The sequence below is a fragment of the Acidithiobacillus sp. genome (genome assembly GCF_023256195.1).
Lineage (GTDB): Bacteria > Pseudomonadota > Gammaproteobacteria > Acidithiobacillales > Acidithiobacillaceae > Acidithiobacillus_A.
Genome location: NZ_JAGDWX010000025.1, coordinates 5,001 through 46,904, shown reverse-complemented (window position 1 = coordinate 46,904; position 41,904 = coordinate 5,001). Strand labels below are relative to the sequence as shown.

Sequence of the window (41,904 nt, the reverse complement as noted above, 5' to 3'; positions counted from 1 at the left end):
CTCGATCGCATCGTGCATCTGGCGCGGATGATGGGGGCCGCGGGTGACTCCCTGAGCGACGAGATGGTCGGGCGCCTGGCCGGGGTGGCCAGCGATGGCCTCGACCTCCTGGATCGCGTCAACCGCAGCGAACTCAAGGATGCCCTGCCGGCCATCTCCGCCCTGGTCCACAACGGCGACCTCGATCGCATCGTGCATCTGGCGCGGATGATGGGGGCCGCGGGTGACTCCCTGAGCGACGAGATGGTCGGGCGCCTGGCCGGGGTGGCCAGCGATGGCCTCGACCTCCTGGATCGCGTCAACCGCAGCGAACTCAAGGATGCCCTGCCGGCCATCTCCGCCCTGGTCCACAACGGCGACCTCGATCGCATCGTGCATCTGGCGCGGATGATGGGGGCCGCGGGTGACTCCCTGAACGACGAGATGGTCGGGCGTCTGGCCGGCCTCGCCACCGACGCCCTCTGTCTCCTGGACCGGGCTACCCGCACGGGCGTGATGGACCGCCTGCTGAACGTCGCGGAGCAACTGGATCAGCAGCACATCCTGACGGACTTTCTGCAGTGTCTGGAGGGCGCCGCGGCAGAGGCCAGCAAAGCTCCGCCACCCAAAGGCGGAATCGCCGGTCTGTGGGAGATCATGAAGCAGCCCGAGACCCAGCAGACCATCCAGTTCCTCATGCTGGTGGGCAAGCACTTCCGCTCCTGCCAGCTCAAGCACTGATCGCGTAGGTCCAGTTCTCTCGCCCCGCTTGAAGCCCCAACCTCGGTTGGGGCTTTTTTATGCTCCCGGTGGATACTCAGCGCGGCACCGGAGCGACCGATTGGAAATGGACACGTCGCCACCCGACAGCGAACGCGAACGGAGGCGATTGCCTTAGGCCTTGGACTCTTTTTTCTGGTAATTCTTGCGCCGAAAAAGATCGGTCTTGCGCGAGACGAGCCGGTCCAGAAAGAGAAAACCGTCCAGGTGGTCCATCTCGTGCTGCACCGCGCGGGCTTCGAAACCCGCGCACTCGTATACACGGCTACGTCCGTCCAGATCCTGGGCCTGCACCCGGATGCGCTCGGCACGGATGACATTCCCGGTAAAATCGGGCACGGACATGCAGCCCTCCCGTCCCACCGCCATGCCCTCCCAGGCGATGAGTTCGGGATTGATGAGGCAGAGAAAACCGTGGCAGTCGTCGCCCAGCTTTGACCGCACGTCCACCAGTACGATCCGCTGCAGACGGTCTACTTGCGGCGCCGCAATCCCGACCCCACCGGGACCGGCGTACATGGTTTCGGTAAGATCGGCAACGAATCGCCGTAGTTCCTCGTCGAACTGCTCCACGGGCTGCGCCTTGCGATGCAGGCGCGGATCGGGGTAGGTCAGGATGGGGAGCACGGCCATGGTCAGAACATCGCCGTATCGATGGGATGTACCCCGATCTCGATGGCCTCACGGCTCTTGAGGGGCTCCAGCACCTCGCGAACCTCGGCAAGCCCACCGGGCGCCGAGCCCTGGATCACCATGACATAGATGGGACGCTCCGGATTGCCGGACTGCTCGCTCTCCAGCTCGACGATATTGAAGTGCACCGAGGCCAAGGCCTGGGTGACGCTGGCAACGATACCGGCGTGGTCGGCACCGTAGACGGTCACCCGCACGTTGGCCTCGTCCGCGGCCGCCGGCGCGCTGGATATAGGGTCCAGATGGATGCGCAGGTTGAGGGCTTTCATGGCCGGGTCCAAGGCCGTCTCCACGGTGCCGAGATCGCGGCTGTAGTGGATGATCTGCATGATGGTGAAGTAGCCTCCGAGGCGCATCATGGAGGCGTCGCCGATGGCGCAGTCGGCGGTGTGGAGGGCTTGGGTCACGGCAGCGACGATACCGGGGCGGTCCTCGCCGATGACCGTCAACAAGGCTTGGCTCATTTCATTCTCCTAGGGCAAGACTACGGGCCTGAACCAGATAACGAAAACAATACTCCAGCAGCTCCAGATGGTGCCGGGCGGCGTGGGCGTCGCTGCCCCAGGCCGTCAGTCCGTGGCGATGGATAAGCACACCGGGCACACGCGGCCGTTGCCGGGTAAAAGTTTCGTCCATGGCCGCCGCGATGGCCGCCACGTCGACGAAGTTGGGAAAGACCGGCAGAAAGACCTCCGGTTCCGCCTCTGCCACCCCTAGACCCTTCAGCATCTCCAGCGGCGGCAGGCGCAGCGCCCCGTCGCGGGCAAAATGGCCGCAAAGGTTGGCCTCGACGGAATGGACGTGAAAGACCCAACGGGCCTCTGCAAAATGCCGATAAAGGACCTGGTGGATGGCCGCCTCCGCCGAGGGGCGACGGCCGTCTGCGGCCTCCAGGACCCGACCGGAAGCATCGAGACGGACAAAATCCGCCTCCGTCAGCAAGTCCTTGGGACGCCCGCTGGCCGTGATCCAAAAGCTATGGTCCGGGAGGCGGGCCGAGAGATTGCCGGCCGTGCCCAGCATCCAGCCGCGGCGATAGAATTCCCGCGCGCTGGCGGCGAGCATGGTGCGGGGATCGTCGTGGGACTCAGGACGCTGCATGGGTGGGCTCCAGGGCAGGCAGGATATCGAAGAAGGTATCGAAGCGTTCCCAGGCCCGATCCTCGCGCTGCAGATATTCCGCCAGGCGGTCGCGGGCAAAGACGCGCGGACACTGCCGCGCCAGAGCGAGGTCGGTGACGGAATCGCCGATGCAGATGGCCGCGTCCGGCGCGTAGTGGGCGTAGACCGCCGGCTTGCTTACCAGCTCGCCGTCTCCTTCCCAGGGCGAGAAGGGCCGCAGAAAAGCGCCGCTGCGGTCCACTTCCAGACCGTGTACCGCAGCGATGGCGGATCGGAAAGGCTCGAGCACAAGTTCGGCCATGGCCTGGAATCCTCCCGTCACCACCGCAAGAGACCAGCCCGTCGCCTGAGCTTTCTGCGCGAACTCGGCGAATCCGTGACGAAGGCGGGCGGAAGAGCGCACGAAATCCTCCATCTGCGGCCAGGCATCGCTGGGGATGGTCTCGAGAATACGGCGCAAGCCATCGCGCAGGCTCAGACGCAACGCATAAATCTCCGGTAGAAGACGCTCCGACTCGGCCGGCGCGAAACGCCGCAGGAGTGCCACGAAGATCTCGTCCTCGACGATGGTGCCGTCGAAGTCGCAGAAAATCCAACGACCGCTCACGCCCCACCCCACTTTTCCAGGGCGCGGCGCAGGGGCCCGGCGGGAACGGCATCCCGGGCGAAAGACTCGCCACGCTGCCAGCGATCCCAAGCCTCGAAAAAGGCCATTACCCCGGCGCCGATGCCGTCCGGGTGGTCCATGATGCCCGTCCCGGCATTGAGGATGAGTTCACTGCCGTAGTCCTCGAGGATCTGCGGCACCGTTCCGGGCTGGACTCCCGCGGAAGGTACCGGCGCGACACCGTGGGCGCGCAGGGCGGCGACGATGGCTGCCTCATCGGCGGCGGCAAAGGGCAGGCTGCCGTAATGCGCCGGATAGAGGACGGCATCGGCACCGGCGTGGGCCATGAGGGTGCCGAGGACCACGCCGTAGGCGAGACCCCGCTCCGGCGCGCCACAGAGTGCCCCGGCAAAGGCGGGATGGGCGAAGATGGGCACGTCCACCTGCGGGTCCCGGACCAGTGCCTCGAGCACCGCATATCCGTAGGTAAGCACATTGAGGAGCAGGGCGTTGGCGCCCTCCTCCACCAGACGGCGGGCCTGCTCCTGCAAGCTGTGGGCATCCCCCGAGAGATTCACGGCATAAAGCAGATCGTGGCCGCTGCGGTCGCGCCGAGCCTCGATGATGGGGGCACAGGCGCGCCAGCGTTCCAAGGTCGGCGCCTCCGGGAGGTCCGGCAGGATCTCGTCGTCCTTGATGACATCGAGCCCCGCCATGGCTGCTTGGGCGAGGATCTCGGCGTGGCCTGCGGCATCGAGGCCCAGAGCCGGTTTGAAGATGGCCATGAACAAGGGCCGATCCCGGATCCCCAGTCGGTGGCGCAGACCCGCCAGACCAAAGCGTGGTCGCAGTCCATAATCCTCCGGCAGACGCAGGGCCAAGATCCGGGCCGCGCCGCCCAGGGAATACTTGCCGAAGATCATGGTGAGGAGGGCGCCGATGGAGCCGTCGAGGTTGGCGCGGGGAAAGGCGATGGTAGCGATACTGCTACCGTCGTCCTGGGTTTCCAGGCACCGGACCTCGCCCAGGTGGCCGCGCAGCTGGGCTTCCCGATAACGATAGCGGGCATCCCAGCTCCCCGCCGTTTGCCCTACCGCCAGCATGTCCGCCTGCCGTGCGCCGTCGGTACCGGGCGGGAAGCGATAATCCACCTCGATCCAGGAATGCCCCGACGGCAGGGCGCGGGAGCGATCGTCTCCCGGCGGAATCATGGCCGTGGGAAGTCCTGCTGCGGCGTGTCGACGTAGACCGGCGTCCAGCCGCCGCGGGCGCTGAAATAACGCACGGCCTTGATCCGCCGCAGGCCGTTCAGGCGGAACCAGTGCTCGACCCCGGCGGGCACGTGCAGGTAGTCGCCGCCCTCTACCGTCAGCTCCAGCTGGCGACCGTCGGCGAGGACGAAGCCGAAGACCCCCTCGCCGTCGACGATATAGCGGACCTCCTCGTCGTCGTGGCGATGGATGCCGCCAAAACGCCGGTCCAGTGCCTCCAGATCCGGGTGTTCCGGGTGCAGGACCACGAGGTCCCGCTCGCGGTAGCCGCGCTCACGCTGCAAGCGTTGAAAGACCGGGTCGAGGGCGCGCAGCAAGCTTTCCTGTTCGGCGGCGTCCAGAGTCGGGCGCGCCAACAGGGCCTGAACCTCGGAACTTGCAGGCAGGGGTAGCCGTTCCCAGACCACGCCGAGGCTCGCCAGCAAGGCGGTGGGATCTTCTACAGCCGAGTGCGCCGAGGTACTTCCCCACTGCATCCCCTTCATGCACCTACCTCCTTCCAGATCAGGCTTGCCATACGTCCCGTCTGCCCATCCCGACGGTAGGAAAAGAAGCGCGTCGCATCCTCTGCCGTGCACAGCCCCGAGGCCTCCACCGAGGCCACTCCCAGCGCCATGAGCCGGTAGCGTGCCAAGCCCGGAAGGTCGGCCCAGAATCGGTCTCCGTTGGGCGTCTTACCAGGCTGCGCGTCCGACTCCGCCGTGACCGCCGCAAAGAAAGGCTCTGTCCTGGGGTCCTGGGCGAGAAACGCCGCGCGCAGCTCGGCCCCGACCTCGTAGCGCCGCGGTCCAATGGACGGGCCCAAGTATACCAAAATTTCCTTGGCGGCAATGCCCATGGCGGCAATGCCCTGCTCCAGCACTCCCGCCAGGAGTCCGCGCCAGCCGGCGTGAAAGGCACCGATACACTGCCCATCCCGGCTACAGGCGAGTACCGGCAGACAGTCGGCGCTGAGGATGCCGAGGACTACTCCGGGGCAGGTAGAGACGGCGCCATCGGCTTCCGGCGGCGACCATCCGTGCGCAGGCGCCTCCGGGACCTTGACGATGCGCGTACCGTGGACCTGATGCAGCCAGCAAGGCGCGTTGGGCAGGGCCAGCACTTCCTGCAACTGCGCTCGGTTCCGGGCTACTCGCTCTGGGCGGTCACCGACGTGATCCCCCAGATTGAAGCTGGCGAAGGGTGCGGTGCTGAACCCACCGGTGCGCAGACTGATGGCTGCCCGGACCGTGGCTGGACGATCCCACACGGGGAACAGGAAGTCGGCCTCAGTGGCCATTTTGCCCCGCCGAGCGCAACAGCTGCAGGAGTTCCTCCATATCCCCCGGCATGGGTGCCTCCCACTGACAGGAGATACCCGACTCGGGGTGCTCGAGGACCAGACGCCAGGCGTGCAGCGCCTGACGTCGAAAGGCCTGCCAGCGCGCGAGATCGGCAGCGGCCAGAGCCGGCGGCAGAATGGGGCGCCCGCCGTAAAGCGGATCGCCCACCAGAGGGTGCCCGACGTGACGCATGTGCACGCGGATCTGGTGGGTACGCCCACTGGCCAAGCGCAGGCGCAAGAAGCTGTGCCGCGCAAAGCGCTCTACCAGGCGGTAGTCGGTACGGGCCGGCCGGCCATCGCGCCGCACCGTCATGCGTAGGCGATCCTGAGGATGACGGCCGATGGGGGCCTCTACGTGACCGCCCCCCGTCAGGGCACCCTGGACCAGGGCCAGGTATTCCCGATGCATGCTGTGGTCTGCCAACTGGGCGATGAGGGACTGCCGAGCCCGTTCCGACTTGGCCACTACCAGCAGACCACTGGTATCCATGTCCAACCGATGGACGATACCCGCGCGCGGCAGTCGATGGTTGTCCGGACAATGGGCCAGCACCGCATTGGCCAGGGTACCCCGCGGCCGTCCGGCGCCGGGGTGGGTGGCGAGCCCTGCCGGTTTATCGATCACCAGGAGGTGCGCATCCTCGTGGAGGATGGTCAGGTCCATGGCCTCGGCCAGCCAGTGCTCCACGGGCGTCTGAGGGATATGCAGCACCACCGCCTCACCACCGCGGATACGGTAACTGGGACGGTGTGCCGCCCCGTCCACCAGCACGTCTCCCTGTTGCAGGAGGGTCTGCAGGCGGCTTCGGCTGAGCTCCGGCAAAAGTCCGGCCAGCACCGCATCGAGGCGCTGACCAGCGTCCTCTACTGGCAAAGTCAGGGCAAGTTCCGTACTATCGTCGTCCATGGCTCGCCACTATAGACCATCGTTACCCATGCGCAAACGCATCGTTTTTCCCATAGTTGCCAATCTCCTGCTCTTGGGCGTGCTCTCCGGCTGTGCCAGTGACAGCGCCAAGGAGAGTCTGAAGGAGTCCAGTCATCTGTCGGCGGCGGCCATGTATCGGCCGGCCAAGGCGGCGCAGGATCGGGGCGACTACAGCACCGCGGCGCGCCTCTACGAGGAACTGGAAACCCGCTATCCCTACGGTCCCTACGCCGAACAGGCGCAGCTGAACACGGCCTACTGCTATTACAAACAGGGAGACTCCGAAGCGGCGGCAGCGGCGGCGGAGCGCTTCATCAAACTGCACCCCGTCAATCCCTATGTGGATTACGCCTGGTATCTGAAGGGTATCGCCTACTATCAGGCCATACAGGGCGCGCAATGGAACCCCAAGCCCCTGGAAGAATCCTTCGCCACCTTCGAGACCCTGGTGAAGCGTTGGCCCAACAGTGCCTACGCAGCCGATGCGCGCCTGCGCATGGAAAAGATCATCGATATCCTCGGCCAGCGCGAACTGGATATCTGCAAGTTCTATTATACCCGCCACGCCTACGTGGCAGCGGCCAACCGCTGCAACGACGTAGTCACCCGCTATCAGTTGAGTCCGGCCCGGGAGGAGGCGCTCTATTACCTGAGCCTATCCTACCGCCACATGAACCTGGACGGTCTGGCCAAGACTACCGCCGCAGTACTCAAGGCCAACTATCCACAGAGCAAGTACCTCAAGGATCTACACTGAGGCCCAGCGCGGTCACTGCCTAGACCGCCTCGTCGCCCTCTTCACCGGTCCGAATACGGATGACCCGCTCCACCGGATAGACGAAGATCTTGCCGTCACCGATCTTGCCCGTGCGGGCGGCCTCCTGGATGGCGTCCACGGCCCGCTCGGCAAGGTCGTCGGGCAGCACCACTTCGATCTTCACCTTGGGCAGAAAGTCCACCACATATTCGGCGCCGCGATAGAGTTCGGTGTGCCCCTTCTGTCGGCCGAAACCCTTGACCTCGGTGACCGTCATGCCAGCGATGCCCAGCTCCTGCAATGCCTCGCGGATGTCATCCAGCTTGAAGGGTTTGATGATGGCTTCGATCTTTTTCATGTTGACTCCTCCGTGGCGCAGTGTGGGGTCCAAGGCCTGAATCCATTGGTAATGGGATAGCGCCGATCCTTGCCGAAGGCAAGAGGGGTGATGCGCACCCCCGGCGCTCCCTGGCGACGCTTGTACTCCGCCATCTGGATGAGGCGCAGGACGCTCGCGACGGTGGCCGGCGCGTGGCCCATGGCGACGATCTCAGCCATGCTGCGATTCTCCTCCACGTAGGCGGTGATGATGGCGTCCAGCTCCGGATAGGGTGGCAGGCTGTCCTGGTCGGTCTGCCCCGGCGCCAGTTCCGCGGTAGGGGCGCGGGTCAATACCCGCTCGGGGATGACCGGACTGCGGTGGTTGCGATACCGCGCCAGAGCATAGACCAAGGTCTTGGGGCAATCCTTGATGAGGGCAAAGCCGCCCGCCATGTCGCCATAGAGGGTGGCATAGCCCACCGCGATCTCGCTCTTGTTGCCGGTGGTGAGGAGCAGGGGCCCGAACTTGTTGGAAAAGGCCATGAGCAGCGCCGCCCGGATGCGGGCCTGGAGATTCTCTTCGGTGGTGTCGGCGGCACGTCCGGCAAAGGTCTCGCTGAGACTGTGCTGGTAGGCGGTGAAGAGCTCGTGGATGGGCAACAGATGACTGCGCACCCCCAGGGTCGCCGCCTCGGCTTGGGCGTCTTCGATGCTCATCGGCGCCGTGTACGGCGAGGGCATGATCAGGGCATCGACCCGCTCCGGGCCGAGGGCGTCCACAGCGATGGCGAGGGTCAGGGCACTGTCCACCCCGCCGGAGAGCCCCAGCACGACGCCGGGAAAACCGTTTTTTTCCACGTAATCCCGCAGGCCCAGAACCAAGGCGCCGTAGACTTCCGCCAGATCGTCCAGAGGCAGCGCTGCCGGTGTCGGACTGCTGCACACCGCGACCGTCCCCGCGGCGCTCCGCTCGATATCGAGAAGCAGCAGGTCCTCGCGAAACTGCGGCGCTCGTCCCTGCACCCGACCCGTGGCATCCACGGCAAAGGAAGCGCCATCGAAGACCAACTCGTCCTGCCCGCCCACGGCGTTGGCGTAGACCAGGGGCAACTGCGTGCGGCGCGCCTGCCGCGCCAGCAACTCCTCACGCTCCCGCTGCTTGCCCCGGTGATAGGGTGAAGCATTGAGCACCACCACGAGCTCGGCTCCCAGGGCCTGACTCGCCGCCAAGGCGTCGTCGCCGCACCAGATGTCCTCGCAGATGAGCACGGCCAGCAAAAAACTGCCCAGGGGCAGGATCACCGCCTGCTGGCCGGCCCGAAAATAGCGCAGCTCGTCGAATACACGGTAGTTGGGGAGGCAGTGCTTATGGTAGCTTGCAACGACCTGCCCGCCCTGCAGGAGACTTGCGGCATTGTACAGAGCCCCGCCGTGCCGCTGGGGATGGCCGACCAATATGGGTAGGGGACAGCGCCGGGCCAGATCCTGCAGTCCGGCGTCGCAGCAGTCCAGAAAATCGCGACGCAGCAGGAGATCCTCGGGGGGATAGCCGCACAGGGCAAGTTCCGGCGTGACCAGCAGCTCGGCGCCAGATCCTCGAGCCTTCTCGGCCATCTCCAAGAGACGGCGGACATTGCCCGCCACATCTCCGACCCACAGGTTGCTCTGGGCAATGGCGATACGCACGCTAACGCCCCAGAACCTCGGCCGCCTTCTGGCCCATCTCTGCCGGCGAATGGACGCAGTGGACACCGGCAGCCGCCAGCACGGCATACTTCTCCGCCGCCGAGCCGCTGCCGCCATCGATGATGGCACCGGCGTGACCCATGCGCTTGCCCTTGGGTGCCGTGGCACCGGCGATGAAAGCCACCACCGGCTTACGCATGTGCTCGCGGATGAAGACGGCGGCGTCCTCCTCCAGACGTCCGCCGATCTCACCCACCATGAGCACGATCTCCGTCTGTGGATCCTCCTCGAAGAGGGTCAACACGTCCACGAAGTTCATGCCGATGAGGGGATCGCCACCGATGCCGACACAGGTGCTCTGCCCCAGACCCAGGCGGGTGGTCTGCTCCACCGCCTCGTAGGTGAGGGTTCCGGAACGAGAAACGATACCCACCCGCCCCGGGCGATGGATGGCACCGGGCATGATGCCGATCTTGGACTCTCCTGGGGTGATGATACCCGGACAATTGGGGCCAATGAGCCGGGCGCGGCTCCCAGCCAGATAGTGGCGGACGGCCAACATGTCGTGGATGGGAATCCCCTCGGTGATGCAGACGATGAGTTCGATGCCAGCCGCAGCCGCCTCGACGATGGCATCGGCAGCAAAGGGCGAGGGCACATAGATCACGCTGGCGGTGGCACCCGTAGCCGCCACCGCCTCGGCGACGGTGTCGAAGACCGGGAGCCCCAGATGCTCGCTGCCACCCTTGCCCGGAGTCACCCCGCCGACCATGCGCGTACCGTAGGCCATGGCCTGCTGAGAGTGGAAGCTGCCCTGTTTACCGGTAAAACCTTGGCACAGGACGGCGGTATCGCGCTGCAAGAGGATACTCATGGCAAATGGGTCCAAAGCAAGATGACAAGAACCAGGGTCAGAAGCTGCCCCAGTAGGATGAGAATCAGATAGGGGTTGCGCCGGCGCGGTCCGAGGCGGGCAAGTTCCTGGCGCAGACCCTGGATCTCCTGGCGCAATGCCTCCACCTCATCGGCCTGGGCCAGGCCGCGGAGTCGTTCGTCCAGGATCTGATCGAGGATGACGGCCGTCTCGGCCAGGGTCTCGGCAGTCTTCTTGTCGGCCCCTCGTTTCACGTAGACATCCGCCAGACGCGTGATCAGCGGGCCCGACTGGCGCAGGAGGGGCCAGAGACGCTGCAACCAGAGAACGTTGATACCCACGTCAGCCGACGGCGGCCGCCACCGCCTTGGCCGCCGCATCGTCCAGGCCCTCAGCGGTGATCAGGGATAGACCACTGTCGCGTAAAAGGGCGAGCCCCTCCTCGCGATTGGTGCCCTCCAGGCGCACCACCACCGGCAGGTGGATGCCCACCTCCCGGGCCGCCTGCAGAATACCCTGGGCCAGGAGATCGCAGCGGGTGATGCCACCGAAGATGTTGACGAGTATGGCGCGCACCCGCTGGTCGGAGAGGATGAGCTTGAAGGCCTGGGTGACCTTGTCCGCCGCGGCACCGCCGCCCACGTCCAGGAAATTGGCAGGCTCGCCGCCGTGCAATTTGATGAGATCCATGGTGGCCATGGCGAGGCCTGCGCCATTGACCATGCAGCCGATGTTGCCGCCCAGGGAGATATAGTTGAGGCCAAACTGGCGCGCCGTGATCTCCCGCCCGTCCTGCTGGGTGGAGTCGAAGAGCTCATCGGATTCGGGGTGGCGGTAGAGCGCGTTGTCGTCCATGCTGATCTTGGCGTCCAGAGCCACCAGCCTGCCCTCGGCCGTCAGTGCCAGCGGATTGATCTCCAGCATCAGGGCATCCAGCTGTGGCGCGAGCCGCGCCATGGCCTGCATGATTCGCACCAACTGCTGCACCACCCCTGGCTCCAGGCCCCAGGCAAAGCCCAACTGCCGACCCTGAAAGGGAAGAAAACCCACACGCGGGTCGATGCCGATGGAGTGGATGGCATCCGGCCGCTCCCGCGCAAGTTCCTCGATCTCCACCCCACCCTGATCGGAGGCCACGAAGCGCAGACCGGCGCTGGCCCGATCCACCACCAGAGCCAGATAGAACTCGCGCAGGATGGCGCTGGGCTCCTCGATGAGCAACGCCGCCACGTGCTGGCCCTCAGGTCCCGTCTGGGCCGTCACCAGCGGCTTGCCAAGGAGCGCCTGAGCCGCCTGCTCCACTTCGGCGATGCTGTCCACTACCCGCACGCCGCCCGCCTTGCCCCGCCCACCGGCGTGTACCTGGGCCTTGACTACCCAGCGCGGCCCACCCAGCTCGCGCGCCTGATTGATGGCCTCCTTCAAGGAAAAGGCCGGTATTCCGCGAGGCACGGCCACCCCGGCTTCGGCCAGGAGACGTTTGGCCTGATACTCGTGCAGGTTCACCGTCAGGCCTCCACCCGCCGGCACAGGGCGTCGGTAAATTCGATCGTCGACAGAGCCGGTACATCGCCGCGCAGGGCCGCAAGATCCGCGGTTACCTCACCGGCACCGATGGTTGCTTCCATGGCACTGAGAATACGCGTGGCGGCCTCCGACCAGCCCAGGTGTTCCAGCATCATCACCGCCGAAAGGATCAGGGAGCTGGGATTGGCGCGGCCCTGGCCGGCGATGTCCGGTGCCGTGCCGTGGGTCGCCTCGAAGATGGCGTGGCTGTCGGAGAGATTGGCCCCCGGCGCCATGCCGATGCCGCCCACTTCCGCCGCCAGGGCGTCGGACAGGTAGTCGCCATTGAGGTTAAGGGTGGCGACCACCGAGTAAAGTTCCGGTCGCAGCAGGATCTGTTGCAGAAAATTATCGGCGATGACGTCCTTGATGATGAGCTTGCCCGCCGCCACCGCCGCTTTCTCCGCCGCCTCGGCTGCGGCCTTGCCCTCGCTCTTGGCGATGGCCGCCTTCTGCCGCCAGGTAAAGACCTGCTCGCCGTACTCCCGCTCCGCCAGAGCGTAGCCCCAGTCGCGGAAGCCGCCCTCCGTGAACTTCATGATGTTGCCCTTGTGCACGAGGGTCACCGACGGCCGACCCTGCGTCAGGGCGTACTGGATGGCACGGCGGATGAGGCGCTCCGAACCTTCCCGCGAGACGGGCTTGATGCCGATGGCGGAGCTTTCCGGAAAGCGGATCTTCCGCACCCCCATCTCCTCTTGCAGGAAGGCGATGAGGCGGCGAGCTTCGGGACTTTCCGCCGGCCACTCGATACCGGCGTAGATGTCCTCGGAATTCTCCCGAAAGATCACCATATCGACCTTTTCCGGTTCCCGCAGCGGACTGGGGGTTCCGGCAAAGTAGCGCACCGGCCGCTGGCAGACGTAGAGATCCAGATCCTGGCGCAAGGCCACGTTGAGGCTGCGCATGCCGGTGCCGACGGGGGTCTCCAGCGGGCCTTTTATGGCCACGTGGTGGGTACGGATGGTCTCCAGGGTCGCGGCGGGCAGCACCTGATCGGCACCCAGCTCCGCTACGGCCTTCTGTCCTGCCAAAAGCTCCTTCCAGACAATGGCGCGGGAACCGCCGTAGGCTTTGGCCACCGCCACATCCACCACCCGACGCATGGCCGGACTGACATCCACACCGATACCATCCCCTTCGATGAAGGGGACGATGGGCCGATCCGGCACCTCCAGGCGCCCCGCTGCAAAGCGGATGAGATCGCCGCCGCTCACGCGCTTTTCTCCAGCATCTGACTGGCCCAGCTCAGAGCGCCGCCACTGCGGATGAGCTCCAGATCACGCTCGCTGGCCAGCTGCGGCAGTACCGCAAATTCGAAGCCCTGACTGCGATCCTGCAGCGTCAGAGGCTGACCCAGGGCGAGTCCTGCGATATCGAGGCTGAGTTCATCCCCCGCCTGAACCCGCTCATAATCTTCGGGGTGCACGAAGGTCAGCGGCAGAATACCGAAGTTGATGAGATTGGCCAGGTGGATACGGGCAAAGGACTGCACCAGCACCGCCCGGACACCCAGATAACGCGGTGCCAGAGCGGCGTGCTCGCGACTGGAACCCTGCCCGTAGTTCTGCCCGGCGACGATGAAGCCTCCGCCCAGGCGCTTGGCCCGCTCGGCAAAATCCGCATCCACGGCGTGGAAGACGAACTGCGAGATGGCCGGAAGATTGGAACGCAGCGGCAGCACCTTCGCGCCCGCCGGCATGATGTGATCGGTGGTGATATCGTCTCCCAGACGGATGAGCACCGGTCCCTCGATGCGCGCTGGGGGCGGACTGCTCTCGGGCAAGGGCGCGATATTGGGTCCGCGCAGAATCTCGACCTTGGCGCCATCGGCGGCGGGCGGGACGATCATGCGATCGTCCACCAGGAAATGACCCGGCAACGGCACGGTGATGGGTGCCATACCCAGATCCCGCGGGTCCGTGATCACCCCCGTCAAGGCACAGGCGGCACAGGTCTCGGGGCTCGCCAGATAGACGGCCGCATCCTTGGTGCCGGAGCGCCCCTGGAAATTGCGATTGAAGGAGCGCACCGAGACGCCTCCGCTGGGCGGTGCGAAGCCCATGCCGATGCAGGGTCCGCAGGCCGACTCCAGGATACGGGCGCCGGCCGCGATGAACTTGAGCAGCCCGCCATCCTGGGTGACCATCTCCATGACCTGACGGGAGCCAGGGGAAATACCGAGACTCACGCCCTCCGCGACCACCCGACCGTCCAGCATGGTGGCCACGGTCATGAGGTCGGTGTAGGAAGAATTGGTGCAGGAACCGATGGCCACCTGGGCCACAGGCGTGCCGGCCACCTCCCGGACGGTCTTGACATTGTCGGGGCTGTGGGGACAGGCGATGAGCGGCTCCAGGGCGTCCAGATCGATCTCCAGAACCTCGTCGTAGGACGCGCCTTCATCGGGCAGCAGCTCCACCCAGTCGGTCTCCCGCCCCTGCGCCGCCAGATACTCGCGGGTCACCGCGTCGCTGGGGAAGACACTGGTGGTCGCCCCCAGTTCCGCGCCCATGTTGGTGATGGTGGAGCGGGCCGGCACATTGAGGCTCGCCACGCCTGGACCAAAATACTCGAAGACCTTTCCCACCCCGCCCTTGACGGTCTTGCGCCGCAGCACTTCGAGGATGATGTCCTTGGCACTCACGAAGGGCTGCAGGCGCCCCGTGAGATGCACGCCTACCACCTCGGGCATCTTCAGATTGAAAGGCAATCCGCCCATGGCCAGGGCGATGTCCAGACCGCCGGCGCCGATGGCCAGCATGCCGGCACCGCCAGAGGTTGGCGTGTGCGAGTCGGAACCCAGCAGGGTCTTGCCTGGGCGGGAGAAACGCTCCAGATGCACCTGGTGGCAGATGCCATTGCCGGGACGAGAAAAGTGAATACCGTATTTGGCCGCGAAGCTCTGCAGGAAGCGATGGTCGTCGGCGTTCTCGAAGCCCGATTGGAGCATGTTGTGATCGACGTAGGAGACCGATAGCTCCGTACGCACCTTGGGCAGCTTCAGGGCCTCGAACTGAAGGTAGGCCATGGTCCCCGTGGCATCCTGGGTCAAGGTCTGATCGATGCGCAGGGCAATGGGGCTCCCCGGTTCCAGAGTGCCACGCACGAGGTGTGCGGCGATGATTTTCTGGGTGACGTTCCGGGGCATGGGCAAACTCCTCTGGATGGCCAACGGTGGAAGACGATTGTAGTCCTAGGGCCGCCATGATCGCAAAATCGCGCCGGCGGCGCCACGTATGCCGCTCCGTGACAGCGCACGACGCTTTGGTTACCATGTCGCACAAAGAATCTTTGCCGGAATGCCCAAAATGCGTCCGGCCTGTGGAAGGAGCGTCCATGTCCCGCACGATGTCGGTCAATCCCCTGTGGCTGTTTCAGATCTTTCCCTGGCTGCGCTGGTGGCCCCGGGTGGGGCGGGAGTCTCTGCGCGCCGATCTCATCGCCGGACTCACGGGAGCGATCATCGTCCTGCCCCAGGGCGTGGCCTTTGCGGTCATCGCCGGCCTGCCCCCGGAGTATGGGCTCTATACCGCCATGGTCCCGGCCGTCATCGCCGCCCTCTTCGGCTCTTCCTGGCACCTCGTCTCCGGGCCTACCACGGCCATCTCCATCGTCGTCTTCGGCGCCCTCAGTGTGATGGCCGAGCCGGGGACCGCGCACTACATCGAGCTGGCCCTGACCCTGACCTTCCTCACGGGTCTTTTTCAGCTGGCCATGGGCGTGGCGCGTCTGGGCGCGGTGGTCAACTTCATCTCCCACACCGTCGTCGTCGGCTTCACCGCCGGCGCGGCCATACTCATCGCCAGCAGTCAGATCAAGAATTTCTTCGGGGTGGACCTGCCGCGAGGGGCGGGCTTTGCGGAAACTATCTGGACCTTCGTCCATCGGCTCTCGCAGATCAACCCCTATGTTCTGACCGTCGCCGTTGTCACCCTGCTCACGGGTATCCTCATCCGCCGCTATGCACCGCGCCTGCCATACATGATCGCGGCCATGTTGGCTGGCAGCCTGGTGGCCTTCCTCTTCAACCATTTTCTGGGCGACGCGCGCACCGGCATCCGTCTGCTGGGGGCCCTGCCAGCCCAGTTACCGCCCCTGTCCCTCCCGGATTTCGACCCCAAGGCCCTCAGTCAGCTGGCGCCCGCCGCCCTGGCCGTGGCCATGCTCGGCCTGACGGAGGCCGTGTCCATCGCCCGCGCCGTAGCGGCGCGTGCCGAGCAGCGCATCGACGGCAATCAAGAGTTCATTGGCCAGGGTCTATCCAACATCGTGGGCAGTTTCTTCTCCTCCTACGCCTCCAGCGGCTCCTTCAACCGCTCCGGCCTCAACTACGAGGCGGGCGCCCGCACGCCATTGGCGGCGGTTTTTGCCTCTATCGTGCTGGGCATCATCCTGCTGCTGGTGGCCCCGCTCATGGCCTACCTGCCCATCGCCGCCATGGCCGCCGTGCTCTTTCTGGTGGCTTACGGACTCATCGATTTCCACCACATCGGCGAAATCCTGCGGGCCAGCAAACGTGAAACCGCCATTCTCCTCACCACTTTTCTCTCGACGCTTTTCGTCCAGCTGGAATTCGCCATCTATCTGGGCGTCATGCTCTCCCTCATCTTTTACCTGCTGCGCACCTCCAAACCCAATGTCGCAGCGGTGACACCGGACCCCGAAAGCCCCTATCGCCCCCTGGTGACTCGGGCCGATCTGCCGCAGTGCCCGCAAGTACTCATGGTGCGCATCGATGGTTCGCTGTTCTTTGGCGCCGTGAATCATGTGGAGCAGCGCTTGGGGGAATTGGCGCAACAGTATCCAGAGCGGCGCATTCTCGTGATCAATGGCCGCAGCATCAATTTCGTGGATATCGCGGGCGCCGAGACCCTGGTACAGGAGGCGCGTCGCTGGCGGCGCCGCGGCGGCGATCTGTACATCTACGGCCTGAAGCCTGCCGCATTGGCCATTCTGGAGCGCGGGAAATTTCTCGAGGAACTGGGACGGGAGCGGGTCCTGTCGAGTCGCGACGAAGTGATCCGCCGCGTCTACCCGGGCCTGGATCGGGACATCTGCGCCGGCTGCGACGCACGCATCTTCACCGAATGTCGGCAGGGCGAGACCAAGGTACAGCGTCTCGCCAGCGCACGGGGCTAGTAGCGCCCTATTCCGTCCAGGCGAGGGCCTGGCGCAGACGTCTGAGGCTTTCCTCCCGCCCCAGGATCGCCAGGGTCTGGTCCAGGGGAGGGGAGACGGCGCAACCGGCAACGGCGACGCGCAGCGGCTGCGCGATCTTGCCGAGCTTGCCCTCGGATTCCACGTCGGCGAGGGCCTGCAGGGCATCGTGGAGACTCGTAGCCGTCCAGTCGGGGAGCTCGGCCAGGTGCTCCGCGGCCCTGCGCAGGAGCTCGCCGCGGCCGCGTAGGTGCTTGTCCCGATCCGCGGCCACCGCCTCGGTGGGCGCCCGATAGAAAAACAGGGCACCCCGAGCCATGTCCACCAGGGTCTTGGCCCGCTCGCGCAGCGCCAGCACCACCTGCTCCAGTTCCGGCCCCGCCCGCAGGCAGGCGGCGTCGATACCCTCGCGCTGCAGGTAGGGCCATAGGCGCTGCGCCAGGTCTGCGGGCGGCATGGCCTGGATATGCTGTGCGTTGAGCCAGAGCAGCTTCTCCGGATTGAAGGCGGAGGCCGCCTTATGGACGTCTTCGATGCGGAAGTATCGAATCATCTCGTCCATGTGGAACACTTCCTGATCGCCGTGGGCCCAGCCCAGGCGCAGCAGGAAATTGAGCAGAGCCTCCGGTAGGTAGCCCTGCTCGCGGTATTCCAACACGCTCACCGCACCGTGGCGCTTGGACAGTTTCTGCTTGTCTGGGCCAAGAATCATCGGTACGTGGGCATAGACCGGCGGCGTCGCGCCCAGGGCGCGCAGGATCTGGATCTGCCGCGGGGTATTGTTGAGGTGGTCGTCACCGCGGATGACGTGGGTGATACCCATGTCCCAGTCGTCTATCACGACACAGAAATTGTAGGTCGGGGTGCCGTCGGCGCGGGCAATGATGAGGTCGTCCAATTCTGCATTCTGGAAGCGCACGGTGCCGTGGATCAGATCCTCCACCACGGTCTCGCCCTGGTCGGGGCTACGGAAGCGCACCACCGGTTGTACCCCTGGGCGGGGTTCGTGACGATTGCGGCAGCGTCCGTCGTAGCGTGGTTTTTCCTTGCGCGCGCGCTGCTCCTCACGCATCGCCTCCAGCTCCTCCTTGCTGCAGTAACAATGGTAGGCCGTGCCCGCTGCCAGCATCTGCGCCAGCACTTCGCGATATCGATCCATGCGCTGGGTCTGGTAGAAAGGCCCGGCATCCCAGTGCAGACCCAACCACTCCATTCCCTCGAGAATGGCCGCCGTGGCCTCCGGCGTGGAACGCTCGAGGTCGGTATCCTCGATGCGCAGGATAAAGCGTCCACCCAACCTGCGCGCATGGAGCCAGGAGTAAAGAGCGGTACGGACCCCACCGATGTGTAGATAGCCGGTGGGACTCGGAGCGAAACGCGTACAGACCGTCATGGAGCTTCCTGAAGATCGCAACGAAAGCGCAAGCATAGCAGCATGTGCCCCGCACTCCTAAGTGTGCGCCCATAGGATTGACGCGGACAAAGTCTTGCGCCTACTATCGATCGTCAATAAGTTCTCTTAAGGGTCCCCTGTCTTAATTTATATTTAGTCCAGACTTGCCCCATGGCGGGGAGCGAGTCGGGCCTGCCTGGAAGGAGTCACATGAGAAGACGCTTGATCGTTATTGCAACGGGTTTGGCGTTAGCTGGTAGTCCTATGGCCTGGGCGGCATCTCAAGACATAGGTCTGCACACTACCGAACCCGCCCAGGATCTGAGTGCGGCCCTGCAACAGCTGTCCCAGGATGCCCAGCCCACGGTAGCCGGACCGCAGAATCTCGACCTTACGACATCGACGGACCCCACGCTTGCCGCAAGTGAGGGCACGGCCGCGCAGAGCGGCGGCAGCGGCTCGGCGACAGGCGGCGCCGGGCTCATGGCGGCGGTGGAGTCCCTGCGCTCCGGCGACCCACTGCTAGGCAAATCCGACGATGGTCGAGTGTGGACGACCATCGTTCAGGGTTTCCGCATCAGCAAGGTGTCGCGCAGCGAGGTGGATCAGTGGCGCAGCTGGTTTTTGCAGCATCAGGGCAAACTCGAGCAGATCCTGAACAACTCCCGTCCCTTTCTCTACTATGTGGCCACCGCGGTAGCGCAGCGGGGCATGCCCATGGAACTGGCGCTGCTGCCGGCGATCGAAAGCGGCTATAATCCCAAGGCCTTCTCCCCTGCCGCTGCGGCGGGGCTGTGGCAGTTCGTGCCGGGTACGGCGCGCAACTTCGGTCTGCAGAATACCCGCTGGGGTGACCCACGTCTGAGCCTGACCGCATCCACCAACGCGGCCCTGGACTACCTCTCGTATCTGTACAACTACTTCGGCGGTAACTGGCTGCTGGCCATCGCCGCCTACAATGCCGGACAGGGCACCGTGTCGGCGGCCATCCAGCGCAATGTGGCGGCGGGCAAGCCTACGGATTTCTGGAGCCTCAATCTCCCTCAGGAAACCGAAAATTACGTGGCGGAACTGCTGGGGCTTGCTCAGGTCATCGAAAACGCCAAGGCCTACCACGTCAGCCTGCCGGCCATACCGAACCAGGCGCACATCGCTGTGGTCACCACGCCCAAGACGGTGGCACTGAACGTCGCCGCCAAGCTCATGGACATGCCCGTGAATGAGCTGCAGCACCTCAATGCCGGCCTGAGCTACGGAGTGGCGCCCGCCAACTATCAGTTGGTGGTGCCCAAGGACAAGGCGACGCAACTCAAGGAGGCCTTGCTGACCCTGCCCGAGACGCCGGCTCCGCAACCGGCCCCAGCTGCCGCGCCCGCGCCGCATCTGCGCTACGTCTCCGTTCGGCCGGGCGACACCCTGTCGCTCGTGGCGCAGCGTTACGGCGTCCAGGTAGCGCAGTTGCAGCGCTGGAATCATATCGCCTCGCCGCGAGCCCTGCGCGTCGGTCAGCGTCTGGTGGTCTACGGCGGCGCCCCGGTAGCGTCAAACGGCGGCGGCGCCATCACGGTTCGACCCGGCGAGAGTCTCTGGCAGATCGCCCAGCGCGCCGGCGTGAGTGTGACAGCCCTGGCGCGCGCCAATGGTCTGACCAAAGCCAGCATGCTGCACCCAGGGCAGGTGTTGCAGCTGCCTGGTGGCGGTGCGGGCGCCCCGGCTCGCGCTACCCCCGCCGTCTATACCGCGCGGGGAGGTAGCATCACCGTACGTCCGGGCGAAAGTCTCTGGCAGATCGCCCAGCGCGCCGGTCTCAGTGTGACGGCCCTGGAGCGCGCCAACGGCCTCAGCCGGTCCAGCATGCTGCACCCTGGGCAGGTGCTGCGCCTGCCGGCGGTAGGCACGGAGGTAGCAGCCATCAGCCCGGCGCAGGAGCGTGCAGCGACGGCGGCCCACCCCACCACCTATGTGGTACGGCCGGGGGACAGCGTCTGGCAGATCGCCCAGCGCTTTCACGTCTCGCCCAAAGCGGTGGTACAGTGGAACCGCTTGGCCTCGGCGCAGGACATCCGCCCCGGGACGCAGCTCACCATCTATACGCGCTGATTGCAGGAGCAGAAGCTTCCATGGGTTTTCTCGAAGGTAAAAAGGCCTTGGTCGTCGGTGTCGCCAATGAGCGTTCCATCTGCTGGGGGATCGCCCAGGCCATGGCCCGCCAGGGTGCCGAAGTCTGGCTGAGCTATCAAAGCGAACGTACCAAAAGCCGCGTCGAAGAGCTGGCAGCGCAGATTGACGCACCAGCACCCATGCCTCTGGATCTACTGGCCGCCGAAGAACTGGCCCGAGCGGTGGCGGCCATCCGTGAACGCTGGGGCGGTCTGGATATCGGTGTCCACGGGGCTGCCTTCGCGCCCAAGCAGGAGTTGTCCGGCAACTACGTCGATGTCACTACCCAGGATGGCTTCCGGGTGGCCCACGAGGTCTCTTCCTACAGCTTCACGGCCATGGCCCAGGCCCTGCGCCCACTGATGCAGGGACGACGGGGAGCATTGCTGGCCTTGAGCTATCTCGGGGCAGAGCGGGCCATGGCCAACTACAACGTCATGGGTCTGGCCAAGGCCAGTCTGGAGGCTGGGGTGCGCTATCTGGCGCATGCCCTCGGACCAGAGGATATTCGCGTCAACGCCATTTCCGCCGGCCCCATCCGCACCCTCGCCGCCAGCGGTATCAGCGACTTCCGCAGTATTCTGGACCACTATGCCGAACACGCGCCTCTGCGCCGCAATGTGAGTCAGGAGGAGGTCGGCAATGTCGCCGCCTTCCTCTGTTCGGACCTTGCCTCGGGAATCACCGGCGAAATTACTTACGTAGACGCGGGCTACAACATCGTCGGTTTCTAGACCCTACCTGGCCTGGACGGGGGCTGCGCGGCCAGGACGGGTGCAACCGCCATGCCTTCAGGTCCGCAGCTTCTCCACTTCTGCCAGCATCTTGGCAAAACTCTCGTCGAAGGCCGCAAGGCCTTGGGTCTGCAGGGTCTGCGCCACATCCCCATCTAGGTCTATGCCGAGCTCTGCCAAGGCGTTCAGGGTGGCTTCGGCCTCGTCCAGACCATCTTCGAGCTGCGCCCGAAGTCGTCCGTGGTCGCGCAGTTTTTCAAGGGTATCGTCGGGCAGGGTATTGATGGTTTCCGGACCCAGGAGCGGCTCTACATAGAGTAGATCGGAATAGGCCGGGTTCTTGGTGCTGGTACTGGCCCAGAGCAGGTACTGCGGTCGCCCGCCCAGACTCGCAAGGCGGGCGAAGGTCTCTCCGTGAAAGATCTCTCGGTAGATACGGTAGGCCACCTTGGCCATGGCGACGGCGGCCTTGCCGCGCAGGGCCAGGGCCGGTGCCCTGCCATCCTGGGTCAGTCGCTCGTCCACCAGGGTATCGACCCGCGACAGGAACAGACTGGCCACCGCCTTCACCCTGGCCGGATCGCCGCCCTTGTCGATCCATTGGGCAAGGCCCGCGCAATAGGCATCGAAGACGGCGCGCACGTGTCCGAGTCCAAACATCAAGGTGACGTTCACGGAAATGCCGCGCCCGATGAGGGTGGTAAGGGCACGTATCCCGGCCGGCGTGGCCGGTACCTTTATGAGCAGGTTGTCGCGCTGGACGATCTCGCGCAGGCGCTGCGCCTCGCTCACGGTCGCCGCTTCGTCCTGGGCGAGACGCGGCGACTCTTCCCAGCTCACCCAGCCGTCATCGCCACGACTTTCTCGATGGATAGGGGCGAGCAGATCGCAGGCCATCTGCAGGTCGGTTTTTACGAGTTGCTCGTAGAGGTGCTCGGCGGAGTCTGCCTGGATACTGCGGGCATCGTCGCGATAGTAGGGGCTGGTGTGGATAGCCTTTTGAAAGATGCTAGGATTCGAGGTGACCCCGCTGATGCCCATTTCACGGATGTAGCGGGCGAGCACGCCGTCGTGGATCAAGGTACGGGATAGATTGTCGAGCCACAGACTTTGTCCCAGCTCGCTACGCACGCGTGTCAGATCGTTGCTCATGGTGTGCTCCCGATGGCTTCACTGCCTAGAGTGTAGTCCGTGTCCGCCGGGCTTGCAGGGGCAGCGACAGCGGACTAGACTCATCGTACCTGTTCATCCGAATTCAAGGAGGGATGGACCATGCACCTCAGCAAGAACATGCTCCCCGTGGAGCGCTGGCTACGTCTCTATTTTGGCCTGATCCTCGTCGCCATCTATTTCATCACGCCTTTTCCCTACAAGCAGTGGACCTGGTCTGGCCTGCTGCTCATCCTCACAGCCATCACGGGCTACTGCCCCGTCTATGCCATGCTCCACAAGGATCCGCCCAAGGCAGTGGACTCCAAGGACGAGACGGCTCCCTGAAGGGACCGGCAGACGCGCCTGTGGTATCCCGCTCGACAAGCAGACGCGCCGGCCTTACCCTTGGCTTTTGACATGGGAGAGGCTTCATGGACGGAACACAGGTCGTTTTACACACCAACCACGGCGACATCACCATCGTCCTGGCAGCGGACAAGGCACCGCAGACCGTGGCCAACTTTCTGCGCTATGTGGACGAGGGTTTCTTTGACGACACCATCTTCCATCGCGTCATCCCGGGTTTCATGATCCAAGGGGGTGGCTTCACGGCCGACATGAGCCAGAAGCGCACCCACGAACCCATCCACAACGAGGCCGACAATGGGCTCAAGAACGCCCGCGGTACCCTCGCCATGGCGCGCACCAGCGACCCACACTCAGCCACGGCGCAGTTCTTCATCAATCTTACGGACAACGATTTTCTGGATTTCAAGTCGGCCTCGGGCAACGGCTGGGGCTATGCCGTCTTCGGTCGGGTCGTGGATGGTATGGAAGTGGTGGATGCCATCGCCAAGGTCGCCACGGGGAATCGCGGCATGCACCAGGACGTCCCCAAGGAAAGTGTGGTCATCACCAAGGCCGAACGGGTAAACGCCTGAGCGCATGCGCTCTTGCCTGGAGGGGGCATGGACGCAGCGGGCGCTGTATTTCATCTCCGACCTGCATCTGAGCAAAGACGCACCGGTTCGCACCCAAAACTTCCTCGACTTCTGTTCCGAAATGCCGAGGGACGCCGGGGCGCTCTTCATCCTCGGTGATCTCTTCGATTTCTGGATCCATGGTCGGCAGGTAGATGAGTCGCCCGCTGCCGAGACCTTTTCGGCGCTGGCCGAGCTCGTTCAGAACGGAATACGGGTCTTTTGCATGCCGGGGAACCGCGATTTCGCCCTTGGCACCACCGTGCTGGAGCGCTTCGGCATCGAGGCCCTCGCGGATCCCTGCGTCCTCCAGGTAGGCGGTGAGGCCGTACTGCTGACCCACGGCGATCTGCTCTGCACCGACGATCGATCCTATCAGCGCTTCCGTCGTGTCATTCGTCACCCCGCACTGCTGACGGTTCTCCGCGCTCTACCCTACCCCGCGCTTCGCGGCCTCGCCCACGGCCTGCGCCGCGGCAGTCGCCGGGCCGTGGCGCAGAAGGACCTGAGGATCACCGATGCCACGGCGGAAGGTCTGAGTCGGGCCTTTCTCGGCCAGGGTCCCTTTGCTATCGGCGGGGCGCCCTTCGCCCGCCTCATCCACGGCCACACCCATCGTCCGGGGCGGGAAGATCTGCCAGGTCTTGGTCAACGCCTGGTGCTGGGCGACTGGCGGGACGACGGCACCTATTTCGTTCGCCACGATCCATCGGGCTGGCAACTGCACCATTTTCCCGCCGACGAAGGCGGCATGGAGACCAGCACTTCCTGATTTTTGGGCCACCTCGAGCCCTCCTGTACAGGACCGACGCTGCCCCTTATCATTGGCCCCTTGTTCGGAAAGAATGCGGTCATGACTCTCATCGTTCAAAAATATGGCGGTACCTCCGTCGGCAGTGCAGAGCGCATCCAGGCCGTGGCAGACCGGGTATTGGCCAGCCACCGCGCCGGCCAGCAGGTGGTGGTCGTGGTCTCGGCCATGTCCGGCGAGACCGACCGCCTACTGCAACTCGCCCACGCCATGGACCCCCGACCCAGCCCACGGGAACTGGACACCCTGCTCAGCACCGGCGAACAGGTAACCATCGCCCTGCTCAGCATGGCCCTGCAAGCACGAGGACAAGCAGCCATTTCCTTTACCGGTGGGCAGGTACCCATCACCACCAACTCCGCCCACAACAAGGCGCGCATCGAGCACATCGAAGCGAGCCGCATCCGCAGCGCTTTGGCATCGGGCACGGTGGTCATCGTCGCCGGCTTTCAGGGGGTCGATGGCCAGGGCAACATCACCACCCTGGGGCGTGGTGGCTCCGATACCACCGCCGTGGCCCTGGCTGCCGCGCTGCAGGCAGACGAATGCCAGATCTACACCGATGTCGACGGGATCTACACCACGGATCCCCGGGTGGAGCCCCGGGCGCGGCGGCTGGATCGCATCACCTTCGAGGAAATGCTGGAGATGGCGAGTCTCGGAGCCAAGGTCCTGCAGACCCGTTCCGTGGAGTTTGCCATGAATTATCGGGTGCCGGTTCGGGTGCTCTCGTCCTTCGAGGACGGCCCCGGCACCCTGGTCACAGAAGAGGACAATGCCATGGAAGCTCCCCGCGTTTCAGGAATCGCCTTTTCCCGCAACGAAGCCAAGGTCACCGTCAGCGGCGTGCCGGATCGGCCGGGCATCGCCCACGCCATTCTGGGCCCGGTGTCGGCCGCCAACATCAATGTCGACGTGATCCTCCAGAATGTGTCCGCAGCCGGGCGTACCGACTTTACCTTTACGGTGGAACGCGGTGACTTCGACCGTACGATGGAGATCCTGCGGGGGGTAGCGGCGGAACTACAGGCCGAGGGCGTGCGCGGCGACACCGGCATCGCCAAGGTGTCGGCGGTGGGCGTCGGCATGCGCTCGCACGCCGGAATCGCCGCTTCGATGTTTGCGGCCCTCGCCAAGGAAGGTATCAACATCCAGATGATTTCCACCTCGGAGATCAAGATCTCGGTAGTGATCGACGAGAAATATCTGGAACTGGCGGTGCGAACCCTACACGAGGCCTTTGGTCTGGAGCAGGGGAAGCCTAAGCCATGAGCCTCATGGCCACCTATGCCCGCCTGCCTGTCGCCTTTGAGCGCGGCGAGGGCGTCTGGCTCTTTGACGCGGAAGGCCGGGCTTATCTCGATGCACTGGCCGGTATCGCCGTCTGCGGCCTGGGTCACTCCCATCCGGCGGTGACCCGCGCCATCCAGGAGCAGGCCGGCCGTCTGATCCATACCTCCAACCTCTACCGCGTACCACTGCAGGAGGCCCTCGGTGAGCGCATCTGCCGCTTGAGTGGCCTGGATGCGGCTTTTTTCTGCAACAGCGGCGCCGAAGCCAATGAGGCGGCCATCAAAATGGCTCGTCTCTACGGCCACCAACGGGGTATTGCCGAACCCAAGATCCTGGTCTTTTCTCAGGCCTTCCACGGCCGGACCCTGGCGGCGTTGACGGCCACCGGCAATTTTCGCATCCAGGAAGGCTTCGCGCCGCTGGTTTCGGGTTTCGTGCGGGTACCCTATGGCGATCTGGCGGCCGCTGCTGCGGCCCTGGCCGCAGATCCGGCCATCGTCGCCGTGCTGGCCGAACCGATCCAGGGCGAAGGGGGGGTGCGCCCGGCACCGGCGGGCTTCCTGCGCGGCTTGCGGACCCTGTGCGATACCCACTCGGCCCTGCTCATGTTCGACGAAGTGCAGACTGGTATCGGTCGCAGCGGCAAATTTCTGGCCTTTCAGCACGAGGACGGGCTCCTGCCCGATGTGCTGAGTCTGGCCAAGGGACTCGGCAATGGCGTTCCCATCGGCGCCCTCCTCGCTCGGACGCCGGCGGCCGCCCTCTTCGGTCCGGGCAAGCACGGCACCACCTTCGGCGGTGGTCCACTGGTTTGCGCCGCCGCACTGGCGGTACTGGAAACCATGGAGCGCGAGGATATCCCCACTCAGGCGGCGCGACAGGGACAGCGCTTGCGCGATAGCCTGCGGCAGAAGCTAGGGCAGCACCCGCTGGTGGAGGAAATCCGCGGAATGGGGCTGATGGTAGGCGTGGTGCTGCGGCGTAAACCCGAGAGGCTCGTTGAAAAGGCCCTGGATGCCGGGCTCCTCATCAATGTGACGGCGGAGCGGGTCATCCGTCTGCTTCCGCCCCTCATCATCCAGGAAGCCGAGATCGAGCGCCTCACGGATATCCTCAGCACACTCCTGGAGGGCGAGTCGTGAATACCCCACGCCATTTTCTCCGGCTACAGGATCTTAGCCGAGCCGAACTACTGGCACTTCTGCACCGCGCCGCGGAGCTCAAGCGCCAGACCAGGGCCGGTGAGATCCACGCGCCTTTGCGCGGCAAGACTCTGGCCATGATCTTCGAGAAGTCCTCGACCCGCACGCGGGTATCCTTCGAGGTGGGCATGGCTCAGCTGGGTGGCCACGCCCTCTTTCTCTCGCCGCGCGACACCCAACTGGGTCGCGGCGAGAGTATCGAGGACACAGCCCGCGTCCTTTCCCGGATGGTGGATCTGGTCATGATCCGGACTTTTGGCCACGACAACCTGCTGCGCTTCGCCGCGGCCAGCCGCGTGCCCGTCATCAATGGCCTGTCCGACGACCACCACCCCTGCCAGCTCTTGGCCGACCTGCTCACGGCACAGGAGCTCTGGGGCGATCTGCGCGGGCGACGCATCGCTTTTATCGGTGATGGCAGCAACAACATGGCGCGGTCGTGGATGGAAGCAGCGGATATGCTGGACTTCGAACTGCGTATCGGGGCACCCGAAGCCTTCTGGCCGCGACCCGAGCTGCGTGCCGCCCACGCTGCCCATACGCGCTGTTTCGACAGTGCCGAGGCGGCCGCCGAGGGCGCCGGGATGCTGGTCACGGACGTCTGGACCAGCATGGGACAGGAGGCGGAGCAGGCGGCGCGCAAAGCGCTCTTCCATCCCTTTCAGGTCAACGCCGCACTCCTGGCCAAGGCAGCTCCGGGAGCCGTGTTCATGCACTGTCTGCCGGCCCACCGCGGCGAGGAAGTCAGCGCCGAGGTCCTGGAAGGTCCGCGCTCCCTGGTCTGGGACGAGGCCGAAAACCGACTCCACGCACAGAAGGCGCTCATGGAATTTCTCTCCGGTCACGGACCCGTGGCGGAGCTGGACGAGCAAGCATAAGGAGCCAAACCATGGTCAAACGCGTCGTACTCGCCTATTCCGGAGGTCTGGACACCTCGGTCATCCTCAAGTGGCTGCAGGATCGGTACCAGTGCGAGGTGGTGACCTTCACCGCCGACATCGGTCAGGGGGAGGAGCTGGAACCAGCCCGGCGCAAGGCCGAGCAGCTGGGCGCACGCGAGGTCTTCATCGACGACCTGCGGCAGGAATTCGTGCGCGATTATGTCTTCCCGATGTTCCGCGCCAATACCGTCTACGAGGGCGAATATCTGCTGGGCACTTCCATTGCTCGCCCCCTCATCGCCAAGCGCATGGTGGAAATCGCCGCGGAGGTGGGGGCCGATGCCGTCGCCCACGGCGCTACGGGCAAGGGCAACGACCAGGTCCGCTTCGAGATTGGCGCCTATGCCCTCAATCCGGATATCCGGGTCATCGCTCCGTGGCGGGAGTGGGATCTCAACTCCCGAGAGAAGCTTTTGGCCTACGCCGAGGCCCATAACATCCCCATCGAGCGGCACGGCCATAAATCGCCCTACTCCATGGATGCCAATCTGCTGCACATTTCCTACGAGGGCGGCATACTGGAAGACCCTTGGGCGGAACCGGAAGAAAGCATGTGGCGCTGGACCACGGCACCGGAGCAGGCCCCGGATCAGCCGCGCTATATCGATATCCAGTTTGCCCACGGCGACCCGGTGGCCATCGACGGCGAAGCCCTGCCACCGGCGGCACTGCTGGCACACCTCAATACCCTGGGAGGGGAACACGGCATCGGTCGCCTGGACATCGTCGAGAACCGCTACGTGGGCATGAAGTCTCGCGGCTGCTACGAGACGCCCGGCGGCAGCATCCTCCTCAAGGCCCACCGCGCTCTGGAATCCATCACTTTGGATCGGGAGGTGGCACACCTGAAGGATGAGCTCATGCCGCGCTACGCCACCATCGTCTACAACGGCTACTGGTGGAGCCCGGAGCGGCGCGCCTTGCAGACACTCATCGACCAGACCCAACGCCTGGTTACCGGGGTGGTGCGCCTGAAGCTCTACAAAGGCAATTGCACCGTGGTGGGACGCCGCTCCGAAGAAAGTCTCTTCGATCCTCGCATCGCCACCTTCGAAGACGACGCCGGTGCCTACCGGCAGCAGGATGCCGAGGGCTTCATCAAACTCAACGCCCTGCGTCTGCGCATCGAAAAGCGCCTGCAGGGGTGAGCCTCCCGCTAAACTCGGCGGGGGTCCGAAAGGTTGGAGTGGGGTGAAAACCTGTGCCATATGGCGCAGGCTTCGTTTCTGGGGACCTGAAAAAGGCATTTGCTCGGGGCCAAGTTCCTCTGGTACGGTTTTTGCTGACGCGTTTCCGAGCCTTGCCCTCGTGGCGACGGCCAAACACCCTTCGATAGCCGCAGGAGTGAAACCATGTCTGCATCCGTCAGCGACTCAGAAAATCGCTATCCGCCGGCCGATCGTGGCTGGCATCTAGCCGCCATCGCCCTGCTCGCCGTGCGCTTCGTCCAGGGCTGGATCTATTGGGGTGGAGGATCCCGCCGCTTCATATACGGCCCGCAAAAGCTGGACGTCCATGGTCACTGGATGGCCTATAAGTTCCAAACGGCCATGCCCGGGGCCTTGCTCGGCACCGACCGCCTGGTCGCTTTCCTCCTGCACCATTTCACCCTTTTGTACTTGGGGGTGATCGTGTTCAGTGCAGTCGAACTGATCGCCGGTTTGATGCTCATCACAGGCTTTCTCACCCGCTTGGCCGCCCTCGCGACCATCGGTTTATCCTTCGTGCTGATGCTCCTTTTCGGTTGGCAAGGAGCAACCTGTATCGACGAGTGGACTATGGCCTCTGCCAATTTCGCCATGGGCGTAACCCTTTTTCTTGCCGGATCCGGTGCCTATTCCATCGATGGTTGGTTTCTCCGTAAACGACCCCAATGGCAATCGGCAGGCTTTTTCCGCTGGTTCGGTGGCGCCCTGCCTCTACCCCTGGCCGAAGGCAGCTATAAGCGTCTGGCCTTGGCCTTGTTCTGGATTACCGTGGTGTTCGTGGTGGCCACCTATGACTACTACCGCGGGTCGGTGGTCACAGCTTTCCATGGCGGCCCAGTCAGCCCTGCCAAGCACCACTGGCAGCTCGGACAGGGGCGCTTGCTCCAAGACGGTACGGTGATCTTCCACGCCTACGTCGATGCTGGGACGGCCGCCGAACCGTCCAACGTGCTCTTCGTCACCCTCTACGACCCCCAGGGAAAGGTCGTGGAGCGTTGGGACAGCCAGGCCTTGTCCTCCCTCGGCGCCAAGGCCTTCCAGAACGATTTTCCTTACCAAAAGATCCATGCCGGTCCCTTCGGCTTGACGGGCCCCGTCGGTGCGAGCGCCGAGCTACGTTTACCTGGCAGATTGCCTACGGCTTCGACTTTGCCGCCCGGTGACTATCGACTTGAGCTGCGCTCCGTCAATGGGCATCTGTGGTCCTTGTCCATCCACTACGGGGGCTAGAGACGGAAAATCCGCGCGCACTGCCGGCAAGTGCGGTAAGCCGCCCTTGCCTCACGTCAGGCGCTCGTCTAGCCTGAGGTCACTGTCCGCCAGTCTTACGATTCAACCTAGCTCCGGAGGCCTTTCATGCGCATTCTCCACACCATGCTTCGCGTCGGCCAGCTCGAACGGTCCCTGGCTTTCTACACGGAAGTCCTCGGCATGCGCCTGCTGCGTCAGAAAGACTATCCCGAGGGACGCTTCACCCTGGCTTTCGTCGGCTATCAGGATGAGGCGGAAGGTCCCGTCATCGAACTCACCTACAACTGGGACACAGACCACTACGATCTGGGTAACGGCTTTGGCCACATTGCCATCGCCGTGGACGATGCTGCGGCCGCCTGCGACGCCATCCGCAACCGCGGCGGCAAGGTGGTACGGGAAGCTGGTCCCATGAAGCACGGCAAGACGGTCATCGCTTTCGTCGAGGATCCGGACGGCTACCGCATCGAGTTGATCCAACGCTCCTGACATCACACCGAGCGGTAAGTTACGGCCCTTTCCCCGGTGGATGGGACACGCGGTGGCCGGAACCCGCCAAGATGACTCCACTCAGGACCTGGCTAGTCTAGATCCGCGCTCGTCTCCTCACGCCACAGGGCCTTGTCGCCGAGACCGCGCAGGTAGGCTTGGTGGGCTTCCAGTTCCGCCGCACTGGCGCGGCACAGCCGCAGGCGCCGGCCACCCGCCAGTCCGGTAACAAGCTCGCGGGATGCAGTCTCGTCTTCCTCGTCCCCCGGCGCGGACATGGGCTGCACCTCCACCTCTGCCGCCAGACGCATGCCCAGCTGACCACCGCTCATGCGCAGGTAGACTTCGGCCAGGATCTCACAGTCCAGAAGAGCTCCGTGTCGCTGACGGCGGCTGTTGTCCACCCCATAGCGGCGACAGAGCGCATCCAGGTCGTTCTTCTGCCCCGGGTGTCGGCGGCGCGCCTCCACCAGGGTATCGCGTACCGGATTCGGCAGCGGCGGACGACCCAGACGTTCCAGCTCCATATTGAGAAAGGCAAGATCGAAAGGCGCATTGTGGATGATCAGTTCCGCATCCCCGAGGAAAGCCAGGAAATCCTCGACGATATCGGCGAAGGTCGGTTTGTCGGCCAGAAACTCATCGCTGATGCCGTGGACACGCACCGCTTCGGGCTCGCTGCTGCGACCGGGATTGAGATATTGCTGATAGCGCCCCTGCGTGATCTCCCGATCCACCAGTTCCACGGCGCCGATCTCGATGACCCGATGTCCCTGGCGGGGATCGATGCCGGTGGTTTCCGTATCCAGGACGACCTGTCTCATAACCAACCCTCTCCCTCGCGCACCTCTGTCTCACCGCCGAAGCGGTCCAGCACCCGGTTGATAAGGGCATCCACGGCCTCGTTCTCCGGGTGGCCAGCGTGTCCTCGCACCCACTGCCAATGTAGCTCGTGGCCAGCGGAAGCCCGTTGCAGCGCCTGCCACAGATCCTGATTCTTGACCGCCACCCCGGCGGCACTGCGCCAGCCGCGCCGCAGCCAGCCTGGCAACCACTGGGTCATGCCGTCCACCAGATAGCGCGAATCGGTGACGATCTGCACCCTGCTGGGCCGACGCAAGGCCTCCAAGCCCCGCAGCACCGCCATCATTTCCATGCGATTGTTGGTAGTCTCTGGCACATAGCCCCAGAGCACCCGCTCGCGCCCCGCGGCACGCAGGCACACCCCCCAGGCGCCTTTGCCCGGATTGCCGCGACAGGCACCGTCGCTGAAAAGCTCCACCGACGATGCTTCAGGCATCGTCGTCCCGCAATCTCTGCGCCGCTGGGGCCTGCGCCCGCAATTTACGACGACGGCGTTCGCGAAAGACGGGCTCCACCAGACCTACCAGGGGCTGCTCCACATCCCGGCGCTGCGCCAGCAACATATAGGCATTGGCTCCGGCCGGCCACCATCGATCTCCCACCAGTTCCAGCCACTGCGCACTGCGACCTATGCCGGGCAGGGTGTATTGGAAATATCTACCTTCGCGGATGATCAGTTCTTCTTGGTCCAGTAACCGGCGCAAATGCCCCAAGGACAGGAAGGGACGCCGCCAAGGCCAACTGCGATCGCGGCGCCAAACGTGCCAGCGCCGAAGCATGCCCAGACTGCCGCTGGGATTGAAATCCAGCACCAGGACGTGCCCCTCGGGCCGCAGCACCCGACGGCACTCGGCGAGGACCGCGGCAGGGTCACTCACACGGCTGAGACAGAAGGGCAGGATCACCAGGTCGAAGCGCATGGCGGCAAAGGGCAAGGCCTCACAGTTTCCCAGGGTCTGCAGATAGGCCGTATTGACACAGACGGAACCCTCGTTGAGCAGCACCCAGATGGCTTTGCCCTCGGGTGGCTTGGACCAGAGCAGGGGCTGCCCCAGTTGCAGGACGGTCTCCGGCCGCAGTTTTTCCAGCCACGCCGGTATCAGACGGGCCGCCCGCTCCAGCAGGAGACGACCTGTGCGTCCGTTCCACCACAATGTCGTACGGCGCAGCGGGATCGACCTGCGCCCGCGGGACCTAGGCATGGGCGCCGTCCTGTGCTGAGATCATGGGCGCATATTACCCTGCTGCGGAGGCACTGCCCAGATATGTCCCTGACCCTCATTCCCGCTTTTCGCGACAATTACATCTATCTGCTGACCTTGCCCCAGAAACCGGGGGTCTGGATCATCGACCCCGGTGACGCCGCACCGGTAGTCGCTGAGCTGTCCCGGCGTGGCCTGCGCCCCAGCGCCATCTTGTGCACCCACCACCACGCCGATCACATCGGCGGTGTGGCCGAGCTGGCGGCGACCTACCAGTGCCCCGTCCTGGGTCCCGGGGCTAGCCGCATACCGGCACGCACGGAGGCCCTCAGGGAGGGGACCGTTCACCTCGACGGCGAAGAGATGACCGTCTTTGAGGTGCCAGGGCACACTCTCGACCATCTGGCCTTTTACTGGGAGGATCTGCTGTTCTGTGGCGATACCCTGTTTGCGGGGGGCTGTGGGCGGATTTTCGAGGGCGACGCCGCCATGCTCTACGCCAGCCTGCAGAAGCTTGCCCAACTTCCCGATGCCACCAAAATCTGCTGTGCGCACGAGTACACCCTCGCCAATCTGCACTTCGCTGCCGAGGTCGAGCCGGACAATGGCGCCATCGGCGAACGGCTGGAGCGGGTCCGCCGCCAGCGGGAGGCGGGACAGCCTAGCCTGCCATCGACCTTGGGGGAGGAACGGCTCAGCAACCCCTTTCTGCGCTGCCACCTGCCCTCGGTTCAACACGCGGTACGCGCCGTCTATCCGGATACCGCTGCCGAATCCGTCGCCACCTTCGCCGCACTGCGCCGCTGGAAAGATGGCTTCCGTGGCTGAAACATTGCTGGCTGGCACGACCATTCCAGATGCCGCTGCCAGCGACCAAAGGCGGCACGGATCTGATCCTCGCGAATATCGGCCAGGGCATCCAGGGTCTCTGCTTCGCTGAGGCAACGCCCGAGATACAGTGCCTGACGGGTAAGCCGTGCCATACGGATCTCCAGATCCCCCTGGCCCAGGAGCCACTGCACCCGCAGACTATGCCGCGCCCACTGGAACTCTTCGAGGGTTGGCCCACCGTCCGCCAACTCGCGCAGAATGCGCAGGACCTCTCGACGGGTAAGGGCCCAGGCCGCGGGCGGAACCGCGCAATAGATGCTCCACTCGCCCGTATCGCTCAGGGCCTCTACCTGCGAATACACCTGATACGCGAGCCCCAGCCGATCGCGCAGGTGGCGGAAGAGCCGCGATGCACTGCCCCCACCCAGGATGAGATTGGCCAGCAATTCGGGGAGATGTTCCGGAGCCGCGAAAGCGGCCGCCTCCGTCAACCACAAGGCGTGGGCCTGCTGCGCCTCGGTGCGGCGGCTGACGCCACGGAGGTAGCTGGCCTGCGGCTGGACCGTCGGCAGTTTCCGGCGCTGCGGCAAGGCCTCCAGAGGCCTGGCCCAGTCGCGCAAGGTGTCGTGGGTGATGGCGCCGACGGCGGTGACGACGATGGGTGCGGCGGCCAACATGGCCGCGTGATACTGCCGCAGACGTGCAGCAGTTGCCCGGCGGATACAGGTGGCGCGGCCCAGCACCGGCCAAGCCAGCGGCGAGTCCGACCAGAATCGGCCGATGGCTCGCTCATTCAGCCAATCTTCCAGGTCCTCGGCAACCATGGCCGCTTCCTGAGCCACCACGCCGCGCTCGGCGTAGAGATCCCGCGCCGTCCATTGCGGATACAGCAACATGTCGCTGAGGAGTGCAAAGGCGCGCCGCCCGTCCTCAGCCAGAACCGTACCGTGCAGAACCGTGGTCTCACGATCGGTGAAGGCGTTGATGCCTCCACCCAGCAGCTCGATCTGCCGATTGATCTCCTCTCCCGTGTAGCTCCGGCTGCCCTTGAAGAACATGTGCTCAAGAAGATGGGCAAAGCCGTTGTCCGTGGCCTGCTGATGCCGGCTCCCCTGGGCGATGGTAATGGACAGGGACACCTGCCGGCGCCCCGGCAGGGTCTCGCTGACCAGGATTATCCCGTTACTCAGAACGGTTCGCAGGGCCTGGGTATCGTTCACGGCTCGGGCCACGGCAAATCGTCGCCGCCAAGAGACCACCAGCCTGCTGGGAAAGGCAGCGGACCTCGCGCCAGCAGAACGCGGGACACCAACACTCTGCTGTCTATTGGGCGATGTCCTTCATGCTGAGCTTGATCTTGCCCTGACGATCCACTTCCAGCACCTTGACCCGCACACTCTGTCCTTCCTTGACATAGTCGCGGACGTCATTCACCCGCTCCGTGCTGATCTGCGAGATGTGGAGCAGACCGTCGCGACCCGGCAGGATGGTGACGAAGGCACCGAAATCCATGATCTTGGCCACCTTGCCATCGTAGATCATGCCCACTTCCACATCCGCGGTGAGCAGCTCGATACGTCGCCGCGCCGCCTCGCCCGCCTCCCCGTTGACCGAGGCGATGGTCACCGTGCCGTCGTCCTGAATGTCGATGGTCGCTCCGGTTTCCTCGGTCAAAGCGCGGATGACCTTGCCCCCGGGTCCGATGACATCGCGGATCCGATCGGGATGGATACGCATGGAGATGATGCGTGGCGCGTAGCCCGACAGCTGCGACCGGCCTTCCGCCAGCACCGCATTCATCCGCGAGAGTATGTGCAGGCGTCCGGCGTGGGCCTGCTCCAAGGCCGTTGCCATGATCTCCCGAGTGATACCATCGATCTTGATATCCATCTGCAGGGCGGTGACCCCATTCTGGGTACCCGCCACCTTGAAATCCATATCACCCAGGTGGTCTTCATCGCCCAGGATATCCGTGAGGACGGCGTAGCGATCCCCATCCTTGATGAGGCCCATGGCCACCCCCGCCACCGGCGCCTTCAGCGGTACGCCGGCGTCCATGAGGGCCAGCGAGGCGCCACAGACCGTGGCCATGCTGGAGGAACCGTTGGACTCGAGGATCTCCGAAACCACCCGCAAGCTGTAGGGAAACTCGGACTCGCTGGGCAGCACTGCCGCCACGGCGCGTTTGGCCAGCCGGCCATGGCCGATTTCTCGCCGCTTGGGAGATCCCACCATGCCCGTCTCTCCCGTCGAGAAGGGCGGAAAGTTGTAGTGCAGCATGAAACGGTCGCGGCTTTCTCCCTGGAGGGCGTCGACGATCTGTTCGTCGCCCTTGGTGCCCAGAGTGGCAATGACCAGGGCCTGGGTCTCACCTCGGGTAAACAGGGCCGAGCCGTGGGTGCGGGGCATGATCCCCACCTCGATCTGGATCGGCCGCACCGTGACATGATCCCGGCCGTCGATACGCGGCGCTCCCTCCAGGACCCGCCCGCGGACGATCTGGGTTTCCAACTTCTTGACCACGGCACGCACCACGTCGCCATGCTCGCCGGAGCTACCGCCGAACTGTTCCAGCAGGGCGCTGCGAATCTCGTCGAGGCGCTTGCTGCGCGCCTGCTTCTCCAGGAGACCATACGCCTCGCGCAGAGGCTCCAGCGCTGCTGCCGAGATCGCCTCCTGCAGAGCCGGATCCAGGCTGGGTGCCTGCCAGGCCCAGGGGCTCTTGCCCACCTCGGCCGCCAGATCCTCGATACAGGCGATGACCGGCTGAAAGGATTCATGCCCGAACATCACCGCCGACAGCATGGTTTCCTCCGGCAGTTCCTGGGCCTCCGACTCCACCATCAGCACCGCTTGGCGCGTTCCAGCCACCACCAGATCCAGCTGCGAGCGGGCCAGGGTCTGAAAGCTCGGATTGAGGACAAACTGCCCGTCCACGTAGCCCACCCTTGCCGCGCCGATGGGACCCTGAAAGGGTATACCGGAGATCGCCAGCGCTGCCGAGGCGCCGATCATGGCAGGGATATCCGGGTCGTTTTCCTGATCCACGGACAGCACCGTGGCAATGACCTGGACCTCATGCATGAAGCCCTTGGGGAACAGCGGCCGGATGGGACGATCGATGAGGCGCGCGGTCAGGGTTTCCTTTTCACTGGGACGCCCCTCCCGTTTGAAAAAGCCCCCGGGGATGCGACCCGCGGCATAGGCCTTTTCCTGATAGTTGACCGTCAACGGAAAGAAATCCTGTCCCGGTTTCAACTCACGGCGACCGACGGCCGTGACCAACACCATGGTCTCGCCCAGGGTGACCAGCACCGCCCCGTCCGCCTGGCGTGCCATTCTTCCCGTCTCCAGGCAGAGACGCTGCCCACCGAAATCCACTTCCTTGCGCACTATGCTCAAGCTGTTCTCCTCGACCACCGCTACCAACCACAGCCCCGGATTGCGCTCCGATTACTTACGCAAGCCCAGCCGTTCGATCAGGTTCCGATACCGTTCGAAGTCCTGCTTCTTGAGGTAGTCGAGAAGCTTGCGTCGACGCCCCACCATTTTCAGCAGCCCCTGCCGGGAGTGATGGTCGTGGGTGTGCGCCTTGAAGTGTTCCGTCAGACCCTCGATACGGGTGGTCAATAACGCCACCTGCACCTCGGGCGAGCCCGTATCTCCCGGGTGGGTAGCGTACTGCTGTACCACCCCATCTTTGATTTCGCGATTCAACGACATTTCCTGCTCCTGATCACCAGTTTCGAAAAGCCTCAGTTTACGCCCATGAGACGCCGAGGCGCCACTTTTCCATCGTCCATGACCTCACCCAGACCCAGAAACTCGGACTTGGGTCCGTATAGACGAATTCGACCCGGCGGCGGTGCATGGGCAATCACCACCCCCTGACCGCGCTGCAGGTAATACGCACTGTTCTCCGACAGATGGACCGCGGGCAAGGTGGCGAGGGCCAGGTCCATGGGCTGTAGCGGACAATCGCCGGCGGCAAGACTTGCCTCCAGCTGCGCCAGGGTGAGGGCCGTATCGATACGGAAGGGCCCCGTCTCCAGACGCCGCAGTTGCGCAATGTGGGCGCCGCAGCCCAAAGCCCGCCCCAGATCCTGGGCCAGACTGCGGATATAGGTGCCCTTGGAACAACGGATATCCAGAACCAGCTCGTTGCCGCGTCGGGACAGGACCTCGAGCTCATGAATGCGCACCGAGCGCGGCGCACGCTCCACCTCCACGCCCTGACGTGCCAGCATATATAGAGGCTTGCCCCCTTGCTTGATGGCCGAATGCATGGGGGGAATCTGCCGAATGTCGCCACGAAAACCGGCCAGTGCCGCGTCTATCTGGGCGTCGCTCACGTTCACCTCGGCGCGCTGTACGACCTCTCCCTCACGGTCCCCGGTACGCGTCTCTTCCCCCAGACGCAGGGTCGCGAGATAGCGTTTGTCGGCGTTGAGGATATAGTCCGAGACCTTGGTGGCCTCACCGAAGAGCAGGACCAGCAGGCCCGTGGCAAAGGGATCCAGGGTTCCCGTGTGCCCCGCCTTCTTGCTGCCCATGAGGCGCTTGGCGCGCTGCAGGGCAGCATTGGAGGTCAGGCCCTCGTCCTTGTCCAGCAGCAATATCCCGTGACGACAGTTCACTCCGGCGCATCCTCTTGGGCAGCGGGTGGCAGGGAAGACAGCAGACGTGCCATCTGCGCGTCGCGGTCGAAGCGTGGATCGTAGACGAAGCGCAGGGGCGGTATGCGCCGCAAGGCCAGACGTCGACCGAGCATCTGACGGATCTGTCCCGCGTGCCGGTCCAGCTCCGCAGCCGTCGTCTCGGCACGCGCCGGCCCATCCATCAGCGAAAAATGCACCCGCGCCCAACGCATGTCCGGTGCCAACTCCACCTCCGTGATGCTGGGCAGAAGCCCCCCCACGTCCAGACCGTGCAGATGGGGCAGGAGTGCCGCGATCTCCGTCTGCAGCAGGTGCGCCACCCGACGGGCGCGTGGAAAACCGCGTTGGCTGGCAGGCATGGCGTCAGACGGTGCGCGCCACTTCAACGGTCTCGTAGGCCTCGATGACATCGCCCACCCGGACATCGTTGAAATTGCGGATGCCGATACCGCACTCGAAACCCTCCCGCACCTCGCGGGCATCGTCCTTGAAGCGTCGCAGAGAATCCATCTCCCCGGTGTGGATCACCACCTCCTGACGGATGACCCGGACGCGAGCATTCCGTCGCACGATGCCGTCGGTCACCATACAGCCGGCTATGGTACCGACCTTGGGCACCCGGAAGGTCTCTCGTACCTCGGCGTGGCCCAGGATCTTCTCGCGGATCTCCGGCGACAGCATGCCGCTCATGGCCGCCTTGACCTCATCGACGGCATCGTAGATGACGCTGTGATAGCGCACATCGACGCCGCTCTGCTCCAGCAGACGCCGCGCCTGCGCCTCGGTACGGACGTTGAAGCCGATGATGACCGCCTTGGAAGCGGCCGCTAGATTGACGTCCGACTCGGTGATGCCTCCCACCCCGGAGTGAATGACGCGCACTCGGATCTCCGCTGTGCTCAGGCGCTCCAAGGTCTGGCTGAGGGCCTCTGCCGAGCCCTGTACATCGGCTTTGATGAGCAGATTGAGTTGCTGCACCTCACCCTCGGCCGCCGCTTCAAAGAGGCTTTCGAGACTTGCCTTCTGACTCTTGGCCAGGCGCACGTCGCGGTACTTGCCCTGGCGAAAGAGGGCAACCTCTCGTGCCTTGCGCTCGTCGGCAACCACCACCACCTCATCGCCCGCCTGCGGCACATCGCTCAAGCCCAGAACTTCCACCGGTAGCCCTGGCGTCACAGCATCGATGTTGCGACCGCTGTCGTCGACGAGCGCCCGTACCCGACCATACTGGGCACCGGCCAGGAGTACGTCGCCACTGTGCAGGGTACCCTGGCGCACCAATACCGTCGCCACCGCGCCCCGTCCCCGGTCCAGGCGCGACTCGATCACGACGCCCTTGGCCGGGCCGTTGACCTGCACCTCCAGATCCAGTAACTCCGCCTGCAGCAACACCGCGTCCAGTAGATCATCGATATGCAGGCCCGACTTGGCCGACACGTTGACAAACTGGGTGTCGCCACCCCACTCTTCCGGCAGCACATCCTGATTCGCCAATTCTTGGCGGATGCGCTCGGGGTCCGCGCCCGGCTTGTCGATCTTATTCACCGCCACCACCATAGGCACACCAGCTGCCTTGGCGTGGTGGATGGCCTCGATGGTCTGGGGCATAACGCCATCGTCGGCGGCCACCACCAGGATGACGATATCCGTCGCCTGCGCACCGCGCGCGCGCATGGCGGTGAACGCCTCGTGGCCCGGGGTGTCGAGGAAGGTGATGACCCCCTTGGGCGTTTCCACGTGGTAGGCGCCGATGTGCTGGGTGATGCCTCCGGCTTCACCGCTGGCGACCTGGGTCGAACGGATCCGGTCCAGCAACGAGGTCTTGCCGTGATCGACGTGTCCCATGACCGTCACCACCGGCGGGCGGCGCGCCAGGATGGGAGCCTCGGCATCGGCACCCTCCTCCAGCAGGGCTTCGGGGCTGGTAATGGTGACCATCTTCGGACGGTGCCCCATCTCCTCTACGACAATGGCCGCGGTATCCTGATCGATCACCTGGTTGATGGTGGCCATCACCCCCATCTTGAACATGGACTTGATCACGTCGCTGGCTTTTATGGCCATACGGTTGGCCAATTCACCCACGGTGATGGTCTCGGGAATGGCCACCTCGCGAATGACGGGGGCAGCAACGAACTCGCCTGCCGCACCAGACTGCCCCTTGCCCTTGTCACCCCGTCGGTCGGCGGCTTTGCGCCGCCGCAGGAGACTGTCGACATCCGTGCCACCGGCATCGTCGCGCCGAGGGTTGCGGCGCCCGCCCCGACGTGCTGCATCGTCGCCGCGTTCACCCGCCTTCTTGGGCTTACCTGGTGCCGTGGTTGTGGGTGCCGGACGCGTCGGAACCGAGGTGGGCCGGGTACTGGGAGCGCGGGCAGCGGGACGACGACCCAAAGGCTCCGTCGCCGCCGGCCGCGTCGGCGCGGCCTCGGTCCCGGCATGGTCGCTGGCGTCTGCGGGGGCGCGCCGGTTTTCCGACTCCGCTGCACTTGACCGTACCGATGCCGGCTCTGCCGCCTCTTGGCCCGACTTCTCCGACGGAGATTCCGCTGCTAGCTCCTCGGCTTTGCCCTGCGCTGGCGCTGCTTCCTCCGACTTTGCCGCCGAGGCAGCAAGGTCGGTGGCCGGCTCCGGACTCGCTGCGGGGACCTCAGGGTGCACCTCGGCGGCCACCGAAGGCTCGATAGGCTCCGGCGCGCGCTCGGGGGCTTGCTCCTCGACCAGAGCCTCGCGCTTGACGTAGGTGCGCTTGCGTCGAACCTCCACTTGGACCGTTCGAGATTTGCCAGCGCCTATGCTCTGCTTGATTTCACTGGTGCTGGTGCGGTTCAGGGTGATGCGCTTCACCCCTCCAACACTATCGCCGTGCGCCGCCTGCAGGAAAACCAAGAGTCGCTGCTTGTCCTCTTCCGTTACCGGATCTTCGGCTGTCCGCTTCTGGATACCGGCCGCCGCCAACTGCTCCAAAAGTCGAGCGCTGGACAAACCCAATTCTGCAGCAAAGTTTGCGACTGTCACGGTCATACCTATTCTGCCCTCCCAAACACCGGAAACACCATCCACAAAGCTGCGCAGCTCAGACAAACCAGGGTGCGCGCGCCTTGAGGATCAGGGCTTTGGCCCGTTCCGGCTCGATGTCCACCAATTCACACAGCTCATCCACGGCAAGCTCCGCCAACGATTCCGCCGTCGTGATACCTTTGCTGGCCAGCAAGTGGGCCAGACCTTTATCCATACCCTCCAGAGCCAGCAGATCCTCCGCGGGCTCGCTCAAGGCCACCTGCTCTTCCTTGGCGATGGCCTTGTTGAGCAGCACGTCCCGGGCACGTCGCCGCAGTTCGGTGACGAGTTCCTCATCCAGACCCTCGATTTCCAGCATTTCCGCGACGGGTACGTAGGCCACTTCTTCAATGGAGGTAAAGCCCTCGTTCACCAGGAGGATGGCCAGATCCTCATCGATCCCCAGCTCATCCATGAACTGTTGACGAAAGCGGGCATCCTCTTCTTCCCGTTTGGCGCGCGCCTCATCCTCCGTCAGGATGTTGATGGTCCAGCCCGTCAACTGACTGGCCAAACGCACGTTCTGCCCGCCGCGGCCGATGGCCAGGGACAGCTGCTCCGGATCTACCACGACGTCCATGCTGTGCGTGTTCTCATCGACGATGAT

Annotated in this window: 42 protein-coding genes (1 of these 42 cut by a window edge); 15 read left to right on the top strand and 27 right to left on the bottom strand. The window is 64.5% G+C overall.

Annotated features, from left to right (window positions below):
- On the top strand, nt 1-720 hold a 720-nt coding region (locus tag Q0C23_RS06665), incomplete at its 5' end, for a hypothetical protein (RefSeq protein WP_291511591.1).
- A gap of 153 nt (nt 721-873) precedes the next feature.
- On the opposite strand, the gene def is transcribed toward Q0C23_RS06665, so the two are convergent.
- The 8 genes from def to Q0C23_RS06625 are packed head-to-tail and all read right to left on the bottom strand — an operon-like array spanning nt 874 to nt 6,683.
- Nucleotides 874-1,392: a peptide deformylase gene (gene def / locus Q0C23_RS06660; protein WP_291511590.1), complete on the bottom strand. Its 519-nt coding sequence runs from the start codon at nt 1,390-1,392 to the stop codon at nt 874-876.
- Nucleotides 1,393-1,394: 2 nt separating this feature from the next.
- Nucleotides 1,395-1,916 (bottom strand): ACT domain-containing protein, encoded by a 522-nt coding sequence (locus tag Q0C23_RS06655; RefSeq protein WP_291511589.1) that lies wholly within the window; start codon nt 1,914-1,916, stop codon nt 1,395-1,397.
- Between the two features lies 1 nt (nt 1,917).
- Entirely contained in the window at nt 1,918-2,553 is a 636-nt protein-coding gene (gene mtnB / locus Q0C23_RS06650; protein ID WP_291511588.1) for a methylthioribulose 1-phosphate dehydratase, read from the bottom strand.
- Nucleotides 2,540-3,181 (bottom strand): HAD-IB family phosphatase, encoded by a 642-nt coding sequence (locus Q0C23_RS06645; protein WP_291511587.1) that lies wholly within the window; start codon nt 3,179-3,181, stop codon nt 2,540-2,542. The genes mtnB and Q0C23_RS06645 overlap by 14 nt, the downstream gene beginning before the upstream one ends.
- Nucleotides 3,178-4,392 carry a RuBisCO large subunit C-terminal-like domain-containing protein gene (locus Q0C23_RS06640; RefSeq protein WP_291511586.1) on the bottom strand — a complete coding sequence of 405 codons (1,215 nt, stop codon included), beginning with the start codon at nt 4,390-4,392 and terminating at the stop codon, nt 3,178-3,180. Before Q0C23_RS06640 ends, Q0C23_RS06645 begins: the two co-directional genes overlap by 4 nt.
- Nucleotides 4,389-4,937, bottom strand: a complete 549-nt coding sequence (locus tag Q0C23_RS06635; RefSeq protein WP_291511585.1) for a cupin domain-containing protein — start codon at nt 4,935-4,937, stop codon at nt 4,389-4,391. Before Q0C23_RS06635 ends, Q0C23_RS06640 begins: the two co-directional genes overlap by 4 nt.
- Nucleotides 4,934-5,731: a peptidoglycan editing factor PgeF gene (gene pgeF / locus Q0C23_RS06630; RefSeq protein ID WP_291511584.1), complete on the bottom strand. Its 798-nt coding sequence runs from the start codon at nt 5,729-5,731 to the stop codon at nt 4,934-4,936. The genes Q0C23_RS06635 and pgeF overlap by 4 nt, the downstream gene beginning before the upstream one ends.
- Nucleotides 5,721-6,683, bottom strand: a complete 963-nt coding sequence (locus tag Q0C23_RS06625; RefSeq protein ID WP_291511583.1) for an RluA family pseudouridine synthase — start codon at nt 6,681-6,683, stop codon at nt 5,721-5,723. Before Q0C23_RS06625 ends, pgeF begins: the two co-directional genes overlap by 11 nt.
- Before the next feature lie 28 nt (nt 6,684-6,711).
- Between Q0C23_RS06625 and Q0C23_RS06620 the strand changes: the two genes are divergently transcribed.
- Nucleotides 6,712-7,461, top strand: coding sequence for an outer membrane protein assembly factor BamD (locus tag Q0C23_RS06620; protein WP_291511582.1), 750 nt, complete (start codon nt 6,712-6,714; stop codon nt 7,459-7,461).
- Nucleotides 7,462-7,480: 19 nt separating this feature from the next.
- On the opposite strand, the gene Q0C23_RS06615 is transcribed toward Q0C23_RS06620, so the two are convergent.
- Genes Q0C23_RS06615 through Q0C23_RS06585 form a run of 7 tightly spaced genes read right to left on the bottom strand, consistent with a single transcriptional unit; the run spans nt 7,481 to nt 15,059 of the window.
- Complete coding sequence (locus Q0C23_RS06615) at nt 7,481-7,819, bottom strand: P-II family nitrogen regulator (RefSeq protein WP_291511581.1); 339 nt, start codon at nt 7,817-7,819, stop codon at nt 7,481-7,483.
- Entirely contained in the window at nt 7,816-9,468 is a 1,653-nt protein-coding gene (locus tag Q0C23_RS06610) for an NAD+ synthase (protein ID WP_291511580.1), read from the bottom strand. Before Q0C23_RS06610 ends, Q0C23_RS06615 begins: the two co-directional genes overlap by 4 nt.
- 1 nt (nt 9,469) lies before the next feature.
- On the bottom strand, nt 9,470-10,342 hold the full coding sequence (gene sucD, locus Q0C23_RS06605; protein WP_291511579.1) for a succinate--CoA ligase subunit alpha: 873 nt from the start codon (nt 10,340-10,342) through the stop codon (nt 9,470-9,472).
- Nucleotides 10,339-10,683, bottom strand: a complete 345-nt coding sequence (locus Q0C23_RS06600; protein ID WP_291511578.1) for a hypothetical protein — start codon at nt 10,681-10,683, stop codon at nt 10,339-10,341. The genes sucD and Q0C23_RS06600 overlap by 4 nt, the downstream gene beginning before the upstream one ends.
- A gap of 1 nt (nt 10,684) precedes the next feature.
- A complete protein-coding gene (sucC, locus tag Q0C23_RS06595; RefSeq protein WP_291511577.1) occupies nt 10,685-11,848 on the bottom strand; it encodes an ADP-forming succinate--CoA ligase subunit beta in 1,164 nt (387 codons plus the stop codon).
- A gap of 2 nt (nt 11,849-11,850) precedes the next feature.
- Nucleotides 11,851-13,125, bottom strand: coding sequence for an NADP-dependent isocitrate dehydrogenase (gene icd / locus Q0C23_RS06590; RefSeq protein ID WP_291511576.1), 1,275 nt, complete (start codon nt 13,123-13,125; stop codon nt 11,851-11,853).
- Nucleotides 13,122-15,059, bottom strand: coding sequence for an aconitate hydratase (locus Q0C23_RS06585; protein ID WP_291511575.1), 1,938 nt, complete (start codon nt 15,057-15,059; stop codon nt 13,122-13,124). The genes icd and Q0C23_RS06585 overlap by 4 nt, the downstream gene beginning before the upstream one ends.
- 188 nt (nt 15,060-15,247) lie before the next feature.
- On the opposite strand from Q0C23_RS06585, the gene Q0C23_RS06580 reads away from it, so the two are divergent.
- Nucleotides 15,248-17,050 carry a SulP family inorganic anion transporter gene (locus Q0C23_RS06580; protein WP_291511574.1) on the top strand — a complete coding sequence of 601 codons (1,803 nt, stop codon included), beginning with the start codon at nt 15,248-15,250 and terminating at the stop codon, nt 17,048-17,050.
- A 7-nt stretch (nt 17,051-17,057) separates the two neighbouring features.
- Here Q0C23_RS06580 and gltX read toward each other — a convergent pair whose 3' ends face one another.
- A complete protein-coding gene (gltX, locus tag Q0C23_RS06575) occupies nt 17,058-18,461 on the bottom strand; it encodes a glutamate--tRNA ligase (RefSeq protein WP_291511573.1) in 1,404 nt (467 codons plus the stop codon).
- A gap of 264 nt (nt 18,462-18,725) precedes the next feature.
- On the opposite strand from gltX, the gene Q0C23_RS06570 reads away from it, so the two are divergent.
- Both Q0C23_RS06570 and Q0C23_RS06565 read left to right on the top strand, forming a co-directional pair.
- Nucleotides 18,726-20,561, top strand: coding sequence for a LysM peptidoglycan-binding domain-containing protein (locus Q0C23_RS06570; protein ID WP_291511572.1), 1,836 nt, complete (start codon nt 18,726-18,728; stop codon nt 20,559-20,561).
- A gap of 20 nt (nt 20,562-20,581) precedes the next feature.
- Entirely contained in the window at nt 20,582-21,355 is a 774-nt protein-coding gene (locus Q0C23_RS06565) for an enoyl-ACP reductase (protein ID WP_291511571.1), read from the top strand.
- A 57-nt stretch (nt 21,356-21,412) separates the two neighbouring features.
- Here the strand turns inward: Q0C23_RS06565 and tal are convergent, their stop codons facing one another.
- The gene (gene tal, locus Q0C23_RS06560) at nt 21,413-22,507 is read right to left on the bottom strand and encodes a transaldolase (RefSeq protein WP_291511570.1); all 1,095 of its coding nucleotides are present in this window, start codon (nt 22,505-22,507) and stop codon (nt 21,413-21,415) included.
- A gap of 120 nt (nt 22,508-22,627) precedes the next feature.
- Between tal and Q0C23_RS06555 the strand changes: the two genes are divergently transcribed.
- The 9 genes from Q0C23_RS06555 to gloA all read left to right on the top strand — a co-directional run bounded on the left by Q0C23_RS06555 (nt 22,628) and on the right by gloA (nt 30,682).
- Entirely contained in the window at nt 22,628-22,852 is a 225-nt protein-coding gene (locus Q0C23_RS06555) for a DUF2892 domain-containing protein (RefSeq protein ID WP_291511569.1), read from the top strand.
- Nucleotides 22,853-22,938: 86 nt separating this feature from the next.
- Nucleotides 22,939-23,448, top strand: a complete 510-nt coding sequence (locus tag Q0C23_RS06550; protein WP_291511568.1) for a peptidylprolyl isomerase — start codon at nt 22,939-22,941, stop codon at nt 23,446-23,448.
- 4 nt (nt 23,449-23,452) lie between these two features.
- Complete coding sequence (locus tag Q0C23_RS06545) at nt 23,453-24,259, top strand: UDP-2,3-diacylglucosamine diphosphatase (RefSeq protein ID WP_291511567.1); 807 nt, start codon at nt 23,453-23,455, stop codon at nt 24,257-24,259.
- Nucleotides 24,260-24,340: 81 nt separating this feature from the next.
- Nucleotides 24,341-25,570, top strand: a complete 1,230-nt coding sequence (locus Q0C23_RS06540) for an aspartate kinase (RefSeq protein WP_291511566.1) — start codon at nt 24,341-24,343, stop codon at nt 25,568-25,570.
- Nucleotides 25,567-26,733, top strand: coding sequence for an aspartate aminotransferase family protein (locus Q0C23_RS06535; RefSeq protein WP_291511565.1), 1,167 nt, complete (start codon nt 25,567-25,569; stop codon nt 26,731-26,733). The genes Q0C23_RS06540 and Q0C23_RS06535 overlap by 4 nt, the downstream gene beginning before the upstream one ends.
- Nucleotides 26,730-27,671: an ornithine carbamoyltransferase gene (gene argF / locus Q0C23_RS06530; RefSeq protein WP_291511564.1), complete on the top strand. Its 942-nt coding sequence runs from the start codon at nt 26,730-26,732 to the stop codon at nt 27,669-27,671. Before Q0C23_RS06535 ends, argF begins: the two co-directional genes overlap by 4 nt.
- A gap of 11 nt (nt 27,672-27,682) precedes the next feature.
- The gene (locus Q0C23_RS06525) at nt 27,683-28,882 is read left to right on the top strand and encodes an argininosuccinate synthase (protein ID WP_291511563.1); all 1,200 of its coding nucleotides are present in this window, start codon (nt 27,683-27,685) and stop codon (nt 28,880-28,882) included.
- 204 nt (nt 28,883-29,086) lie between these two features.
- A complete protein-coding gene (locus tag Q0C23_RS06520; protein ID WP_291511562.1) occupies nt 29,087-30,172 on the top strand; it encodes a TQO small subunit DoxD in 1,086 nt (361 codons plus the stop codon).
- A 126-nt stretch (nt 30,173-30,298) separates the two neighbouring features.
- Nucleotides 30,299-30,682: a lactoylglutathione lyase gene (gene gloA / locus Q0C23_RS06515; protein ID WP_291511561.1), complete on the top strand. Its 384-nt coding sequence runs from the start codon at nt 30,299-30,301 to the stop codon at nt 30,680-30,682.
- 92 nt (nt 30,683-30,774) lie between these two features.
- Here gloA and dnaQ read toward each other — a convergent pair whose 3' ends face one another.
- From dnaQ to Q0C23_RS06500, 3 genes are read right to left on the bottom strand one after another with little or no spacing between them, the layout of a single operon-like run.
- Nucleotides 30,775-31,506 carry a DNA polymerase III subunit epsilon gene (gene dnaQ / locus Q0C23_RS06510; RefSeq protein ID WP_291511560.1) on the bottom strand — a complete coding sequence of 244 codons (732 nt, stop codon included), beginning with the start codon at nt 31,504-31,506 and terminating at the stop codon, nt 30,775-30,777.
- A complete protein-coding gene (gene rnhA / locus Q0C23_RS06505; protein WP_291511559.1) occupies nt 31,503-31,982 on the bottom strand; it encodes a ribonuclease HI in 480 nt (159 codons plus the stop codon). Before rnhA ends, dnaQ begins: the two co-directional genes overlap by 4 nt.
- Nucleotides 31,975-32,748 carry a class I SAM-dependent methyltransferase gene (locus Q0C23_RS06500; RefSeq protein ID WP_291511558.1) on the bottom strand — a complete coding sequence of 258 codons (774 nt, stop codon included), beginning with the start codon at nt 32,746-32,748 and terminating at the stop codon, nt 31,975-31,977. The genes rnhA and Q0C23_RS06500 overlap by 8 nt, the downstream gene beginning before the upstream one ends.
- 63 nt (nt 32,749-32,811) lie before the next feature.
- Here Q0C23_RS06500 and gloB point away from each other — a divergent pair, with 63 nt between their 5' ends.
- On the top strand, nt 32,812-33,576 hold the full coding sequence (gloB, locus tag Q0C23_RS06495) for a hydroxyacylglutathione hydrolase (RefSeq protein ID WP_291511557.1): 765 nt from the start codon (nt 32,812-32,814) through the stop codon (nt 33,574-33,576).
- Here the strand turns inward: gloB and Q0C23_RS06490 are convergent.
- The 7 genes from Q0C23_RS06490 to nusA all read right to left on the bottom strand — a co-directional run.
- The gene (locus Q0C23_RS06490) at nt 33,501-34,811 is read right to left on the bottom strand and encodes a pitrilysin family protein (protein WP_291511556.1); all 1,311 of its coding nucleotides are present in this window, start codon (nt 34,809-34,811) and stop codon (nt 33,501-33,503) included. The genes gloB and Q0C23_RS06490 overlap by 76 nt on opposite strands.
- A 91-nt stretch (nt 34,812-34,902) precedes the next feature.
- Nucleotides 34,903-36,981: a polyribonucleotide nucleotidyltransferase gene (gene pnp, locus Q0C23_RS06485; RefSeq protein ID WP_291511555.1), complete on the bottom strand. Its 2,079-nt coding sequence runs from the start codon at nt 36,979-36,981 to the stop codon at nt 34,903-34,905.
- Nucleotides 36,982-37,032: 51 nt separating this feature from the next.
- On the bottom strand, nt 37,033-37,302 hold the full coding sequence (gene rpsO, locus Q0C23_RS06480) for a 30S ribosomal protein S15 (RefSeq protein ID WP_291511554.1): 270 nt from the start codon (nt 37,300-37,302) through the stop codon (nt 37,033-37,035).
- Nucleotides 37,303-37,334: 32 nt separating this feature from the next.
- On the bottom strand, nt 37,335-38,216 hold the full coding sequence (gene truB / locus Q0C23_RS06475; protein ID WP_291511553.1) for a tRNA pseudouridine(55) synthase TruB: 882 nt from the start codon (nt 38,214-38,216) through the stop codon (nt 37,335-37,337).
- Nucleotides 38,213-38,596, bottom strand: coding sequence for a 30S ribosome-binding factor RbfA (rbfA, locus tag Q0C23_RS06470; RefSeq protein WP_291511552.1), 384 nt, complete (start codon nt 38,594-38,596; stop codon nt 38,213-38,215). The genes truB and rbfA overlap by 4 nt, the downstream gene beginning before the upstream one ends.
- 4 nt (nt 38,597-38,600) lie before the next feature.
- Nucleotides 38,601-41,261: a translation initiation factor IF-2 gene (infB, locus tag Q0C23_RS06465; protein WP_291511551.1), complete on the bottom strand. Its 2,661-nt coding sequence runs from the start codon at nt 41,259-41,261 to the stop codon at nt 38,601-38,603.
- A gap of 52 nt (nt 41,262-41,313) precedes the next feature.
- A protein-coding gene (gene nusA / locus Q0C23_RS06460; RefSeq protein ID WP_291511550.1) for a transcription termination factor NusA crosses the window boundary here: on the bottom strand, nt 41,314-41,904 show its final stretch. 891 nt of this gene lie beyond the right edge of the window; 591 of the gene's 1,482 nt are visible here — the last part of the coding sequence; its start codon lies beyond the right edge, outside the window; the stop codon is at nt 41,314-41,316.

What these genes read in the sequence shown, in the direction of transcription:
- Q0C23_RS06580 (WP_291511574.1), top strand. Translation starts at nt 15,248, where the DNA reads ATGTCCCGCACGATGTCGGTCAATCCCCTGTGGCTGTTTCAGATCTTT.
- infB (WP_291511551.1), bottom strand. Translation starts at nt 41,261, where the DNA reads ATGACCGTGACAGTCGCAAACTTTGCTGCAGAATTGGGTTTGTCCAGC.
- def (WP_291511590.1), bottom strand. Translation starts at nt 1,392, where the DNA reads ATGGCCGTGCTCCCCATCCTGACCTACCCCGATCCGCGCCTGCATCGC.
- sucD (WP_291511579.1), bottom strand. Translation starts at nt 10,342, where the DNA reads ATGAGTATCCTCTTGCAGCGCGATACCGCCGTCCTGTGCCAAGGTTTT.
- rbfA (WP_291511552.1), bottom strand. Translation starts at nt 38,596, where the DNA reads ATGCCTGCCAGCCAACGCGGTTTTCCACGCGCCCGTCGGGTGGCGCAC.
- Q0C23_RS06655 (WP_291511589.1), bottom strand. Translation starts at nt 1,916, where the DNA reads ATGAGCCAAGCCTTGTTGACGGTCATCGGCGAGGACCGCCCCGGTATC.
- rnhA (WP_291511559.1), bottom strand. Translation starts at nt 31,982, where the DNA reads ATGCCTGAAGCATCGTCGGTGGAGCTTTTCAGCGACGGTGCCTGTCGC.
- tal (WP_291511570.1), bottom strand. Translation starts at nt 22,507, where the DNA reads ATGAGCAACGATCTGACACGCGTGCGTAGCGAGCTGGGACAAAGTCTG.
- Q0C23_RS06520 (WP_291511562.1), top strand. Translation starts at nt 29,087, where the DNA reads ATGTCTGCATCCGTCAGCGACTCAGAAAATCGCTATCCGCCGGCCGAT.
- Q0C23_RS06525 (WP_291511563.1), top strand. Translation starts at nt 27,683, where the DNA reads ATGGTCAAACGCGTCGTACTCGCCTATTCCGGAGGTCTGGACACCTCG.
- Q0C23_RS06615 (WP_291511581.1), bottom strand. Translation starts at nt 7,819, where the DNA reads ATGAAAAAGATCGAAGCCATCATCAAACCCTTCAAGCTGGATGACATC.
- Q0C23_RS06550 (WP_291511568.1), top strand. Translation starts at nt 22,939, where the DNA reads ATGGACGGAACACAGGTCGTTTTACACACCAACCACGGCGACATCACC.
- pgeF (WP_291511584.1), bottom strand. Translation starts at nt 5,731, where the DNA reads ATGGCCACTGAGGCCGACTTCCTGTTCCCCGTGTGGGATCGTCCAGCC.
- mtnB (WP_291511588.1), bottom strand. Translation starts at nt 2,553, where the DNA reads ATGCAGCGTCCTGAGTCCCACGACGATCCCCGCACCATGCTCGCCGCC.
- dnaQ (WP_291511560.1), bottom strand. Translation starts at nt 31,506, where the DNA reads ATGAGACAGGTCGTCCTGGATACGGAAACCACCGGCATCGATCCCCGC.
- Q0C23_RS06570 (WP_291511572.1), top strand. Translation starts at nt 18,726, where the DNA reads ATGGCCTGGGCGGCATCTCAAGACATAGGTCTGCACACTACCGAACCC.
- Q0C23_RS06625 (WP_291511583.1), bottom strand. Translation starts at nt 6,683, where the DNA reads ATGGACGACGATAGTACGGAACTTGCCCTGACTTTGCCAGTAGAGGAC.
- Q0C23_RS06635 (WP_291511585.1), bottom strand. Translation starts at nt 4,937, where the DNA reads ATGAAGGGGATGCAGTGGGGAAGTACCTCGGCGCACTCGGCTGTAGAA.
- Q0C23_RS06620 (WP_291511582.1), top strand. Translation starts at nt 6,712, where the DNA reads ATGCGCAAACGCATCGTTTTTCCCATAGTTGCCAATCTCCTGCTCTTG.
- Q0C23_RS06545 (WP_291511567.1), top strand. Translation starts at nt 23,453, where the DNA reads ATGCGCTCTTGCCTGGAGGGGGCATGGACGCAGCGGGCGCTGTATTTC.
- gloA (WP_291511561.1), top strand. Translation starts at nt 30,299, where the DNA reads ATGCGCATTCTCCACACCATGCTTCGCGTCGGCCAGCTCGAACGGTCC.
- gloB (WP_291511557.1), top strand. Translation starts at nt 32,812, where the DNA reads ATGTCCCTGACCCTCATTCCCGCTTTTCGCGACAATTACATCTATCTG.
- Q0C23_RS06500 (WP_291511558.1), bottom strand. Translation starts at nt 32,748, where the DNA reads ATGCCTAGGTCCCGCGGGCGCAGGTCGATCCCGCTGCGCCGTACGACA.
- rpsO (WP_291511554.1), bottom strand. Translation starts at nt 37,302, where the DNA reads ATGTCGTTGAATCGCGAAATCAAAGATGGGGTGGTACAGCAGTACGCT.
- Q0C23_RS06535 (WP_291511565.1), top strand. Translation starts at nt 25,567, where the DNA reads ATGAGCCTCATGGCCACCTATGCCCGCCTGCCTGTCGCCTTTGAGCGC.
- Q0C23_RS06585 (WP_291511575.1), bottom strand. Translation starts at nt 15,059, where the DNA reads ATGCCCCGGAACGTCACCCAGAAAATCATCGCCGCACACCTCGTGCGT.
- Q0C23_RS06640 (WP_291511586.1), bottom strand. Translation starts at nt 4,392, where the DNA reads ATGATTCCGCCGGGAGACGATCGCTCCCGCGCCCTGCCGTCGGGGCAT.
- Q0C23_RS06555 (WP_291511569.1), top strand. Translation starts at nt 22,628, where the DNA reads ATGCACCTCAGCAAGAACATGCTCCCCGTGGAGCGCTGGCTACGTCTC.
- Q0C23_RS06540 (WP_291511566.1), top strand. Translation starts at nt 24,341, where the DNA reads ATGACTCTCATCGTTCAAAAATATGGCGGTACCTCCGTCGGCAGTGCA.
- gltX (WP_291511573.1), bottom strand. Translation starts at nt 18,461, where the DNA reads ATGACGGTCTGTACGCGTTTCGCTCCGAGTCCCACCGGCTATCTACAC.
- Q0C23_RS06565 (WP_291511571.1), top strand. Translation starts at nt 20,582, where the DNA reads ATGGGTTTTCTCGAAGGTAAAAAGGCCTTGGTCGTCGGTGTCGCCAAT.